Annotated in this window: 41 protein-coding genes, 1 pseudogene and 1 riboswitch (1 of these 43 only partly in view); of the genes and pseudogenes, 5 read left to right on the plus strand and 37 right to left on the minus strand. The window is 35.8% G+C overall.

The annotated features are described in order from the left end of the window. The 10 genes and pseudogenes from IGK27_RS08930 to lepA all read right to left on the minus strand — a co-directional run. Positions 1–1,023 carry the 5' portion of a solute:sodium symporter family transporter gene (locus IGK27_RS08930; protein ID WP_002364405.1) on the minus strand. Its footprint begins 573 nt before the window's first position, so 1,023 of the gene's 1,596 nt are visible here — the first part of the coding sequence; it begins with the start codon at positions 1,021–1,023; the stop codon falls past the left edge of the window. Between the two features lie 23 nt (positions 1,024–1,046). Next, positions 1,047–1,937, minus strand: a complete 891-nt coding sequence (gene iolE / locus IGK27_RS08935) for a myo-inosose-2 dehydratase (RefSeq protein ID WP_002356826.1) — start codon at positions 1,935–1,937, stop codon at positions 1,047–1,049. 21 nt (positions 1,938–1,958) lie between these two features. After that, positions 1,959–2,977 (minus strand): annotated as a pseudogene (gene iolG, locus IGK27_RS08940) (inositol 2-dehydrogenase). A gap of 23 nt (positions 2,978–3,000) precedes the next feature. Next, entirely contained in the window at positions 3,001–4,008 is a 1,008-nt protein-coding gene (locus tag IGK27_RS08945; protein WP_002364407.1) for a Gfo/Idh/MocA family protein, read from the minus strand. 173 nt (positions 4,009–4,181) lie between these two features. Continuing rightward, on the minus strand, positions 4,182–5,639 hold the full coding sequence (locus IGK27_RS08950) for a CoA-acylating methylmalonate-semialdehyde dehydrogenase (protein ID WP_002356823.1): 1,458 nt from the start codon (positions 5,637–5,639) through the stop codon (positions 4,182–4,184). A 39-nt stretch (positions 5,640–5,678) separates the two neighbouring features. Beyond that, positions 5,679–6,518 carry a 5-deoxy-glucuronate isomerase gene (gene iolB / locus IGK27_RS08955; protein WP_002378524.1) on the minus strand — a complete coding sequence of 280 codons (840 nt, stop codon included), beginning with the start codon at positions 6,516–6,518 and terminating at the stop codon, positions 5,679–5,681. Between the two features lie 38 nt (positions 6,519–6,556). Continuing rightward, complete coding sequence (iolD, locus tag IGK27_RS08960) at positions 6,557–8,473, minus strand: 3D-(3,5/4)-trihydroxycyclohexane-1,2-dione acylhydrolase (decyclizing) (RefSeq protein WP_002364409.1); 1,917 nt, start codon at positions 8,471–8,473, stop codon at positions 6,557–6,559. Between the two features lie 10 nt (positions 8,474–8,483). Then, positions 8,484–9,518, minus strand: coding sequence for a 5-dehydro-2-deoxygluconokinase (iolC, locus tag IGK27_RS08965; RefSeq protein ID WP_033626419.1), 1,035 nt, complete (start codon positions 9,516–9,518; stop codon positions 8,484–8,486). Between the two features lie 157 nt (positions 9,519–9,675). Beyond that, a complete protein-coding gene (locus IGK27_RS08970) occupies positions 9,676–10,692 on the minus strand; it encodes a LacI family DNA-binding transcriptional regulator (RefSeq protein ID WP_002385780.1) in 1,017 nt (338 codons plus the stop codon). Between the two features lie 185 nt (positions 10,693–10,877). Next, positions 10,878–12,713: a translation elongation factor 4 gene (gene lepA, locus IGK27_RS08975; protein WP_002362155.1), complete on the minus strand. Its 1,836-nt coding sequence runs from the start codon at positions 12,711–12,713 to the stop codon at positions 10,878–10,880. Between the two features lie 246 nt (positions 12,714–12,959). Between lepA and IGK27_RS08980 the strand changes: the two genes are divergently transcribed. Both IGK27_RS08980 and IGK27_RS08985 read left to right on the plus strand, forming a co-directional pair. Next, positions 12,960–14,180, plus strand: a complete 1,221-nt coding sequence (locus IGK27_RS08980; RefSeq protein ID WP_002356813.1) for a GNAT family N-acetyltransferase — start codon at positions 12,960–12,962, stop codon at positions 14,178–14,180. A gap of 23 nt (positions 14,181–14,203) precedes the next feature. Further along, a complete protein-coding gene (locus IGK27_RS08985) occupies positions 14,204–14,692 on the plus strand; it encodes a nucleoside 2-deoxyribosyltransferase (RefSeq protein WP_033626420.1) in 489 nt (162 codons plus the stop codon). Between the two features lie 510 nt (positions 14,693–15,202). Here the strand turns inward: IGK27_RS08985 and IGK27_RS08990 are convergent. The 17 genes from IGK27_RS08990 to IGK27_RS09070 form a co-directional block, all read right to left on the minus strand. After that, positions 15,203–16,594 (minus strand): class I adenylate-forming enzyme family protein, encoded by a 1,392-nt coding sequence (locus tag IGK27_RS08990; RefSeq protein ID WP_033626421.1) that lies wholly within the window; start codon positions 16,592–16,594, stop codon positions 15,203–15,205. Between the two features lie 11 nt (positions 16,595–16,605). Continuing rightward, the gene (locus IGK27_RS08995) at positions 16,606–17,886 is read right to left on the minus strand and encodes an ABC transporter permease (RefSeq protein WP_010818445.1); all 1,281 of its coding nucleotides are present in this window, start codon (positions 17,884–17,886) and stop codon (positions 16,606–16,608) included. 5 nt (positions 17,887–17,891) lie between these two features. Beyond that, entirely contained in the window at positions 17,892–18,821 is a 930-nt protein-coding gene (locus IGK27_RS09000) for an ABC transporter ATP-binding protein (RefSeq protein WP_002378529.1), read from the minus strand. A gap of 31 nt (positions 18,822–18,852) precedes the next feature. Continuing rightward, positions 18,853–19,419 carry a hypothetical protein gene (locus IGK27_RS09005; RefSeq protein WP_258078484.1) on the minus strand — a complete coding sequence of 189 codons (567 nt, stop codon included), beginning with the start codon at positions 19,417–19,419 and terminating at the stop codon, positions 18,853–18,855. Positions 19,420–19,442: 23 nt separating this feature from the next. Beyond that, on the minus strand, positions 19,443–20,354 hold the full coding sequence (locus tag IGK27_RS09010; protein ID WP_258078483.1) for a hypothetical protein: 912 nt from the start codon (positions 20,352–20,354) through the stop codon (positions 19,443–19,445). An 11-nt stretch (positions 20,355–20,365) separates the two neighbouring features. Then, positions 20,366–21,679 (minus strand): phenylacetate--CoA ligase family protein, encoded by a 1,314-nt coding sequence (locus tag IGK27_RS09015; RefSeq protein ID WP_002370415.1) that lies wholly within the window; start codon positions 21,677–21,679, stop codon positions 20,366–20,368. A gap of 234 nt (positions 21,680–21,913) precedes the next feature. Beyond that, the gene (locus IGK27_RS09020) at positions 21,914–23,197 is read right to left on the minus strand and encodes a GntP family permease (protein ID WP_236722035.1); all 1,284 of its coding nucleotides are present in this window, start codon (positions 23,195–23,197) and stop codon (positions 21,914–21,916) included. 1,087 nt (positions 23,198–24,284) lie between these two features. Further along, positions 24,285–26,891 (minus strand): ATP-dependent chaperone ClpB, encoded by a 2,607-nt coding sequence (gene clpB / locus IGK27_RS09025; protein WP_002362158.1) that lies wholly within the window; start codon positions 26,889–26,891, stop codon positions 24,285–24,287. Positions 26,892–27,161: 270 nt separating this feature from the next. Beyond that, the gene (locus IGK27_RS09030) at positions 27,162–27,533 is read right to left on the minus strand and encodes a DoxX family protein (RefSeq protein WP_002362881.1); all 372 of its coding nucleotides are present in this window, start codon (positions 27,531–27,533) and stop codon (positions 27,162–27,164) included. 183 nt (positions 27,534–27,716) lie between these two features. Further along, on the minus strand, positions 27,717–29,012 hold the full coding sequence (gene purB / locus IGK27_RS09035) for an adenylosuccinate lyase (protein WP_002356808.1): 1,296 nt from the start codon (positions 29,010–29,012) through the stop codon (positions 27,717–27,719). A 42-nt stretch (positions 29,013–29,054) separates the two neighbouring features. Continuing rightward, positions 29,055–30,170 carry a 5-(carboxyamino)imidazole ribonucleotide synthase gene (purK, locus tag IGK27_RS09040; RefSeq protein WP_002382795.1) on the minus strand — a complete coding sequence of 372 codons (1,116 nt, stop codon included), beginning with the start codon at positions 30,168–30,170 and terminating at the stop codon, positions 29,055–29,057. A 327-nt stretch (positions 30,171–30,497) separates the two neighbouring features. Then, entirely contained in the window at positions 30,498–31,817 is a 1,320-nt protein-coding gene (locus tag IGK27_RS09045) for a nucleobase:cation symporter-2 family protein (protein ID WP_002382793.1), read from the minus strand. Between the two features lie 2 nt (positions 31,818–31,819). After that, on the minus strand, positions 31,820–32,401 hold the full coding sequence (locus IGK27_RS09050) for a xanthine phosphoribosyltransferase (RefSeq protein ID WP_002356804.1): 582 nt from the start codon (positions 32,399–32,401) through the stop codon (positions 31,820–31,822). 154 nt (positions 32,402–32,555) lie between these two features. Next, positions 32,556–32,653, minus strand: a riboswitch (purine riboswitch). A gap of 146 nt (positions 32,654–32,799) precedes the next feature. Further along, positions 32,800–33,486: a hydrolase gene (locus tag IGK27_RS09055; RefSeq protein WP_002356802.1), complete on the minus strand. Its 687-nt coding sequence runs from the start codon at positions 33,484–33,486 to the stop codon at positions 32,800–32,802. 19 nt (positions 33,487–33,505) lie between these two features. Beyond that, entirely contained in the window at positions 33,506–34,147 is a 642-nt protein-coding gene (locus IGK27_RS09060) for a glycoside hydrolase family 73 protein (protein WP_002366997.1), read from the minus strand. A gap of 99 nt (positions 34,148–34,246) precedes the next feature. Then, positions 34,247–34,426: a hypothetical protein gene (locus tag IGK27_RS09065; RefSeq protein ID WP_033626439.1), complete on the minus strand. Its 180-nt coding sequence runs from the start codon at positions 34,424–34,426 to the stop codon at positions 34,247–34,249. A gap of 59 nt (positions 34,427–34,485) precedes the next feature. Then, positions 34,486–35,010 carry a hypothetical protein gene (locus IGK27_RS09070; RefSeq protein ID WP_002382789.1) on the minus strand — a complete coding sequence of 175 codons (525 nt, stop codon included), beginning with the start codon at positions 35,008–35,010 and terminating at the stop codon, positions 34,486–34,488. A 166-nt stretch (positions 35,011–35,176) separates the two neighbouring features. Here IGK27_RS09070 and IGK27_RS09075 point away from each other — a divergent pair, with 166 nt between their 5' ends. Continuing rightward, a complete protein-coding gene (locus IGK27_RS09075; RefSeq protein ID WP_033626423.1) occupies positions 35,177–36,136 on the plus strand; it encodes a Gfo/Idh/MocA family protein in 960 nt (319 codons plus the stop codon). 46 nt (positions 36,137–36,182) lie between these two features. Here the strand turns inward: IGK27_RS09075 and asnS are convergent, their stop codons facing one another. The 9 genes from asnS to rseP form a co-directional block, all read right to left on the minus strand. Continuing rightward, positions 36,183–37,535, minus strand: a complete 1,353-nt coding sequence (asnS, locus tag IGK27_RS09080; protein WP_002376912.1) for an asparagine--tRNA ligase — start codon at positions 37,533–37,535, stop codon at positions 36,183–36,185. Between the two features lie 16 nt (positions 37,536–37,551). Continuing rightward, on the minus strand, positions 37,552–38,751 hold the full coding sequence (locus IGK27_RS09085; RefSeq protein WP_002359774.1) for a pyridoxal phosphate-dependent aminotransferase: 1,200 nt from the start codon (positions 38,749–38,751) through the stop codon (positions 37,552–37,554). Positions 38,752–38,789: 38 nt separating this feature from the next. Further along, positions 38,790–39,308, minus strand: coding sequence for a DUF5590 domain-containing protein (locus tag IGK27_RS09090; RefSeq protein WP_002382785.1), 519 nt, complete (start codon positions 39,306–39,308; stop codon positions 38,790–38,792). 75 nt (positions 39,309–39,383) lie between these two features. Further along, positions 39,384–42,173 (minus strand): ATP-dependent DNA helicase DinG, encoded by a 2,790-nt coding sequence (locus tag IGK27_RS09095; RefSeq protein ID WP_267589392.1) that lies wholly within the window; start codon positions 42,171–42,173, stop codon positions 39,384–39,386. Between the two features lie 180 nt (positions 42,174–42,353). Beyond that, positions 42,354–43,730, minus strand: coding sequence for a hypothetical protein (locus IGK27_RS09100; RefSeq protein WP_002385773.1), 1,377 nt, complete (start codon positions 43,728–43,730; stop codon positions 42,354–42,356). Positions 43,731–43,949: 219 nt separating this feature from the next. Continuing rightward, positions 43,950–45,407, minus strand: coding sequence for an amino acid permease (locus IGK27_RS09105; RefSeq protein ID WP_002356790.1), 1,458 nt, complete (start codon positions 45,405–45,407; stop codon positions 43,950–43,952). Between the two features lie 210 nt (positions 45,408–45,617). Further along, complete coding sequence (locus IGK27_RS09110; protein ID WP_002381593.1) at positions 45,618–49,973, minus strand: PolC-type DNA polymerase III; 4,356 nt, start codon at positions 49,971–49,973, stop codon at positions 45,618–45,620. A 250-nt stretch (positions 49,974–50,223) separates the two neighbouring features. Beyond that, complete coding sequence (locus IGK27_RS09115; protein WP_016627385.1) at positions 50,224–51,942, minus strand: proline--tRNA ligase; 1,719 nt, start codon at positions 51,940–51,942, stop codon at positions 50,224–50,226. A 71-nt stretch (positions 51,943–52,013) separates the two neighbouring features. Beyond that, on the minus strand, positions 52,014–53,282 hold the full coding sequence (gene rseP / locus IGK27_RS09120) for an RIP metalloprotease RseP (RefSeq protein ID WP_002362168.1): 1,269 nt from the start codon (positions 53,280–53,282) through the stop codon (positions 52,014–52,016). A 415-nt stretch (positions 53,283–53,697) separates the two neighbouring features. Here rseP and IGK27_RS09125 point away from each other — a divergent pair, with 415 nt between their 5' ends. Both IGK27_RS09125 and IGK27_RS09130 read left to right on the plus strand, forming a co-directional pair. Beyond that, a complete protein-coding gene (locus IGK27_RS09125; RefSeq protein ID WP_002359767.1) occupies positions 53,698–54,477 on the plus strand; it encodes an SDR family oxidoreductase in 780 nt (259 codons plus the stop codon). Positions 54,478–54,561: 84 nt separating this feature from the next. After that, the gene (locus IGK27_RS09130) at positions 54,562–55,164 is read left to right on the plus strand and encodes a YczE/YyaS/YitT family protein (RefSeq protein WP_002413691.1); all 603 of its coding nucleotides are present in this window, start codon (positions 54,562–54,564) and stop codon (positions 55,162–55,164) included. A gap of 384 nt (positions 55,165–55,548) precedes the next feature. On the opposite strand, the gene IGK27_RS09135 is transcribed toward IGK27_RS09130, so the two are convergent. Continuing rightward, positions 55,549–57,318, minus strand: a complete 1,770-nt coding sequence (locus IGK27_RS09135; RefSeq protein WP_201789457.1) for an AIPR family protein — start codon at positions 57,316–57,318, stop codon at positions 55,549–55,551. Positions 57,319–57,671: the final 353 nt, after the last annotated feature.

Here is a 57,671-nt window from a genome sequence, read left to right on the forward strand (position 1 = left end):
AAAAATAACTGCAGCAAAAATGCCGAAAAGCATTTTTGGTAAAACTTCAGTTACTAAATATGGATATGCGTTATCAGGATTGGACATCAACGCATCCCCAAAAAGATTTCTTGCAACAATTCCTGGAAATACTAAGAATAATGCGCCAAACACTTTGAAAATCCCCACTAAAAAAGCCCCTTTTTGTGCTTCTGCTAAATTTTTTCCTGAAAGTGCTTTTTGAACAATCATCTGATTGGTACACCAGAAATACAAATTATTAAACAACATCCCTGTAAATAATGTTGGCCATGGTACAACAGCAGAATCAATTGCACCTACAGAGTTCAGTAACCATGGTGTGTTTTCAACAACCTGTTCAATCCCACCAATAAAACTGCCATCACCCAGTTTCATTAAACCTAGTATTGGAACCAACAAACCACAAACCAATAAACCAACGCCATAAATCGAATCGCTATTGGCACTTAAAGATAGGCCGCCAATCAGCAGATAAAGAATCCCAACAATACCAATCACCATCGCCACAAGAATGATTGCGACAATAGGTTCGACACCCAGCAGCTCATCAATATGAAAAATCTTATTGAATACTAGTGACCCAGAATAAAGAACTACTGGTAAAAAAGAAATCATATAGGTAACAATAAACAAGATTGAAATAATTCGTTTTGTAACTGTATCATAACGAATTTCAATGAAATCTGAAACCGTATTAATACCGTATTTAAAATATTTTGGTAAAAAAATGACTGCCAATGCGACAATTGCAATTGCAGCAGTTACTTCCCAAGCCATAACTTCCATTCCTGCATGATAGCTTTGACCGTTTTGTCCAACAATTTGCTCTGTGGATAGGTTGGTCATAATAATTGTCCCAGCAATCGGTAAGGCTGTTAAGCTTCGGCCACCCATGAAGAAACCTTCTGATCCAGAAGTATCTACACTTCTGGATCGAGAATAGGCAAAAATCCATACGCAGATGACAATTACTAGGAAACTGATTATTGAAAATAGATTCATTGTCTAGCTCCTTCTCGATTAGATTAAAGATCGGCGACCTTTCGGATATAGTTTCGTGCTTTGACGGCATATTCAAACGGATTGGCTTTGGCAGGATCTTGTTCCGCTTCAACTACAATCCAACCTCTATAGCCACTCTCTTCGATTGCTGACCAAATTGGTTTGAAATCAATCATACCATCCCCAGGGACTGTAAAGACGCCTTTTTTCACGGCCTTTAAGAAGCTATCTTCTTCTGTTCTGACTTCCTCTGCCATTTGTTGGCGAATATCTTTGAAGTGAATGTGTTTAATCCGGTCTTGATAGCGCTGATAGATTGCGATTGGATCTTCTCCTGAGAAGACAAGATGGCCAGTGTCAAACAATAATTTAACTTTTGTCGGATCCGTCATTTTCATTAATCGATCGATTTCTTCAGTCGTTTGGACTCCTGTCCCCATATGGTGATGGTAAACAATCTCCATACCTTTTTCATGTGCCAAGTCTCCTAGTTTTTCTAATCCTTCAGCTAGTTTTTGCCACTCTTCATCAGAAAAAATTGGTTTCTCATTAAAAACAGGAGCCGTCATAATTCCTTGTATGCTGTGTCCTTGTTCAGCCACAACAATAACCTTAGCATCCATTGCATGTAAGAAATCTCGATGTTTTTTGAAGTCTTCCGCGGTTTCTTCGAAAGGTTTTGTTGTTAAAAATGTACTAAACCAAGCACTCGCTACTTTTAGTCCACGAATATCTAAATATTGTTTTAAAACCTGTGGATCTTTTGGATACTTGTTACCAATCTCCGTACCTTTGAATCCAGCTAGCGCCATCTCACTAACGCATTGTTCAAACGTATTTTCGCTTCCTAGCTCTGGCATATCATCATTTGTCCATGCAATCGGCGCAATAGCTAGTTGAATTTGTTTCGCCATTATGTCACTCTCCTACTTCATTTATAGTTGTACCAAACGATTCGTATCAAATGATTCTTGACAAGCTAATGCAATTTTTGTTGATTGTAGACCATCTTCTGCATTAACTGCTGGTTGACGTTTTTCTTGAATACAGGAAATAAATTCTTGTGCTTCTCGAATGAATGCTTCTCTAAATCTTTCTGGAAAGTTTTGAGAGCAAGGTCGCACAACCCTTGATTATTCATAATAGTCACTAAATTTTTTTCAGGTACTTGCGCTACTCGTAACATCCCTTTGGTGCCCATGATTTCTGTTTCGACATGGTAACCATGTGTAGCATTTCTTCCAGCAACTAGTAAAGCCATTGTTTTATCTTTAAGACTCATCATAGCTGCTCCGGTTTCCAATTCACCGACTTGATCTAATTCTGGATATGCAGCATTTTTACCAATTGCCCAAACTTGTTCTACCTCTTGACCAGTAAACCAACGAACCAAATCAATATCGTGAATCGCCATATCTAGAAATAAACCGCCACTATCATTGTTCATTGCAAACTTAACGAAGCTTTCCAGTTCATCACTCGGATCAATTCCATAACAACGGATTAACGTGACTTCCCCAATTTCCCCATCTTCTACCATTTTTTTCGCATACTGATAAGATTCATCGTAACGGCGCATGAAACCTAACATAAATACTTGCTCGGGATATTTTTCAATAACCTCTTGTGTTTTTTTTATGTCCTCAATTTCAATTCCCAATGGTTTTTCAGTAAATACGTGTTTCCCATTTTCCATAGCTAAACGGACTTGTTCACAGTGGAATCCTGAAGGTGAAACAATAAAAACGGCATCAATTACAGCGCTTTGAACCATTTCTTCATAACTAGAAAACGTATACTTAACACCTAACTCCTTCTGTGCAAATGCTAATTCTGATTCAACTAAACTACAGGCGGCCGTAAGCTCACAGCCACTAACAGCAGAAGATAAATTTTTTGCATGTACCTTGCCTAATCTACCTAATCCTACGATTCCTACTCTAATATTTTCCACAAAACCCCTCCTTTTTTTAAGAATTATTTGGTATATAACGCTGGTTGTTCATCTATTTCAATCATTACTTTTTCCCCTGACTCACGAGATTCATGACAAGCCATCATTGTGATTGCTGCCACGTAGCCATCCCAAGCAGTTGGACCAACAAGTTTATCGTTTTTAATTGAATCAACCCATAACTTAAATTCGTAATCATACGCATCTAAAAAACGCGTTTGCCAGTCGGGCGAAATTGGTGTGTAATTTTTCTCCGCAGCTTTAATTTTGGTATAGGCTGGATCCGTCATTCCGACTTCTGCCGTTTCAAAAACTACGTCACACTTAATGTCGTAGCCAAAACGACAATTAACAAAAATTTCTAAATCAATTGTTACACCTGATTTCGTCTGGAAAATCAGTAATTGAGGATCATGTAAATCTGCATGTGTATGACTGGTTTTCTTTGGTAAAATCATTTGCACTGAGGCATAATCTTCGGCTAATAGCCAACGAAGAACATCAATTTCATGGATTGCAGTATTACTGATTGCCATTGGCGTCTTATAATTTTCATCAGCGCTTGGATTTCTATGCGCACAATGGAGCATCAGAGCTTCACCATACTGTTTTGATTCAATTGCTTCTTTCAACTCAATGTAGCCACGATCGTATCGACGCATGAAGCCCACCTGTACCAATTTTTTACCATAAGCGACTTCTGCATCTACAATTCGGCGACATCCTGCGGCATCCATTGCTAATGGTTTTTCGCAGAATACGTATTTTCCATGCTTGATTGCTTCCAAGACATATTTTTCGTGTGTTGGGTCCCAGGAAGTAACAACAACAACTTCCACTTCTTCAGAAGCAATTAATTCTTCGCCTGTTTTGAAAAATTGAGCCCCAATCTCCTCAGCAATTTTGCTTGCCGCTTCAACATTAATATCTGATACTGCTGTTACAAAAGCGCCTTGTGTCTTGTGATTAATTCTGTTAATATGTTCGATTCCAATCGCCCCTGTACCAATTACGCCTACTTTTACTTTCAATTATTTGTCCTCCGATTTCTTTATTTTATGCGTATTATGTATACGCTTACAATTTTATTTAGTCAATCATTATTTTCAGAAAGTCATGTCTTATATTTGTACTAATAAAAGATACTTTCACCGCTTTAATCATAGAATCCTCGAAGCTCCTTTGACAGAGCTTCGAAGTAAAACTAGTTTATTTCGCTAGGAGCGTATCGAGCAGTTACAACTTTTCGATGTGTATAAAATTCTACACTGTCTTTTCCATTGGCGTGTAAGTCACCATAGAAAGAGTGTTTCCAGCCGGAAAAAGCAAACCAAGCCATTGGTGCTGGTACACCTAAGTTGATGCCTAACATTCCTGCATCAACATTCTCTCTAAAGTAACGGATAGCTGAAGCATTACTCGTATAGAGACATGAACCGTTAGCAAATTCTGATTGATTGGTCAGTGTAACTGCTGCTTCTAGATTTTTCACTCGAACAATTGAGGCAACGGGTGCAAAAATTTCATCTTGCCAAATCTTCATGTCCATCGTGACACGATCAAAGATCGTAGGTCCCACGAAGTAGCCTTTTTCAGGAATATTTTCACGGCCATCTAACAATAAGTCCGCCCCTTCATCAATACCTTTTTGAATGTAATCAAATGTTCGTTGCTGCGCCTCTTTTCGAATCACGGGGCCTAAAAAGACTCCTTCTTCCAGACCATTTCCAATTTTTATCGTCTGTGCTGCAGCCTTAAATTTTTCAACGAATTGATCTGCAATAGTTTCCTCTACAACAATCACCGAAGCGGCCATACAGCGTTCACCCGCTGATCCAAAAGAGCCACCGATAATGTCTTTTACTGCACGATCAAGGTTGGCATCTTTTAAAACGATGACATGATTTTTTGCGCCAGTTAATGCCTGGACTCGTTTCAGATTTTTTGTTCCTTCTTTATAGACATATTCACCAACATTTTTTGAACCTACAAAGCTAATTCCTTTTACTAATGGATCACGCAATAAAGTATTAACAACATCGTGTGCCCCATAGACAACATTAAAGACGCCACTTGGAAATCCTGCTTCTTCTATTAATTCAACAATTTTTTCCATCAATAATGGCGTTTTTTCGGAAGGCTTCAGCACCACCGTATTCCCTGCTGCTAACGCCATTGGGAAAATCCAAAACGGTACCATCATCGGAAAATTGAAAGGAGTAATTCCCCCAACAACACCGATGGGATAACGGTAATTGGTAATTTCAATATCTGTAGCCGCTGTGGATAGAGAATCACCCATTATTAAATTCGTAATGCTCGCTGCGTGCTCGACATTTTCAATCCCTCGCTGAACCTCACCTAATGATTCTGACAAAGATTTTCCATTTTCAAGCGTAATTAATCGTGCTAGCTCTTCTTTATTCGTCATCAATAAATGATGCAATTTGAAAAGATAGCGGCCACGAACTGGAACACTTACTTTTTTCCATGTTTGAAAAGCCTCATCCGCTACTCTGATTGCTTCTGCAGTTTCTGCTTCACTAGATAATGGAACATTTACTAATGCTTCTTCTGTTGCCGGATTGATCACTTCTTCAAATTCAGTGGCTGTACTTGTTACCCAGCGGCCACCTATATAATTCTTTAAAAATCGAGTCATTTATTTTCCTCCTAAAAAAAGTCTACTTATTTTTTATTTCTAATTGTTAGTCAATTCGTTCCGATTTAAAATCCACTCGTGTTTTTTCTCGTTATGAAACTTCCAAATTCGTTCAGGTCCTGCCATCACATTTAAATAATAAGAGGTGTAGCCATCTGGCACGCCGACAGGATGATATCCCTTAGGTACTTCCACAACATTTTGATGCTCTACAGTCATCGTTTCATCTATAGAACCATCCTCTGTATATACTCGTTGGAAAACAAATCCTTGCTCTGGATTCAGCTCATGATAATACGTCTCTTCTAAATAAGATTCGTCAGGTAAATTTTCTTGGTCATGTTTGTGTGGTGGATAGCTAGAAAAGTTGCCACCTTCAGTGTAGACTTCAACCACCAACAAACTACTGGCAGTGTCGACATTGTCTGGTAAAATGTTATGCACTAGTCGTTTATTCTGATATATCCCTCGTTTTTCAACTGTATTTTCCTCAGCGGTAATCACGTGCACTGGCAACGTTTTTTTAGCTGGCGAATAACAAAGGGCCAAACGAACAGTAGCAGAAGTTGCTATTAGTTCAAACGACGTTTTTGCTGGGATATAGATACTATCTGTCGGAATTTTTTCAAAAACGGAAGTTCGTTTACCTAAATTCTCGTACCATTTATCGTCCACCTTAACATTGATTTTACCAGTTAATACGACGATACAAACTTCCAGTTCATTACCAGCTTCTTGATACATTGCTCCATTATCTAATTCAAGAACTTGAAACTCAATATACTGTAAATCAGTGTTGTTTTTTCGAATATTTTGAACTTGTCGAACACCGGGAGCTAGTTCTTTTATCAACGGTTGATGTTTCAATGTTTTTTTCAATTCATTCGCTCCTAACTTTTTGGTTGTATGACGAATACCTAATATTTTCTAGCAGTTGCAAGTTTTTCTTTTTTAACTTGGTATGCTTCTTGAATCGCTGGTTTTTCTGATACTTCAGCAACACCGACATTCCACCAACTACCATCGTAACCAGCAGTCATCGTTTTAGGAAGAACATTTATTTCAATCAATGTCGATTGCGTTTGGTTTTTCGCGTCGACAATCGCCTTTTTTAGTTCTTCAATCGAATGGACTTGATACGCTTTGGCACCATATCCTTCAGCGATTTTAGCATAATTGATATTCATAATTTCGCCTTTTGTATTTCTAAATTCCGTCCCTTGACTTATGCCGCCATTCTCCATTTGCAGATTATTAATGCATCCGAACCCAGAATTATTGAACAGAACAATATTGATCTTTTTGTCATATTGTAATGCAGAGACCAGTTCGCTATGCAACATCAAAAAACTACCGTCACCGACTAATGCGTAAACCTCTTGATTAGGATTAGCAAGCCGTACCCCCATTGCACCAGCAATTTCATAGCCCATACAAGAATAGCCATACTCTAAATGATAAGTATTTTCCTTTACAGGATTCCACAATCGTTGCATATCTCCTGGTAATGACCCTGCCGAACCAATCACAATCGCATCATCTTCGACAAAATCATTCAGATGAACGAAAACCTCTGTTTGTGTCAGAGTTGTATTCAAAGAATCAGCATAATCATTTAAAATATCCTGTGTAAAGTGGTTTTTGATTTCCGGATCAAAATCTTTCCGTTTAAAATGAGTTGTTTTTAATCGCTCCCGCTCTTTCACCCATTCGTTCTTCAGTTCAGTGATTTTTTCACCATAAGCCGTCCGATATCCTTCAATCATTGGCAGAATTCCTTCTAAGGTTGCTCGAGCATCTCCCACAATTTGAAACGCTTCCATTTTGTAAGTCTGTGGTCGACTTACGTTAATATTTATCATTTTTGATTGTTCAAAATTAAAAATACTTTTTGATGCAGTGGTAAAATCCGTATAACGCGTGCCAATTCCAATAATCAAATCCGCTTGCTGAACAGCTTTATTAGCAGCCGAGGTACCTAAAATTCCCAAGCCTCCAAGATTATTTTCAAATTCCCATGAAACAGTTGATTTACCAGCATGTGTTTCAACCAAAGGTATCTGATGAACTTGAGAAATTTTCTGAAGGCTCTCACCTGCTTCTGAATACTTGCAACCGCCCCCCACAATAATTACTGGGTGTTTACTATCCTTTATCAAGTGACTAGCTGTTTCAAGCTCACGAATTGTCGGCATCCGTCGATCGATATAATGAACTCTTTTTCTAAAAAACTCTACTGGATAATCATAGGCTTCTGACTCAACATCTTGTGGCAAACAAATGGTGGCAGGTCCTGTAGTTGCAGGATTGGTCATAACTTCAAATGCTCGTAGCAATGCTGACATCAGTTGTTCTGGCCGATTAATACGATCCCAATAGCGAGAAACCGCTTGGAAAGCATCGTTGGTAGAAAAGGTTACACTTGATTCATGTTCCAACTGCTGTAATACGGGATCTGGTTGCCGAGTAGCAAACGTATCTGCTGGCAGAAACAATACAGGTATATTATTAGCGAAGGCGGTTCCAGCAGCAGTCAATAAATTAGCAGAACCTGGACCAGCAGACGTTGAAACTGCGAATATTTTCTTACGTAAACTTTGTCTAGCAAAAGCGATAGCAGCATGAGCCATCCCTTGTTCGTTTTTTCCACTGTAACTTTTTAAATGTCCCGGAGCTTGTTCCAACGCTTGACCAATCCCTAAAACATTCCCATGACCATATACATGAAAGATTCCTTCCACATAAGGTGTTTCTTTTCCATCAATGCTGATATATTGTTGATTCAAAAATTTTAATAATGCTTGTGCTGTCGTTAAACGAATCGTCTTTTCCATTTTATCCACCTTAAATCCTGGCGATCATTTCGCCGTATATTTCCTTCTCCAGTTCAATGAACTCTTTTACTTCTTGCGTCGTTGGTAAAGAATCTGAGCAATTGTTACTTTTGACCATCATCGAAGCTTCCGCTGAGCCAAACTCCAAGCAATCGATAATTTCCCAACCTTCAAATAAACCATATAAAAATCCAGCAGCATAGCCATCACCGCCACCAAATCCCTTGCGTGCCTCCACTGGAAATGGTTTAATTGAAAACTGTTGATGATCTGCTGTATAAGCTGTTGAGCCTTTCATTCCGTGTTTAATAACGACTATTTGAGCGCCACAATTATGCCAAAAAACAGCGCTTTCATTATCTGTCATATTTGGTTGAATCAATCTTTCAGTTAAATCAAATTCTTCTCTCGAGCCCATAATAATATCTGATTCTTTCGCAACTATTGAATAATAAATAGCGATTTCATCCACATTTTTCCAATTGTATTCTCGATAGTCGATATCAAAAATAATTTTGACGTTGTTTTTTTTCGCTAACATCACAGCTTTTAACACGGCTTCTCTTGAAGGGCTTTCCGCCAAAGCAGTCCCTGAAATTAATAAGGCTTTTGAACGTTTCAAATAATCTTCATCGATATCTTCGACACTTAGTTGTAAATCCGCAGCTTGGTTCCGATACATTAAAATACTACTTTCTTTAGGCGATAGCATTTCTGTAAAAGTCAGACCCAACTTTTCGCCATGCTGCGCTTTACTTATCTGAGAAGTATCAATGCCTTGCTCATTAAAATAATCAATAACATATTCTCCGAACTGGTCATCGGATACTTTCCCAATGAAGCCAGCTTTCATCCCATGTTTGGTGATACCCACGGAAATATTTGCAGGAGAACCTCCCACAAACTTTTCAAACATATGAACATTTTTTAAAGGCTTAAATTCTTCTTTAACTTGCTCATTATAGGCAGGGTTAAAATCGATAGCCACTCTACCTAAAAGAACTAGATCAAATTCTTTTGATTGATCAAAGCTAATATAACTCATAGATCCACCTCTTCTTCGTTCTTCTATTATTTACAAACGAATTATAGCACGCTTTCAAAATGCGTGCAACATTAAATTAGCACATTATTTTGCGTGCGTTTCAAAAGAACGCAAAAAAAGAAGCATGAATTGCTTTACAGCAAGCTTCACACTTCTGTTAAAGATTATATTTTGTTTTAATAATGATATCTGTAAATAACATCTCTTCTGTCATAATTTTATTGTTCTGTAGTTGATTCGCTAATAATAGCAAAGAACGATAGCCCTGCGTAAAACCATCTTGATCAATTAGAAAATCAACTTGATTTTTTTTCAGCATCTCGATATTTTTCTCAGTTAAATCATAGATAATCACATACGGTCTGTCTTTCCCTGCCCTTTTTTTCAACACACGAGCAATTCCTGCTTGACCTCCTGAAAACACAACGACACCTTTTAAATTAGTATAGTTCTCTAATGTGTCACTTAAAATCTTTTCGACTTCATCGCTCGAATCAAAACTGCTTTGAACACCTGTTAATTTCAATTGTGGAAATGACTGTTTCAATTCTTCAACAAAACCAGCAACTCGTAAACTATTCACACTATTTCCAAAATATCCAGTAATAGCTAGGACATCTCCCTCTCCTTTTGTCAACATTCCTAATAATCCAGCAGCTGTCTTCCCGCTTTTAAAGTTATCCATTCCGACAAAGCATTGACGTTTACTACCAACAATGTCCGAATTGAATGTGATGACCTTAATGCCTTGTTCCGTAAGCTGATTGATTTTTTCCCTAATCGCCACACTATCAACTGGCATGATGGCAATTCCTTTTACACCAAGTTCTAACAAGCGTTCAAGTGCCTGTAACTGCGCCGCTTCATCGACCCCGTCTATTTCCTCTAAAAAGCAATCGATATTTCTTTTTTTTAGATCACCTATAACTGCTTGTAAACCTGATCGAATTGGAATCATAAAAGAAGATTTTGCCAATTGTGTCACAACACCTAATTTGATTGGTTCTTCTTTGGCCATCTTTTTTTTCTTCGGAACATAGTTCATTTCTTTCGCTATTGTTTTAATTTTTTCAGCAACCTCAGGATTGATTCGGCCGCGATTATTCAATGCTCGATCCACAGTTCCCCTAGATACTCCTGCTTTTTCAGCAATTTCTTTTATTGTTCCAGCCATTTGTTCTCTCCTTATTTACTTGATTTGCAAAATTATTTTGATTATTTATAAGCTTTCGTATGTATATTCTATCACAATATAAAAAAGCACGCAATTTTGCGTGTTTTATTTTAAAATGTAGTTTACTTTAATTTATATTTTCAAAAAAAGCACCTCAGCTCAGACTGAGGTACTTTTTTGATAAGTTATTTTTTCTGATCATCTTCATCCATCTTCAGAACCGCCATAAAGGCTTCTTGAGGAACTTCCACGGATCCAATTTGTTTCATCCGTTTCTTCCCTTCTTTTTGTTTCTCTAACAATTTACGTTTACGAGAAACATCGCCACCATAGCATTTAGCCAGTACGTTTTTGCGTAAGGCTTTAATATCTGAACGAGCCACAATTTTTTGACCAATCGCCGCTTGAACTGGGACTTCAAACTGTTGACGTGGAATTAGTTTTTTCAGTTTCTCAACAATCGCTTTACCACGCTCAAATGCGAAATCTCGGTGAACAATAAAGCTTAAAGCATCCACTTTTTCAGCATTTAATAGAATATCCATTTTTACTAGACGGCTGGTACGATAGCCAGCCATTTCGTAATCTAAGGATGCATAGCCTTTTGTACTTGATTTCAATTTATCGAAAAAGTCAAACACGATTTCAGATAACGGAATTTCATAAACTACGTTTACACGATAATCGTCTAAGTAATCCATTGTAATGAATTCGCCACGTTTACGTTGTGATAATTCCATTACTGCTCCTACATAATCGTTTGGCACCATGATTTGCGCTTTAACATAAGGTTCTTCCACAGATTCAATCGTTACTGGTTCTGGAAATTCAGCTGGGTTGTCAACAACAACGGTTGTTCCGTCAGTTTTATTAACGTGATAGATTACAGACGGTGCTGTTGTAATTAACTCTAAATTAAATTCTCGTTCCAAACGTTCCTGAACAACATCCATGTGCAGCAAACCTAAGAAACCACAACGGAAACCAAACCCTAAAGCTTGCGATGTTTCCGGTTCAAATTGTAACGCCGCATCATTTAATTGTAATTTTTCTAATGCTTCCCGTAAATCATTGTAGCGCGACGTATCAATTGGATATAAGCCACAATAAACCATTGGATTCATTTTGCGGTAGCCTGGTAGTGCTTCTGCTGCTGGATTGTCGGCCAAAGTCACTGTATCCCCGACCCGTGTATCTTGAACCGTTTTAATGCTAGCGGTGATATAGCCCACATCACCAACCATTAAATAATCACGAGCAATTGGTTTCGGTGAAAAAACGCCGACTTCTGTTACATCAAACGTTTTACCGTTACTCATCATTTGGATTTTATCCCCAGGACGAACGACACCGTCAATTACACGGATGTTTAAAACGACCCCCCGATAACTATCGTAAATAGAGTCAAAAATCAAAGCCTTTAAAGGAGCCTCAATATCGCCTGATGGAGCTGGTACATACTCCACCACTTGTTCTAAAATATCTTCAATCCCAATCCCTGCTTTTGCACTTGCTAAAACAGCTTCCGATGCATCAATTCCAATTACGTCTTCAATCTCTGTCCGAACACGCTCTGGATCAGCGGCGGGTAAATCAATTTTATTAATAACAGGTAAAATTTCTAAGTCATTATCCAATGCCAAATAGACATTTGCTAGCGTTTGCGCTTCAATTCCTTGCGCCGCATCAACAACTAGAACAGCCCCTTCACAAGCTGCCAAGCTACGAGAAACTTCGTAGGTAAAATCGACGTGCCCTGGTGTGTCAATCAAATGGAAAGTATAGGTTTCACCATCTTTGGCTGTATAGTTTAATTCAATTGCGTTCAATTTGATGGTAATGCCGCGTTCTCTCTCTAAATCCATTGAATCAAGTAATTGATCTTGCATTTCTCGACTGCTGACTGTATTTGTTTTTTCCAAAATCCGGTCGGCTAAAGTTGACTTCCCATGGTCAATGTGGGCAATGATCGAGAAATTACGAATTTTCTCTTGTCTTGCTTTCATTTCTTTATTGTTCATTTTTTGCCTCATTTCTTTTAAGAAAAGCTAGCTCCCTGCTAGCTTCATCAATCAATTGTTATATTTTAGTTGCCTTTTTTATCAAATTATCATGTTTAAAGGTCTAGGATAATCAGCACTTTTCATTATACCAATTTTTGAAGAAGATTTAAAGCACTTCCCTTTTATTCTTTTGGTTTCGAAAGGCTAACAGAGTTTCGAAAAATTTGGTATACTAAAAACAGTAAATTTATTGGAGATGGAAAAATGGATGAACAAGAATTTCGAAAGCAACTGACCTTAAAGCCTGTTGAGGAAGAACACATTGATCAATTTAATGAACTTCTTTCCTATGTTTTTCAAGTGACTGAAGCAGATATTGAAGAAAGTGGTTTTGAAAACAAACGCGCATTTATCAAATCAAAACAACCGATTTTAGAACTTTCAAAAGTATTTGGCTGGTTTCACGAAAATCAATTAATTTCACAAATTGCTATCTATCCATGCGAAGTCAATATCCATGGCGCTTTGTATAAAATGGGCGGCGTTACTGGTGTCGGTACCTATCCTGAATATGCCAACCACGGCTTAATGAAAGACTTGATTCAAACGGCATTAGAAGAAATGCGCCAAGATAAACAGTGGATTTCTTATCTTTTCCCTTACAACATTCCTTATTACCGACGTAAAGGTTGGGAAATCATGTCCGACAAGTTATCTTTTAAAATTCGGGATACGCAATTACCAAAAACCGTTCCTGTTCCAGGAATGATTGAACGATTAGCTGTCGATCACCCAGATGTCTTTGATGTCTATGCGCGATTCGCTCGTCAAAATCACGGCGCGCTCATTCGTAGTGCCTTCAACTGGGAAGAATATTGGCGTTTCGAAAACGAGGAAGAACGGACTGCTGCTGTCTATTATGGTGCCAATCAAGAACCTTTAGGAGTACTTTTCTATTGGGTGGCCGATGAGGTATTTCATATTAAGGAAATGTTTTACTTGAACCAAGAAGCCCGAAATGGCTTGTGGAATTTTATTACTGCGCATTTTTCGATGGTTTATTGGGTCAAGGGCGATATCTATAAAAACGAACCATTAGCCTTTCTTTTAGAAGACAGCCAAATTAAAGAAAGCATTGAACCCTATTATATGGCGCGAATTGTTGATGTCAAAGCCTTTTTAGAAAACTTTCCTTTTGAAAGTACAGCTAAGCCCTTCCATTTTGTCGTTAAAGATCCTGTTGCTGAGTGGAATAATGGTATTTTCGGCTTAATTTGGGATGAAAATGATCAAGTGACCATTACAGATGAACCTCTAGGCACCGCCGTTCACTTAGATATTCAAACACTAACTTGTTTAGTCATGAATTACCGACGCCCTTCGTACTTACATCGAATTGAGCGCATTGATACAGATAAAGAAACTTTAAATTCTTTGGAACGGATTTTTCCTGACCAAGAAGCTTATTTCAGTGATTATTTCTAAACCCTTGGATTGGAGACAGACAAATGACAAAAATTTATTTTGCAGGACCTTTATTTTCGCAAGCTGACTTACGTTATAATGCCTATTTAGTCGAACAAATTCGACAATTGGATAAAACAATCGATCTTTATTTACCACAAGAAAATGCGGCGATTAACGACAAATCGGCTTATGCCGATAGTAAAATGATTGCCTTAGCAGATACAGAAAACGTCCTTGCTAGCGACTTATTGGTTGCTTTATTAGACGGACCAACCATTGATGCGGGCGTAGCTTCCGAAATTGGTGTTGCTTATGCCAAAGGAATTCCGGTGGTTGCCCTTTACACAGACAGCCGCCAACAAGGTGCTAATAATCACCAAAAGCTTGATGCTTTGAACGAAGTCGCTGAAAATCAATTCCATTATTTAAACCTTTATACAGTTGGTTTGATTAAATTGAATGGTCGGGTTGTTTCTTCAGAAGAGGATTTGTTGGAAGAAATTAAGCAACGATTGTCAAAGTGTGTATAAAGAAATGAAAACAGAGTTTGGGGCATAATCCTCAAAAAGCATAACAAAGAAGACCGAAAATCGTTTTTATTTTCAGTCTTCTTTGTTATGCTTAGTGGTCAAGAAACCAACTTCATCTCAACAATTTGCGAGGCTTTTAATACCTCATTAGAAGCTATCTTGAGAGCGTGAGATAAAAATCACTTTAGATTTTTGCTCCACTCTTAAAAACTAATAAACGGAGGAAACCCGATCTCTTCAATACATACAAAAAATCCAGTGAATTTTCTCCTCTTGATTCAACAATACTCTACTTTTCCTCATTGCCTGTACTACTAATTAACATATTTTTCTTGATAAAGCATCTAGTCATAGTGTATTTACTTAATCTTCAATATATTTATAATTATTTAGTTACATTGTTTCTTCGGTTCCAGCTTCTTTTTTATAGAAAGAAAGCTATTTTTAATAGGCTTTATTCCTAATCTATAAATTATTAGTACTCAAAATTTGATAACTAGATTTTGTATACTAATTTGTTTCGTTTATTTCCTGAACAATTTTTATTTGAATCAATTGCTTGAATGAACTAAATTTGTCTTCAATAATTTTTTCTATCCTAGAAGAGTGCCTTTCTAAAATTATATAAAATCTTCCATCTCTTACCAGAACTTGAAATTTTTCTGAAAACCCTTCAGATAACTTACATTCTATGTCTCTTTTTAACAACCAAGAGTCCCCATATTTTAGGCAATCGGATATTCTACCCAATAAATATAATTTACTATCTTTAAGGTATCCCAAATCTCCTGTGTACACTTCATCGAGCGCTATAGCTGTATGGTTACTGTACCCCTTAAATTTGTGGTTACTTTTGACAGTTATATGTCCAATCTCTCTTTCTTTAAGCTCCATATGAGAATGCAAATCTTTTATAGTGACATCCACAAAAAAACTAGGTGTCCCTACACAATATTCATTTTCACACCATTCTGTTGAATCAATAACAGATATTAACCCTAATTCTGTTTGTCCATATAAATCTAACAATTTTGCATTAGGAAACACTTCAACTGATTTTTCTCTTAAAAATTGATACATTACTCCTCCTGTAATTGTAACCAAAGGTATCCTATTATAAAGATGTTTATTCTTTTTAGCTATAGAAATAAATTTTTTTATTCCATATATATTTGTAGTTAAAGATTCTATATCTGCTCTTTCACATAGATTAGTCATATCAAAACAATTATCTACGTCAATTTGAAGAATAGTTTTTCCTTCTTTCAAAGTTGAAAGTATTGTCCCCAAAAATGGTCTTACTGAACTACCTTTTGTGATGATATTAATGCCTTCATTTTGCTCAGTAATTGGGACATTAATAAAGTTAAATTGATTATAGCTGACAATGACCCCTTTAGATTTTCCTGTAGTTCCTGAAGTATATAATATTAATTTAGCAGGGCTGCAACTTTTCTCAAAAAACAATTGAATATCTTTTAACGATTCTTTTTCAACTATATCTTTGATATTAATTTTTTCAATAGGACTATTAATAAAATGATTACTCACATCTGTTAAAATGGTAGTATTTTTGTCAAAATCTTCTTCCGAAATAACAATAACATCATTGGTAAACTCTACATCTTCAATCTTAGTATACTGATGTGCATCATATGGAATTATTGAATTATCAATGTTTAGTAAACTAGTTGCTAATAATATGGCTACCGCATTAGATTCCTTTTGACAAATAGTACATATTTGATCTATATTATTTTCTATTTTACTGAGAAAAATCAACATTTTTGAAATCTTTTCATTTAATTCTTTATATGTTACTTTTTCATTTATCCCAATATATGCTTCTCTATTAGGGTACAAATTAGCCATATCATTAATGTTTTTTATTACAGACCGCATTGTACAATCTCCTATTTTTTTATTTTAATGAGGACCAAGGAACTCAGCAAAAATACTAATGAAAAACCTAATAAAGCAATAAAATTTGTTGCTATATTTGAAATATTCCCATTATTTACAATGATTGTTTGAAATCCTTCTAATGCCCATGATTGTGGAACTAGTTTTGCAACATTTTGCATCATATCAGGCATTAAACTTAGAGGAACCATAGTCCCTCCTAATGCAGCTGAAAATAGAACAATAAACAATGAATAGCCTGTAAGTTGGGAATCAGTTTTAGCAATCAATGACAGCAATACTCCTAAAGACGTACTGCATAAAGATAAAATAGCTATCAACAAAATCAAAGCATACAAATTTTTCCCTAGACTCATTTTAAATGCCAAGCTTCCAAATATAAATAAAAAAAGAACTTGAAAAAAATTCACTACATAATTTGGAATAAATTTACCAAAATATATGTCAAATGAACTAGCTTTAGATGTTAACAACCTCTTCCATGTACCACTTTCTCGTTCTTTCAAAAACGATTTTCCTGACCACATGACAATAAAAAAAGCAAACATCACAGCATATCCAGGAACATTTTGTTGAAACGAGTTTGGTGCTTTCTTTTGTTCATTACTAAATACATTTTCAACGAAAATTGTTTGTTTTTCTACTTCTTCCTTCATTAATTTTTCTGTATCTTTACTAATACTTTTTTCCTTGTCTTCATTTTGAAAACTATTAGCATGTATGGACATACCTAAATTATTTTCAATATCTTTAATTGTTTGTCCAACAGCTTCATTAACAAATTCGTTAGTCAGACCCGCCTGTTTTCTGCCATAACTTTCTAATTGATACTTGACTTCAAAAGCTCTAGAAATCCCTTTAATTGACTGAATCAACACATTTGCTGTAGTTGCTTGAGTGGCATCAGAAAACATTTCAATATTAATTTTAGTATTGTTGATTATTGATTTCTCAAATCCTTCAGGTATCATAAGTAAAACAATATATTTATTTTCTTCCTTATATCTAGAAAATTCTTCTGCCGAACTTATTTTTTTTAAAGAAAGTCCTCTTGACTCCTCGAATTTAGTTAGATAATCACGAGATGCTCTAGTGTTGTCTTTATCAAAGTATCCTAAAATAACTGGATTATCGTTACTACCATATTCATTTTTCAACGCAAAGCTCATAATAATCATGAACATTAATGGTAGTAGTAATAATACAACTAGCGCGCTAGGATCTTTCAAGAGAATTTTTATATCTTTAATTGCAATATATTTCCATTTCATATTTGTTATCCCTCCCTTAACTCTTTTCCAGTAGTTATTAGAAACAACGTATCTAAATTAGGAGGGGAATAATTTAGTGAATCAATTACAATTTTATTTTCACTGGTTTTTTTTAACATTTTTTTTGTTATTTCTTCTATGCTTTTATTCATACTAAAATAATAGGTATTTTCCCTTACTTTTAATAACTTGACTTCTGGAATTCCCTTAGCAATTGAAAGCATTCTACCAGTAACTGATATATCTTTAACTGTTAACTCTAATATACCCTTTCCTAAACTTTGTAACAGTTCTTTCGTTCTTCCTTTTAGAAGAACTTTTCCTTCGTCGATAATATAAATAAAATCACATAATTTTTCTACTTCATTCATATAGTGAGTAGTATAAACTATTGTTTTCCCTGCATTCTTTAAATTATAGATAATTTCATAAATATAATTTCTTGATTGTGGATCAATTCCTACTGTTGGTTCATCAAAAAAAAGAAGTTGTGGTTCATGAACCAAGGCTGCTCCAATATTTATTCTTCTTTTCATTCCCCCTGAATAAGTCTTTATTGATTTGTTAGCCTTACTATTTAATCCAACCATATCAATAATCTCTTTAACGTTACTTTTAACTTTTTTTCGATTACTAATATACATAGATCCAAAAAATGTTAAATTATCTATAGCGTTCAATTCTTCATATAAGGCAATATCTTGTGGAACATAGCCGATGTTTTCTTTAGAAATCTTTTCTTCTCCTCTATATAAAACTGATCCGCTGTATTGATCATCGAGCCCTGTTAGGATGCTAATCAAAGTAGATTTTCCAGCACCATTAGGTCCTAATAATCCAGTCATTTCACCTTCTTTAATAGAAATATCTTCTATATTTAACGCTATATGATCTCCATATCTTTTAACTAAATCCTTTATTTTAACAAAATCCATACCGTCCTCCTCACTAAGATTTTTTTATTCATTAAATCAGCTCTTCAAAATAAACTGATATGTCCTCCTTATATCCTAAATATTTGCACATTCTAAAATGACTTAATGCTTTTTTACGATTTCCCCCAATTTCTTCAGGAGTTTTGTATAATAGCATAGCCAATAAATAATGAGCAAATGGATCATATGGATTTTTTTTGACCGCTAACTCAGTATATTTTTTTAAACTTGGATATAATGTGATTTTTTCCATCAATGATTTTGACTCTGCCTCTGAGCCAATAGTAGCAGCTAACCAAGTATACGCTTCTGAAAATTCATATTCTTTAATTATATCTTTAAAGCATAATTTCGCCCTATGATAATTTTTATTTTGAAGTTTTTGTTTTCCATATTCAAGTTTTGATTTAATCTTTTTTTCTCTTGTATTGTATATGTACGTAGGTTTTCTGCTTATTGGATACTTAAATATTTTTCCACGATCAACTAGCTCGCCTTCTTTAAAAATATGAACTTTTGCAGAAAGTAGTTCTAGTTTATCTTTCAGCTCTCTTTCTAGTTCGGATTTATTTATTATTTTATCTATATTATACTCCATTCTTATTTCGACATTCTCATTTTCTACATGAACTTCCCAAAAAAAGGAACGTCATTCAATGAATAAATTGCCTCTTGTATTTCGAACATATCTATTTCTTTATTACTTAACTTTATTACATCACTAATTCTTCCTCTAGCACGAATTAGCTTATTATAATCTCCACAACTACATTTTTCTGACAAGACCTCTATAATATCTTCAATTTCATAATTTCTAATTTTCGAAGTATGATTTTTTTTATTAGTAATATACACATTTTTATTAAGACCTGTCGATAATAAGGAAAACTCACCTTGCTGCACTTTTTCTATAAAAAAATTTTCTTCATCCATATGCATATTTCCAAATTCACAAGTATATCCAAAATTGCCTACTTCTGTTGCTCCATATAAGTTGAATACTTCAATCCCCCACTCAAGCTCTATGTAGTTCTTTCTTTTATGACTTAATACTTCGCCAGCAGTTACAAAAGCTCGTAAATTAGGCAAGTATTCACTAGGAGTAAGTTGTTGAACGCTCAACGCCTCAAACAAGAGTTCAATTTCTCTTGGGTTCGCTGCGAAAACAGTTACCTCTAGTTCTTTCATCAAACTTAAAAGTTTAAAATATGGAGCCATTTCTGTTCTACTACTTACTGGGATAATAATTGACTTACTTTTTTTAGCACTAGCTTCTATTAAATGTGCTGGTAAAGATAATGTGTACGGAAATCTAATCATTATTGTATCATTTTCAGATAATTGAACTCCTTTATTGATAATATGATTGGACATCTCTTTTAATTCAAAATCACTATACCAACCATATCCTCGAATACCGCTTGTACCAGAGGATTCAACATAAGTTACACTTTGATCAATCGCTCTATTTAATAACTGCTTTTGCGACATTTCTCCTAAAACCTTTTTTGAAAACACCACTTTTTCTCCCATCAAATCTCTCCCTATTTTTTGTAAAATACTCGTTGATTTTTCCCTTTATGCTTAGGAATATTATCTGTGATTTCTATCTCACAGGTAATATCAAAATTGTCTTTGAATAATTTCTTTAATTCCATAGTTATTTCATTTTCAGATATATTCGGAAATAATTTTTCACATCTTATTGTTAACTTTTGATTTTCTATAACAAACTGATACCATAACGTTATATAATTACTTTTTAGTAATACATTTTCCAATACTAATGGTGGAAAATTTCCCTCTTTCAAACAAATTTGATCACTTTCTCTTCCAAAAAGAAATAATTTTTTCATTCTACAACCACATTCACACGTTTCTTCGGTAATAATCCCTATATCTTCAGTATTGTACCTTATCATAGGCATTCCTTCTCTTAATAAAGTTGAAACAACTATATTTCCCATTTCTCCGTTTGGTACAGGCTCACCATTAGCTCCTAAAATTTCTACAAACACATGCCCTTCACAAATATGGTAACCATTTTGTTTAATACATTCTTTTGCAATTAAGCCTATTTCAGTTGATCCATAGAAGAAAGTCATTTTACAATTCCATCTTTCTTCTAATTGCTTTCTATATGTAAATGAGCAACCTTCTCCAGTCAAAATAAATCTTTTTATTTGAAATTCCTTAGGATTAAAGCCTAATCTTATGGCTTCATCATATAATAAGGCAGCATAAGAAGGAGTTGTTGTAATCACTGTTGGTTGATATTCTTTTAGCAACTCTAAGGCTTTTTCCACTGGTGCCATATACCCACCTTTTCCTAGTGATAATACCATAGAACCAAAAACAAATTGAAAGAGCCGCTGAAATCCCAATGCAGGTAAAGCAAATTCATAAGGTAAAGCGACACCAACTATATCTCTAGCCTCAAACGGAAAGAGTTCATTATACTGCGGTAAAAGATCATAAATATATTGGTCTGCTAAAGTATATGCTATATATGTTGGTTTACCTGTTGTACCAGAAGTAAGATGTAATTGACCAATCTTTTCATTAGAAACACATTTAATTAAGTCTTTTTTGCCTCGAATATCTTTTTTTAATAATAGAGGTATTTTGTTTAATTCAGAAAAGCTTAGATTTTGATTTCTTTCTCTATAAAATTTATTGTTCTTTCTTGCAAAATCTAAAACATTATTCAATGCCATTTTTTGATATTCTAGCATTTCTTCAGAAGTATTATGTTCAAAGTTTTTGTCTTCTTTCTCCAATCTTTCAAAATATGATAAAGTCGTAGGGAATGCTATTTCATTTGTATTATCCTCAGCTTTAAAATATGCTTTTTTCATAAAATCCTCTCCTTTTTTATTCAGATTTAAAAACCATTTATTAATATTCTTACAGAATATGATAATGTTAACTTCCCTCATATTTTCTCTTTCAAAATCAATTATACGAAGTATAATTATTATATTTTAATAGTATCTTTCAAGGATTTTTCTCAAAAATTTCTGCATATGTAATGTTAAATAATTTTAAATTGTTAACAGATGTTACTACTAACTAAGCAAATTTTTTTTACTTCAATAAAAAAAATATACAAGTATATTAGCAATTATTAATGAAAAAATATGAGCAATTGTGAATCCTAAAAATACATACCTAAATCCTCTTTTATAATCTATTTCAGACATTTTGAATACGGCAGATACGATACCACAGTATGGCATATTTGCTAAAACAGCTGATGACATAACGCCTATTCTATGAATAACTTCCTTAGGAATACCAGAATCTAAATAATATGAACTAAAGTTCTCCATTATAATTGCAATACTACTTGAAGAAGAAGCCGTCATCCCACCAAAAAAAATTGATATGAGATTTAAACTCACAATGGAATTACTATTATTCGAAAGTAGTTGAAAAAAATTTTTGAAAATATCTGATTCAGCTATTACATTGCCAAATCCCATAGACGAAGCTGTATAGATTAACGGTGCAAAAGCATTCATCACTCCTCTGTTCAGCGCATCCATATCCCTATGAACTATCATAAAATATATTATTGATAAAACCATTGCTGGATATACTCCGTTTACATCTGAAAATATCCCAAATAGACTTATAGTTGAAAATAAAATTATTACAGGTATGACCGAAGCAAAAAGACTTATTTTTTTTAATTGATTATTTGATTTTTCAAAGACTTTTGGATACACATAGTTATTATTTTTTTGTTTCTTAAGTTCCCTACTCATAAAGAAAATAGAAAAAAGTACACAAACTATTGAGCTTATTAAGCCTATACCTGGAGCTGAAAAAACAGAAGTTCCTAAATATTTTATTGGAATATTATTCTGGATTGATGGACTTCCTGGTAACATAGTCATTGTGAATGTTGCCCCACCAAGAAAAATAGGTAATGTTACCATTTCCCAAGGAATATTCACTTTTTTAAATAATTGAAAACTCATTGGTATTAGAATAAAAAATACTACAAAGATGTTAATCCCCGCATATGTTAGCAAAGCACTTATACTGTATAAAACAATTAACATAGAAAATCTATTTTTCACACCTATCTTTGAAATAATTTTTTCTGCGATGCATTCAGATGCACCTGATTCTAAAAAATAACTTGATAGTATAGAACTTAACAGAAAAAGAATTATATAATTCCCTACAAACTCTTTTATTCCGGCTATATAAGAATTAGTTTCTCCAAAAAATGCAATCTCTATATCCATTTTATTGGTAAAAATAACAATAAAACTAGAAACTATTGTTCCTACAACTATATTCACTCTTTTAAAACTCATTAAAACTAAAAAAGACAAAGATAATAAAATACCTATCAATTCCACCTTAAACTCCTATCTATTTATAATCTTAATTTAATTTTAACCATTGTTTCTATAATAGTCAATATATTTTCTATTCTAATTATAAAATTAAGCAAATCAAAAATTTGTTTATGATTTATCTAAAAGATAGTTTTTTTCACTAATAAATAATAAAAAATGCGTTATTGTGATTGATATATAGATTCCCCTAGTCTACGCAAAACCAACTTATACCTTTTTCAATCCTTCAATTTAACGTAAAATAATAGTCCTCAAATAATTGTTTTTTTACATTATAGCTTTTACTTACAAATAAACATTGTTCACAAACATCGAAACAGCGTAGGTATTTCTCACTATTTAGATAAAAAGATATGTCAATATTTTTTTAAAGTTTAATAAAGATGTTCTTGAGAAAACGGAAAAGCCAATATTATTCTGTCCCAGAAAAGTGGAATAGGCTAGCTTTTTATCTCAATAGCAAGATACACCATTAAGAAATAATTTGCCAATTATTTATGGACAACTTTTTACTACAAAATTAGATGATATTTCACATTCTGATAAAAGTAGAACTTGGTAGGTAACGGCCAATTGCATTGTATTAAAAGCAACAAAAAATAGAGCATAAAAATCTGCTCTATTAAAAATTTCTTTATACTTTTTATTAAAGTCAGAGTCATTTGCTACTGAATACAATATCTCTTTATTTCAATACTTTTGCTATTTTGATTACCTTATATCTCCCATGTTGGTATTGAAAAAATAACTACTTCCTTTTTTAAACACTCATTATCTTCTTTATTTGAAAAAACTAATAGTAACCAACTTTTAAAGTGTTCAATACGTAGAAAGTCTTTCTAATATCCACCTCATCTGCATTCCCTTTTAAAAATTGAAATCAAACTTCTGCTTTGGTTTCAAGAAAACCTGAAGTTTTTTAATGAATATACTTCTTCCTTAAATAATAATCGTCTAATTCTAGTTTTTATTTCACAACGCTCAAAAAAGCGCACCCCCTTTTCTTAGGAAGCGCACTTTCTCTATATTTTTTAACTTGTTGTATCCACCAAATCCATTAGCATGAATTTCTATTTAAAAATTATTTTTATACTTCTTCTATTGGTTCATTTTCAAAAACTAATTGATTGTCTAATAGACTAATCGTGACTTTTGTTTTTGGCATTACTCGACCAGAAACAATTTCTTTTGCTAATGGTGTTTCGACTTCGCGAGTAATGAAACGTTTTAACGGACGAGCTCCATAAGCTGGCTCATACCCATTTTCAGCAATCCATGTTTTAGCTTCATCAGTGATTTCCAACACAATTTCTTGTTGCTCTAAACGATGAGCAAGTTGTGCGGTCATTTTACCAATGATTCCTTTCACATTATCCAAGCTTAATGGTGTAAATAAAATAGTATCATCAATTCTGTTTAAGAACTCTGGTTTAAAGTGTCCTTTTAGAATATTCATGACTTGATTTTCAACTTCTTCTGGAATTGTTCCTTCAGGTGTCACACCTTCCAATAAAAGCTGAGAGCCGATGTTACTTGTCATAATTAAAACCGTATTTTTAAAATCAACGACCCGACCTTTAGAATCTGTCAAACGACCATCATCTAAAACTTGTAATAAGATATTAAAGACATCTGGGTGCGCTTTTTCAATTTCGTCTAATAAGACAATTGTATAAGGGTTTCGACGAACAGCTTCTGTTAACTGGCCACCTTCTTCATAACCAATATAGCCTGGAGGGGCACCAACCAAACGAGACACGGCATGTTTTTCCATGTATTCACTCATGTCAATCCGTACCATATGATCTTCAGAATCAAACAAATCTTCAGCTAAAGCTTTAGCAAGTTCTGTTTTACCAACACCAGTTGGTCCTAGGAAAAGGAACGAACCAAGTGGGCGATTTGGATCTTGTAAGCCTGCTCTTGAACGAATCACCGCATCACTAACAGCATCGACGGCTTCATCTTGACCAATCACACGTTTGTGTAATGTTTCATTCAGTTTCATTAATTTTTCTCGTTCGCCTTCAACTAATTTTGTCACAGGAATGCCAGTTAAACGACCGACCACTTGCGCAATTTCGTTTTCAGTAACCGATTCTTGTACCATTTTGACGTTATCTTTAGCGTTCTTTTCTTCCAATTCTTTCAATTCATGTTCTAATTGCGGAATTGTTCCATGACGCAAAACAGCAGCTCGTTCTAAATCATAATTATTTTCAGCATCTTCTAATTCGTGTTTTGCTTTATCAATCTCTGCACGTTTATTGGAAACCGCATTAACTTCTTCTTTTTCCGTTTCCCATTGCATTTTCATTGAGTTGGCTTCTTCACGCAAATCTGCTAATTCTTCTTGCAAGTTGGCTAACCGTTTTTTACTTGCATCATCCGATTCTTTTTTCAAGGCCGCTTCTTCAATTTCTAGTTGCATTAACCGACGTGTTACTTGATCGAGCTCTGTTGGCATCGAATTCATTTCCACTCGAATCGTTGCGCTTGCTTCATCGACTAAGTCAATCGCTTTATCTGGTAAGAAACGATCAGTAATATAGCGATCGGATAAAGTAGCGGCAGCAACTAAAGCATTGTCATGAATATTCACGCCGTGGTGAATTTCAAATCGTTCTTTTAAGCCACGCAAAATAGAAATTGTATCTTCTACTGTTGGTTCTTTGACTAATACTTTTTGGAAACGACGTTCTAAGGCTTTATCTTTTTCCATATATTGGCGATATTCATCAAGCGTTGTGGCACCGATTAAATGCAATTCACCACGTGCTAGCATCGGTTTTAATAAATTCCCGGCGTCCATACTGCCTTCAGTTTTACCAGCTCCGACGATATTATGAATTTCATCAATGAATAAAATGATTTTGCCATCACTTTTTTTCACTTCTTTTAAAACAGCTTTTAACCGTTCTTCAAATTCGCCACGGAATTTTGCTCCCGCAATTAAGGCACCCATATCTAAAGAAAAAATGGTTTTATCTTTTAAGTTTTCAGGAACATCTTTACGAACGATTCGTTGTGCTAATCCTTCAACAATCGCTGTTTTACCAACACCTGGTTCACCAATTAAGACTGGATTATTTTTAGTTTTTCTTGATAAAATCCGAATAACGTCACGAATTTCTTCGTCACGACCAATGATTGGATCTTGTTTTCCTGCTTTTACTTGTTGTACTAAGTCAACACCGTATTTTTCTAGTGCTTTATATTGTTCTTCCTGGTTTTGAGAAGTCACACGATCTCCTCCTCTCATCTCTTCAATATTTTTTCTTAACTCTTTTTCCGTAATGCCTTGTTGCATTAAATATTTTGTTAAACGATAATTTTTCAATTTCATTAAAGCTAAAAGTACAATTTCGGTTGATAAAAATTCATCTTGGAATTCTTCTCGAAGTGAATCAGCTTCTTGCAATAAATGGAACAAATTTTGACTTAAATTTTGACCATATTGCACATTACCGCCCGCCACACTTGGATATTCATCTAACGCGTTATCTACTTCTCGTTCAAATGCGTCAACATCTAAACCAGCATCTGTGTAAAAATTACGTCCAAAATGGTTTGGTTGAAGAAAAATTTTCCATAAATGTGCGATATCAATTTCTTGATGTTGCCGTGTCACCGCAACTTTTTGAGCTTCAGCAATCGCCTCTTGTAGCGTGGTTGTCATTTTTTCAATATTCATAAACGATCCCTCCCGTTTATTGTTTTGTCTTTTTTATTTTAACATTCTTTACAATTATTATTATCCGACTTTTGATGGATTTCTTCAAAAGTTAAGGTATTCGTAAACCTTATAGATTTATTATACCTAATTGGTCAGTAAAGGTCAATGAATAAATTGACCTTTTTTGACCTTTTTGATAAAAAAAACCTAAAACAACTAAATATCACTGTTTTAGGGCTTTTTTCGCAATCACAACTAGTTTGACCAACTCTTTATTGCTTTGATTTATTAAAAATAAAGTTTTAACGTAAGATACTTTTTATCGGCATAGCTAACCAAAATAGCCAAACTGGTTATCGCTAAAAATAATTCGTACTCATAACCACTAAAACCACTTGCCAAGCCAAAAGAAAAAATAGCTCCGACTAAAACTGCTATGAATCCTACTGATACCAAAGGAATTAAAAAGCCAATAATCATAAATAATCCACCAATTAATTCAATTGCTGCTACACCATAAACAAAAAGACTTGGCAAACCAATACTACCAAAAAACGCTAAAGTATCTTCCAATGACGTTACTTTCATCACTCCATGAATTAGCATCGTCACCCCTAGCCAAATTCTAATCACTTGAATGCCTCGCTGTTGTTTATCCATACTTCTCCTCCTTTGTTTTCATTAAATAGTTAATGTAACTATTTAAGTTACATTATAAAGGATAAATCGAAAAAAGTATAGAAAAAAACAAACGTATTTAACAATACGTTTGTTTTTTAATCCTTCAGTTTATAACATTATAAGAGAAAAGCGAGAAGAATCATCCTTCTTCTCGCTTTCTTTTTATCCTAAACCAACACGTTCAAAAATCGTGTCAACATTTTTTAAATGATAATGGTAATCAAAGGCATCATCTAGCTCTTCTTTTGATAAGACAGATGTAATTTTTTCATCCGCATCTAGCAACGGACGGAACGCCGTTTGATGATCCCATGCGTAAGCTGTTTTTGGTTGAACCAGATCATACGCTTCTTCACGTGTCATGCCATGATCAATCAATTTTAACAAGACACGTTGGCTATAAATTAGTCCATAGGTCGCATCCATGTTACGCTTCATATTTTCTGGGAAGACCGTTAAGTTTTTGACAATATTACCAAAACGATTCAACATGTAATTTAGTAAAATCGTCGTATCGGGAATAATAATCCGTTCAGCAGACGAGTGAGAAATATCTCGTTCATGCCATAAACTCACATTTTCAAAGGCAGTAATGACATGACCACGAATCACACGTGCCAAACCAGTCATATTTTCAGAACCAATTGGATTCCGTTTATGCGGCATTGCCGAAGATCCTTTTTGTCCTTTTGCAAAAAATTCTTCTACTTCACGTGTTTCTGATTTTTGTAGACCACGAATTTCTGTTGCAAATTTTTCAATACTTGTCGCAATTAATGCCATGGCAGAAACATATTCTGCATGTAAATCACGTGGTAAAACTTGTGTCGAAATCTCTTGAGCACGGATCCCCAAATGTTCGCAAACATATTCTTCAACAAATGGTGAAATATTGGCAAAGGTACCTACGGCTCCACTGATTTTACCCGCTTCGACACCTTTGGCTGCATGTTCAAAACGTTCAATGTTGCGTTTCATTTCAGAATACCACAACGCTAATTTCAAACCAAATGTAGTCGGTTCTGCATGAACACCATGCGTTCTTCCCATCATGACCGTATGTTTATACTCTTTGGCTTTGGCTCCGACAATCTCCGTAAATGTTTGTAAATCTTTCCGTAAAATATCATTCGCCTGTTTCAATAGATAACCATAGGCAGTATCCACAACATCTGTGCTGGTTAACCCATAGTGCACCCATTTTCGCTCTTCACCAAGCGTTTCTGAAACGGCACGGGTAAAAGCGACAACATCATGACGTGTTTCTGCTTCAATTTCTAAAATACGTGCAACATCAAATGATGCATTTTCTCGGATTTTTTGTACATCTTCTTTAGGAATTTCGCCAAGTTCTGCCCAAGCTTCATCCGCCAAAATTTCAACTTCTAGCCATGCCTTGTAGCGGTTCTCATCTGTCCAAATTGCGCCCATTTCGGGTCTTGTATAACGATCAATCATTGTGCCTTATCCCCTCTTTACTCCTCAATTTTTGAAAAATAATTACGACCAAATCTTTGTTTCTTTAATTTCTTCCAGTGTTTCATCGATTTCTTTGGTTAATATAGTAATATGCCCCATCGCTCGTTGCGCTTTTGCTTCACTGTGGCCATAATAGTGGAAATGCCAATCTGGATGTTCATTAATAATGTCCATCGTTTCATAGGCCTCATTTCCAAGCACATTGACCGTGACTGCTTCAGACAACAGTTGAATCGTTGGCATTGGCCAATTACATAAACCACGAATATGCGTATCATATTGGCTAAAAGAACAAGCATCTATTGAAAAATTCCCAGCATCTTCTGGACGAGGTAAAATTTTATTTACATAAATCCCGCCTGTTTCTGTATAAAACATTTCAATTGAAAGGGTGCCGACTAAACCAACTGCTTTAGCAATCACCTTAGCAATTCGTTGCAACTCGCCACTGACTTCGTCATCAATTCGGGCTGGCGCAATCGTTTCATGTAGCTTACGCTCTTTTTTAATTGTTTCCACAACTGGAAATGTCGCAAATTCGCCACGACCATTACCAGAAATCAGAACAGATAATTCTTTTTCGTAAGGAATCCAAGCTTCCAAGACACAGGTTCCTTCTCTCAGAAGATTCATGGATGGCGCTAAGTCTGAAGTACTATGTAGTACATAACGACCTTCCCCTCGCGTATTCTTCAAGATACACGGATAACCAATGCCATCAATTGCTTCTTGAATATCAGTCGGACTAACAATCGTTGCATAAGGTGCAATTACAATATTATTATCTTCCAAGAAACTTTTTTCCATTAAACGATCTTGCGTAATCGCTAAAATGTCTGTTCCTTGTGGTATATTCGCTAAATGTTGAATCGCTGTTAACGCATCAACATCTGCATGTTCAAATTCATACGTAATCACTTGGGCACGTTTTGCCAATTTCTCTAACGCTTCAGGATCATTATATGCTCCTAATAATTGCCAATCGGCAACTTGTGCAGCAGGACAATCAATTTGTGGATCTAGCACACCCACTCGAAACCCCATTTCTCTTGCACTAAGGGCCATCATTTTTGCTAAATGTCCGCCACCAATGATACCAATCACTTGACCAGGTAATAGTGGTTTATCCAAGTTCATCACAACTTTCCATCACAGTTTTATCCTTAAAATCCTTCTGCGGTTTCTCGTCGCAGTCTAGCCTTTAAGAGTGCTCTTTTTACATGATACAAGGAAAAAGGCTCAACTTCAAGTGCCAGCAGTGTTTCCATTAGGTTTTCTCATCAGAATTTATTAACATACTTTAGGATAAAACAGCGGTAACTTACTACTCGTCTCTTTGTAACCAAGCTTTTTTCTCTTTTTCTCTTCAGATTGATGAAAACATTAAATTTTTCTAAACGATGATGAGGTCAAAAAAGTATGAAAGAAAAGCCACCTGACCTTATCTATCATACTTTTTTGAAACTATTCGTTACTTTCTGAGGTTTCTTTTAAACCATTGAATAAAAGATTTAAAATAATTGCGGTAATGCTGCTCATGACAATTCCATTACCAGTAAACATGCTAACAGTTTCTGGTACTTTATTAAAGAGCGTCGGCATAATATTAAAGCCTAAACCAAAGCCAATTGAGATGGCAATAATTAATAAATTTTTGTCATTTGAGTAGTCAACTTTTGACAACATGCGCATTCCTTGGACAGCCACCATTCCAAACATAACCAGCATTCCGCCACCTAAAACTGGCTCTGGGATAATTTGGGCCATCGCACCAATTTTTGGTAATAAGCCTAAAATAATTAAGAAAAAAGCAGAAAAATAAATTGGTCGACGTGTTTTGATCCCAGACAATTGAACTAACCCGACATTTTGAGAGAAACCTGTATAAGGAAACGTATTAAAAATCCCCCCTAAAATGACGGCTAAACCTTCTGCATGATACCCACGACGTAAATCATCTTCGCCAATTTTCTTCCCTGTAATATCTCCTAAGGCAAAATAAACACCTGTTGATTCAACCATACTAACAATTGAAATAATAATCATCAACACAATAGAAGAAAGATCAAACGTTGGTTTGCCAAAATAAAATGGCTGTGGAAAATGAAACCACGTAGCTTGACCAACAGGAGATAAATCCACTAATCCCAGAAACGCAGCTAAAATTGTGCCGCCGACTAGGCCGATTAACACGGCAATTGACTTGATAAAGCCACGTCCCCAAACTTGCACAACAATGATTAAGGCAATTGTTACAAATGCGAGTAGCAAGTTTTTAGGATCACCAAAACTTTTGTCCGTTGCTAAGCCGCCACCCATTTTTTCAACAGCAACAGGAATTAAGGTCAAACCAATAACTGTAATGACTGTGCCGGTGACTAAAGGCGGAAATAGACGTTTAATTTTTGAGAAAAATCCTGCAATAAGAACGACAAAAATGCCCGAAGCAATAATTGAACCGTAAATTGCACCAACCCCTTTGTTCGTACCAATCATGATTAAAGGCGCAACTGCTTGAATGGCACAACCTAAAACGACTGGCAAGCCAATCCCAAAAAACTTATTCACCGTTAATTGTAAAAGTGTCGCAACGCCGCACATAAAAATATCGATTGAAATCAAATACGTCATTTGTTGCGAATCAAAATTCAAGCCGGTTCCGATTAATAAAGGTACGGCAACTGCTCCAGCATACATCGCTAATAAATGTTGCAATCCTAAAACGGCGGCTTTCCCATTTGGTGTTTCCGTCTGTTGTGGTGTATTCAATTGTTTTGTTTCCAAGATTATGCATCCTCCTCTAAAAACGTCACCGTTCCTTCACTTAATGAAGCAATACGTGCTAAAGAGACTACATTTAAGCCCATGTCTTCTAATAACTGACGACCATCTTGGAATGATTTTTCAATTACGATACCAATTCCTTCAACCTTTGCACCAGCCTGTTGGCATAATTCTACCAATCCTTTGGCAGCTTGTCCGTTAGCTAAAAAGTCATCAATAATCAACACTTTATCAGCATCAGATAAAAATTTTCTTGAAATGGAAATTTGACTTGTCACTTGTTTTGTAAATGAATAAACTGAAGCTGTTAAAAGCTCTTCATCCATGGTTAAACTTTTTGCCTTACGCGCGAAGATCATTGGCACGCCTAATTTTTGCGCTGCGTATAAGGCAGGAGCGATTCCTGATGCTTCAATTGTAATTACTTTGGTAATGCCTGCTTCTGCGAAAACCTCAGCAAAACGATTACCCATAGCCTCCATCAATTCTGGATCCACTTGGTGCGTAATAAAACTATCTACTTTTAAAACACCTTCACCTAATACACGGCCATCATTTTTAATACGTTCGACTAATTCCTTCACAATATGAACTCCTTTACTTATTTTTCGATAGATGCTTTGTTCTCATCCTGAGGAAAGGACGGTTCGTTAAAAACGAACGAAATAAAACAAAGTGCTATTTATATTCGTGTTCTAACAAAAGAAAAAAGCCCATTTTGCCAAAGCAAAAAAGGGCTATCCGCTCTTCTTCACTTATAGACCAGCATTTACGGTGCTGGGTAGAGACGGTCAACCGTATTTTGACCTTATACAAGCTTCTATGTTTCTCTAGGATAGTACAAAAATCTCTAACTTTCAATGGTTTAACAACTTTTTTTCATTAGAATTTTCAAATAATTGGTTCATTCTTCCATTGTTCCGTAAAAACGAACATTAAATAGCCAAAAACGCTTTGGCAGGATCGGCTGCCAAAGCGTTTTTTATTCTTCATCGGTTGCTTTTTCTTGTTCACGATATTTTTTCATTTTTTTGCTGAATAATTCACCGTTACTAGGGGGCGTATATGTAATAGCATTCGCTCCAGCGATAATGGTTTCATGAATACTCGATTCAGTTGGTCCTCCTGTTGCAATAATCGGTAATTCTGGATACTTGCCACGGAAATAGCGTACGGTGGCTGCAGTGTCTTTTCCTGCACTGATATTAATCATATCCACGCCAGCCGCAAGTTTTTCATCAATTGGCGTATGAATAGAAGTTACTGTGCTGATAATAGGAATATCGATTGCTTCATCCACCATTTTAATTGTTTCAATTGGTGTAGGACCATTCAAAACGACACCCATTGAGCCTTGTGCTTCTGCAAATAAACTCATATAAGCAGAACGCATGCCTTGCGTTAAACCGCCGCCGACTCCTGAAAAGACAGGAATATCCGCTGCTTCAATAATGCCTTTTGTAATCGCTGGATGCGGTGTAAAAGGATATACAGCAATCACTGCCTGTGCATCCGTATTGCGGATAATCGCAATATCTGTCGTAAAAATAATTGATTTTATTTTACGGCCAAAAATTTTAATGCCACTGGCTTGCCGAATAATCTCTGGCATTTTTACAATATCTTGTTTCAGCGGCGTCATAATTTCTGGAATCCACTTTTCGCTCATTGTCATCGTTCCTCCATGCTTAACGGTCGTATTTATTTAAATTGTATTCTTCAATTACATGAATGATCTTATCAGCGTATGTAGGATCCGTTGCGTATCCAGCATCTTGAAGCGCTTGTGCAGCCTCTTTATAATTTTTGGCTAACAAGACTTTTTCATATAAATTTGGATCCCAATCGACCCCATCAACAAATAACTTGGTATGATCTCGCATGGATTCTTCCCAATTGTCATAAACTCGAAAATCACCCTGAATTGTAATCCAGACCTCATTGACATACTCTTTTGTTTCTAAATTGACTTTTGGTTGATTGCCATATGCTTTAATCCCAAAAAGATTGTTATATTTCGATGCTAATTGACTTTGTCCAAAATTTGATTCTAAAACTGCTTGTCCCATAATAATACTTGGTAATACCCCGTAAGATTCTTGTAATTCACGTGCATACGGTGTGATTTCAGCAACAAATTCTTCTTTTGAGATGTTTTCATTTTGGCGATTGACTGACTCGCTTTGTCCCTTATCTGAATCAGAAAGGACAGATAACGAAAAGACAAAGGCCAAACCGACGACAACTACGCCTAAGAATAACTTTGGCAAATTCAGCTGCTTTTTTCTTTTTTTCTGATAGTTGCTCACTTCATTAATTCCCCACTTCATCTTTTATTTTCCGATAAAATGTTTCACTATCTTTCACTTTCGTGATTGATTTCATTTGTTACTATAACCGAATAATTGTATCATTTTCACAGAAAATTATCAACTTTCATCACTGCTTACGCTCGTGATTTCAGTACTTGATTCAGTGGTAGCAGTTGAAGAAACTGTACTACTTTTAGAAATTTTAGTGGATGATTTCACTGTTGTTTCAGTTGATGTGTGAACAGATTCTTCAACTGGCTTTTTGCCAAAAAAGACAAAAATTACCGCACCAAACATAATAATCACAGATAAAATCCCAGCAATTGTGTATTTCAAAAGACCATCCTTCCTATTCGTTATTCACCTACGTAAGTATCCATCAGATTTTCATTGACCCAATCTAATAATTCAACTTTTGAACCTTCCAATTGTCGTTGAATCGTAGCTGGTAACCGGAATGTAATAATATCATCAAAACCCCATTCACCATAGGCCAGCGTCACTTTCAAATCAATATAACCAGCAGCAATTTCTTGTTCTTGTTTATTGTTAGGAATTAATTCTACAACGCCCAAATCAGATTGTAGCCATTTTTTGGCAATTGTTGTTTTTAACCGTTTATATTCCGAAACAGCTAGGTTACGTTTTTCCGGAAATAAGATGGTTTGGCGGAGTATTTTTTGAGTCAGCATCCACTCATAATCCGTAAACAAATTCTTAATTTTTTGCATGACTTCATTGTCCAAACCAAATTGGCCTTCTTTCCAAGCTTGCCAATCGGCTGCTTGAATTTGATAAGCGGAGTAAAAATTTTCTTCTGTTTGATACTGTTCAATAATTGCGTCAACAATAATATCTACATAAACTTGATGCATAATCATTCGCCTCCATTTTCTATTTTACTGAAATTCTCTAAAAAAAGCATCTTTTTATCTCTGGATTTTATCATATTTACAAAATTGTCCTTGTTTTCTAATTTCTCTTGTTTACAGTATAATAAATAATGAAGAAGATTTGAAGAAATTGCATAGATTAGGAGGACTTCTTTTGACAAAAAAATTATATCAATGGGGCATCGTCGGATTAGGTGGGATTGCCCACGAATTTGCTTCAACGTTTAAACAAGAAACTAGCCAACTTGCAGCTGTTGCTTCACGGACATTGACTAAAGCAGAACAATTTGCCGCTGATTATTCAATCCCTAAAGCCTATGGTTCTTATGAAGAATTGCTAGCAGATGAAACAATCGATGTTGTTTATATAGCAGTGCCAAATAAACAACATGCTGAACACATTTTAAAAGCGCTCCAGGCCGGAAAACATGTGTTGTGTGAAAAAGCTATTACGATGAACGCGGCAGAATTAAAACAAGCCTTGGCAGTTGCAGAAAAAAATGACCTTATTTTAGCAGAAGCCATGACTATTTTTAACATGCCACTATACGACGAATTACGTCGCTTGATGGATGCTGGCAAATTTGGTCAGTTAAAAATGATTCAAGCACCATTTGGAAGTTACAAAGAACCCGATCCTAAAAATCGCTTTTTTAATCCTGACTTAGCAGGCGGCGCATTGTTAGATATTGGTACTTATGCGGTTTCGTTTGCTCGTTGGTTTCTCAGCTCACAGCCAGACGTTTTAGCTTCTAGCATGGTTCCCTTCTCTACTGGCGTTGATGAACAATCGGTGACATTGCTTCGGAATAAAGAAAATGAGTTGGCTACTATTTCATTAACATTCCAAGCAAAAATGCCAAAGCAAGGAATTGTTGCTTTGGAAGATGCCTATATTACCATTACAGATTATCCACGTGCAGATGAAGCAATCGTTCACTACAATGACGGTACGGTTGAGACCATCGTTTCTGGGTACTCAGCTGAAGCCATGAATTATGAAATCTACAATATGGTTGAAGCAATCAAAGGTACTCAACCCAACCGCTCCTTATTTTTCACGACAGAAGTCATTGATATTTTGGACCAGATGCAAAAATTATGGCAGAATTAAAAAAAGAACTTCGGCTTTTGCTGAAGTTCTTTTTTTTATTTGTTCTCTATGGATAAATACGGTTTAACATACGTGGGAACGGAATCGCTTCACGAATGTGTTCATTACCAGTAATGAACGTAACAGCACGTTCTAAACCTAATCCGAAGCCAGAATGTGGAACAGAACCGTATTTACGTAAATCTAAATACCAGCTGTACTCTTCTTCTGATAAGCCAAACTCAGCTACTTTTTCTTTCAAATAATCATAATCAGTTGCACGCTCTGAACCACCGATAATTTCACCATAACCTTCTGGTGCAATTAAATCGGCACAAATTACAACATCTTCACGTGTTGGATGTGGTTTCATATAGAAGGCTTTAATTGCTTTTGGATAATTTAAAATGAATGTTGGAACGCCATAGTAATTTGAAATAAAGGTTTCATGTGGGCTACCAAAGTCTTCGCCCCATTCAATGTGATCATAATCATTGTTTGCTTCTTCTTTTTGTAATAACTCAATCGCATCATCGTAAGTAATACGTTTGAATGGCTCCGAAACATATTTTTCCAGTAACGCTGTATCACGTTCTAAAACATCCAATGGATATTGTTGATTTTTCAATACCGATTTAATTAAATGTTTTACGTAGGCTTCTTGAATATCTAGTGATTCTTCATGAGTTGTGTATGCCATTTCTGGTTCAATCATCCAGAATTCCGTTAAGTGACGACGAGTTTTGGATTTTTCCGCACGGAAAGTTGGTCCAAAAGTAAAGACTTTTCCAAATGCCATCGCACCAGCTTCTGCATATAATTGACCTGTTTGTGATAAGAATGCTGGTTGTCCGAAGTAATCTGTTTCAAATAATTCTGTTGTGCCTTCTGGTGCTGAGCCTGTTAAAATTGGGCTATCAATTTTAATGAATCCTTGTTCGTTAAAGAACTCGTAAGTAGCACGAATAATTTCGTTACGAACTAACATGATCGCATGTTGTTTGCTTGAACGTAACCATAAATGACGATGATCCATTAAGAAATCTGTGCCGTGTTCTTTCGGCGTAATTGGGTAATCTTCTGAAGCGCCAACGACTTCTAAATCAGTGATATCCATTTCATAGCCGAATTTAGAACGGCTATCTTCTTTGATAACACCAGTAACCATGACTGCTGTTTCTTGTGATAAATGTTTAATTTCTTGGAATTTTTCTGTACCAGCTTCTTCACCAAAGGCTTCAATGAAGTTTGGTTTGAACACGACACCTTGGAAAAAGGCTGTCCCGTCACGTAATTGTAAAAAGGCAATTTTCCCGCTTGAGCGTTTGTTAGCAATCCAAGCGCCAATTTTTACTGTTTCTCCAACATGTTTGTTTGAATCAATAATTTGAATTTGTTCCACGTTTGTCTCTCCGTTCATTTTTTAGTTTATTCTTTTAGGCGTTGTGCTGAATTCGTTTCTTTTCTATAAAGTCATTCATTCGCTCAATCGCTTTTTCTAACGTCATTAAATCTGTCGCATAGCTCATCCGCACATGTTCTGGTGCACCAAAGCCCTCTCCCGTTACCAGAGCAACATGCGCTTCTTGTAATAAATCTTCCACCCAGTTAGTCACGTTATCATACCCACAAATTTCTAACGTTTTTTTGACATTCGGGAATAGATAAAAGGCGCCTTCAGGTTTTATTAGCGAAACACCTGGCAAAGCTGCTACTTTTGGATAGATATGATTCAGGCGTTTTTCAAAGGCCTGACGCATGTCTTCAACTGTCGACTGTTCACCTGTTAAAGCCTCAATTGCCGCATATTGGCTAACTGCGACTGGATTACTGGTGGATTGTGAAGCGAGTTGTGTCATTGCTTGAATAATTTTTTCATCACCGACTGCAAAACCAATGCGCCAGCCTGTCATTGCATATGTTTTGGAAACACCATTAATAATGATTGTCTGTTGACGAATTGCTTCTGAGATGGTTGCAATTGGTGTGAACCGATGTCCATTGTACACCAAACGACCATAAATATCATCTGCAATAATGAGGATATTATGAGCAACTGCCCATTCACCAATTTGGCGTAATTCTTCTTCCGTATAAATAACACCAGTTGGGTTAGATGGTGAATTTAAAATGATTGCTTTTGTTTTGTCCGTTCGTACAGCTTCTAATTGTGCGACTGACACTTTAAATGATTGCTCTTGCGTGCTTGATACAAATACTGGCTTGCCTTCTGCTAATTTGACTTGTTCACCATAACTTACCCAATAAGGGACAGGGATAATCACTTCGTCCCCAACGTTCAAAATGGCTTGAAATAATAGATACAGCGCATATTTGGCACCATCTGTCACAATAACTTGCTTGGGTTGATAACGAAGTTGATATTCTCGTTCCACATAAGAGACAATTGCTTGCTTTAATTCAGGAATGCCGCCAGAAGGTGTGTAATAACTTGCTCTTCCATCCTCAATTGAAGCAATTGCTGCTTTTTGAATATTTTTCGGGGTTACAAAATCTGGTTCCCCAACCGTTAAGCTTAAAACATCTACACCTTTTGCTTTTAATGCTTTCGCCTTGGCGGCAGCTGCTAATGTAACAGAAGGAGTCAATTGCTGTGCTCGATTTGATACGTTCATACACCTTTCACTCCCACTTTCATCAAAACCTATCTAAATTAAATATCTTTGACAACGTTGATCTCTTCGCCTTTATCAAAGCTCATAAGATAATATGTTAGTACTCCTTGATCATTTTCGGTGACCACTTCCCATGCAGGGCGCTTATCATAAAGCCCTAACGTAGCTTTCATCACCGATTCATCGGGATGGGCTTTAGCAACAATGTCTGTTATTTGTTGTTCAGTTTGACCATCTTTTTGATTTAAGACCGTGACTTTTTCTCCCGATTTAGGGACAATCACGACAATCTCTGTGCCTTTATCATTTTTGCCGGTTAAAGTAAAATACGTATTTTTGCGTGTAAACCAGTAAAATTTATCAACTGTTTCTAAATTAGCAGAAGTTTTGGCAATTGCGGTTGCTTCTTTTTTGGCTTGAGCCATTGGTTGATTGGTTCGTACAAAAAAGATAATTATTGTTACAAGAATTGCTAAAAGGATTGCCAATAGGGTTAAAAGGACAGTAATCCGTTTCTTCTCTTTCTTTTCTTCTAATTCCTCCAAAAATCCTTCCATCCTCTCTAAACTTACTGGGTCTTATTATAGCAGAAAAATAGCGGCCTTTCACAAATATGACCTAAAAATAATCGATTATTTGTTTAAAAATTCCTTTAATTCTTCTAAAATTTCAGGCATGGGCGCTTCTTTTACTGAGAGTCCCTTAGGAAACGCTTTGATTAATCGTTTGCCATATTTTGCAGTGACTAAACGACGATCCAGAATCAGCAATGCCCCTCTGTCTTCTTCAGAACGGATTAAACGGCCCAGTGCTTGTCGCAAACGTAAGGCTGCTTTCGGTACCGCTTCTTGAGCAAATGGTTGTATCCCTTCTGCTTCTAAATACGCATATTTTGCTTGCACAAGTGGTCGTTTCGGGTTTTCAAAAGGTAAACGCGTGACTATCAATAACTGTAAAGCTGTTCCTGGTAAGTCCACACCTTCCCAAAAGCTATCGGCTCCTAGCAAGACATTTGGTTTTCCATTAGAGAACCGTTTAAGAATTTTTTCACGACTGCCGCTAATCCCTTGGGCGAGGACCTCTTGTCCTTTTTCCAATAATCTCGGCTGGACTTGATGATACACGGTGGACAATAATTCATGCGAAGTAAAAAGAACCAACATCGAACGTTCCTCTTGCGCCATCAATTTTTCAATGGTATCTGAAATGTATTGACCCATTTCATAGGAAGAGGCATTTTGAATGGCTACTGCTTCTTCCGGTACATAGACTCGCGCATTTTCTGCATAGTTATATGGCGTTGGCAGGGTTTTGAACGTCACCTCTGTTAAACCTAACCGTTGCGGTAAATACTTTTTATTGTTGCCAAACTTCAATGTGCCGCTTGTATAAATAATTCGTTCATACCGCGGATACCACTTTGTTTCAGGAAGCAAACTAGCTTCTAAGTCATGAATTTCAATCAAGCCATGGTCTTCATTTTGTGGTAAATATTCTTTTACCCAACGTGGACGCCAATCATCAAGATAAATGGTAAAACAGTGATGAATACGTTCAATTTCATCAAAAAATTGAAACAAGCGAACAAAAACGATGCGATCAGCCAAACTAAAGGTTTCCAACTGACTCATAATTGTTTGCTGTAACTTACTTTGAATAGTCAACAGCTCCTGCAGTAAAAGCTGGAGCGTTTGACTATGTTTTTCTCTCGCAGCAGATAAATAATCAATACGTTCTTTGGTTAAAAGCAACTCCTGATGGTCTATTCGCTTCTGCGTTTTACTAAATAAACGATGCAGTTCAAAAAGAAAATCTTGCCATTCATCCACAAAATCCAGTAAACCTTGCTGATAAATTTTTACAAGCCGCTGCTCTTCAGAAAACTGTTGAAAAATTTGCTGTAAAGCAACAAAAAGTTGTTCTTTTTCAATAAAATGCGTGACTTGTTTTTTTAGTATCACACTGTTTACTCGTTCGCTTGCCATCCGACTAGCGATGTCTGGTAAATGATGTGCTTCATCAATAATTAGCCACGGACTTTCAGGTAATAACGGTTGTTTTCTTAGCGACTCTTGCGCCAAAAATGCATGATTAACAATCAACACGTTACTTTGAGCGACTTTTTTATACAGATGTCTTAAAAAGTCAACTTCATAAAGTTCATCTTTTTTTGAAAGAAAATCCAATCCGCGATGTGTAACTTCTTTCCAGAATAAATGATTTAAATTCGTCAATTGTAGTTCATCTAAATCGCCCGTTTCTGTTTCTAGCAACCAGACGAGAACGCCCATTTGATAAAGAGCGTATTGTTTTTGCGGAGTTGGCTGATTCAACGTTGCCTTAAAGCGTTGTAAATCAAGATAGTGTCGATGGCTTTTAATAACAATGCCTCGTAATTTCCCTTGGCAGATTTGATTGGCTAATGGTAAATCTTTTTCCACTAATTGATTTTGTAAAACAATCGAAACTGTTGAAATGATGACTGGTTTTTCTGGCGTTGCTAAATAGCTCATCGGCAACAGATAGCCTAATGTTTTTCCCGTTCCAGTCGCCGCTTCAATAAATAAATCTTTTGTCGTTCCTTCTGTAAAATGATCATAGACTAAATTCATCATCCGACTCTGTTCCGCACGATAAGCGAAACATTCGCCAAACAGTTTTTCTTTGGCTTTTTTAGTTTTGGGATACGTACTAGTCTGATAGAACGTTTCTTCAAAAAGAGGAACTTCTTTTTTGCGTAAAGCAATGCCACTGACCACTTGATAAGCTGGATTTAATGGTGTGACTTGTTTTTTCATTTGTTCATACGTTTGTTGAATAAAAGTACTGGTTTCCCGCGCTGTCTGTTGACTTAATTCCGCAATTTTTTCCATAGTGACTAATGGTAAAGATTTCATTTTTTCTTGAATTAATAACAAAAGTTCGGCTGTAACCTGCGCATCACTATCTGCTTGATGGGGATTCTCATGAGACAAACCTAAGCTTTCCGACAAATCACTTAAACGGAAACTTTTTTCTGTCGGTAAAAAAATCTGTGCCAATTCCACTGTATCAATGGCTGGAATAGTAAGTGGCGGCGTGCCACACCGTACCAGTTCACGAGCTAAAAAATTATAATCAAAGTGGACGTTATGCGCCACAAAAATAGTATCTTCCAGATAATGATAAATTGTATGTGCTACATCTTCAAAATAAGGCGCTTTTTGAACTTGCGTATTACTAATCCCCGTTAAACTTTGAATTTGTTTTGGTACTACTTGATTGGGATTCACATCTGTCGCAAAGTTCGCAATAATCTTTCCATCTTGAACGAGAACGCATCCAAACTGAATAATCCGATCACTTGTAGGATCTGTTCCAGTCGTTTCAAGGTCAACTACTGCATACACTTGTTTGTCTTTCAATGACTTCACGCCTTTCATTCATCTTTGAAAATTATACTACAATTTATAGGATTTTCACTAGTATTTCAAAAATTCTCTTGAAATCTTTTCCAGAAATAATAAGAAAGAGCCTGAAACAAAAATCCAAAGTGATTTTTGTTTCAGGCTTAAAAGCTGATAAACTGAACGGTTTTGTCTTACCTTCTCCTAAATAAACGATTAATAACAGTCAAGGATTTTCTGCATATACTGGTTTAATTGCCCATAGCCTTCCAATTCTCTGATTACTGGGAGCGGACAACGAACCTTTTTATTAAATAGTGTCCGCTTTTCAACATATTCTGTAACTTCGTCTAAAAATTTATCTAATCCTTTTTCTAATTTCATACAACTTAACTGATTGCAAATTCGCACGTCTCCTGCCTTTTTCTTTTGAACTTGTTTAAATGATTGTGAGAATGCTTTTGCTTCAAACATTTGTGCTTCTAACTGTCTTTTTTCAATCGTTATTTTCGGTACTGCTTGATTTCCATCAGTATCCTCTAACTGGCGACTCATAAAGCGACGATAAATTTCCTCTTCTAGTTCGTCCAATTGTCGTTGAAAGTCCGCAGGAATTGTCCGACTTGATGAATTTTCTTTCTCACTTTCCATAGAGACAGCTTCTTTTTCTGGCTTCTGCTCCTCTTCTTTTTCGGCAGACTTATTTACTGAATTTAGCGAGCTTTTTTCTGTTTCTTGTGGAAAAGTAAATAAAGGTTTTGCCGCGGTACTCTGCTGGTTTTCTTGTTTTTTTTCTGGCAGCGCTTCTTTAATTGGCGCTGGTTCAGATAACACTGGTTCTTTCGCTGGTTCTTCAAGCACTAGTTTGTTAACGGGAAGCACTGCTTCACTTGTTGCTACAGTTGTTTCACCTTCTTGATTTTCCAGATTATCAGGTGATAGATTGACGTCTGGTTGTTCCAGATTAGTATCCTCTGATACTTTCAGCGATGCCTGTTCTGCGGCTATTACAGGAGAAGCTCTTTTCAAATGGATCGTTTTTATTTGTCTAGAAATGACGGGATTTCTCGTTTGATTAACGGCTTCATTTAAGGAGGCTAAATTTTCTTTTAAAAGTGTCAACATTTCACGTAAGACAGCAATTTCACCAGCTAATTCCGTTAATTGATTTTCTTGCGGCACTACTTGCACATTGGTTTCATTCATACGGACTGTTTTTTTATTTTTAGTTGTTGGTATTTCATACATCCATTGCTTCAGTGCGGATCGTAAGTCACGAGTGGTCGGCTCAAAACTTCCAAAATAAACAGTGTAGTACATTAACTCCGTTTCAACATAAACATAAATCTTTTTAACAATTAACTCTTCAAACTGTTCTGATTCATCCCAACTTTCACATAAAGCCTCAAAAAATTGTTCCCCTTCTGCTAAATTTTGATACTCTTTCGCTAAATAAAGCTTGCGAATTAAGTAAAAATTATACGGTGTTTCAACATTATCTGCATAAATTTCTCGTCCTAAAAAATCTGGATTCGTTTCTTTACAAAGAAAGACCGTTTTCTCTTCTGGTTGTGTTTCAAGTGTTTTAGTCATGAGATTCACTTCCTTTTTCTCCGTTAATAACCATTTTTTAATGATAGATACTTTTAGTATACAGGAGAAATTCTTCTGATTTTCTCATATTTTTAAGAGACAATAGAAATTTTAGAGAAAAATCGACAGAAAAAAAAACGTGAGATAAACAGTCCTATTGACCATTTATCTCACGTAAAATACTTAAACTGACTATTTTATCCTTGGACATGTAACCAATTATTCTGCTGAATCAATTGGCAAAATCGTGTCTTTTTTCTCGCGACGTGCAATTGCTGGTAAAATCATTCCTAATAGAATTAAGACGATTGGTGTCACAATGTTAGAAGCTAATTGGAACAACCAGCCTTGAGGGTCTGAAGCATACTCAAATTTAGGCACCATTCCTAGGATACAAGCAAAGGCTGTAAATAGGAAACACCAAAGACCAAACACAAAACCAATTTTAGGATTTTTAACAAATTTATATTCTGAATTAAATTGTTTGTATGCTTTGTTTAGAAGCATATAGGCAAAGAAGACCCATAAGTAACGCATTGGCATAACTACAGAATTTAAGTTAGTTAGCCATTTAACCACTTCGTTCATGTCCTTCAACCCAAACATTGGTAAAGCGATAATAATACTTACTAAAATACCTGTTAATAAGTAACCATTAATTAACGTACCTTTTTTCGTACGTTTACGTAACCAACTTGGAACAAATTCTGGATCTGCTTCAGCTAAAAGAATTTTCAGTGGAGCATCAATTGAAAAGGCTAACGCAGCCACTTGACCCACTGTATTCGTTAACGCATAAACAATCATTAAGAGATTACCGACACCATAATACGCGCCTAATTTTTGGAAGGCACTATAGGCACCATTTGCCATTAAATCTTTAGGAATATTGTCACTTGAGAATAACATTCCCATTGCAAATGAACCTAAAACAGCCGATAAACCAACCATTGCTGCTAGGAAAATCATTCCTTTAGGGAACTCTTTGGCTGGATTTTTAGTTGCATTTACGTAAGGAGAAATTTTTTCAGCGCCACCTACCGCAAAAACTAACATTGATACGGTTGTAAAATAACTAAAGTCAAATTTAGGAATATAGGTGCTGACTTGTGACATGTTTGGCGTCGCAAATTCAACCGTTGAATTAATAAATGGTGCGCCTACCGCTAATAAAATGAATAAAATAGACATCACAAACATGGCGGTTCCAGCTAAACCACCAATAACTTTTAAGGTGGTTAACCCTTTTGTTGATAATAACAAGAAAACCAAGAAAATTATTAATGAAATAAATGATACCGTTACAATTGGCATCGTATTGACTAAGTTTCCATTCCCTTGAACTGCCCAACCTAAGGCAATTAAAATTGCTTGTGGTTTTTGTGCCAAGTAAGGAATGTGCACTACCCAATAAGTCCATGCTGCATAATAGGCTAGACGTTTAGTACTGGTATTTTGCACCCACGAACTAACCCCACCATTACTGTCTTTAAATGTTGAACCTAACTGTCCTACGATTAACGCATAGGGAATAAAATATAAAACTAAAATCAAAAGCCATGAAGTGACTACTGAAATCCCTTGTTGTGCATAATTATTCACAACATTTCCAAGACCCCAGACCATGTTAAAGGCAATTAACCCGACGGTAAACCATCGTAATTGCTTTTTGTCCATATAACCAATTCCTTTCTTATTAAAAAAATAAAGCTCTTCATTTATCATAAGCATTTTACTTTTTATGCACAAGCTCAACATAATTAAATAAAGATGGCTTTTTAATAAGTAATTAAAACGCTTCTAGCAATGATTTTCTAATTTGTTTGATGACTAAAAAAGGCCGGTGAATAAGTTGCTTCACCAGCCTTTTTCTAAGAGATTTTTCTTTTATAACATATCAAATAATGATAATTGGTTTTCATCTGGCAAGTCTTTTAAGACACCATTTTCATTCATGTATTCAATTAACGTTTTAGAAACTTTGCCTCGTGTTGCCAAATCTTCTTTCGATAAGAACGGTTGCTCTTCTCGCGCAGCAACAATGGCTTTCGCTACGTTGAGGCCTAAACTTGGCACTGCTCGGAAAGGTGCAATCAAGGTATCCCCTTCAATCACAAAATTTTCAGCATCTGATTTGTACAAATCAATCATGCCAAATTTATAGCCCCGTTCCAACATTTCATTACATAATTCTAAAACCGTTAATAAGTTTTTCTCTTTAGTGGAGGCGTCCATCCCTTTGTCCGTAATTTCTTTCATTCGTGCTTTCACAGCTTCTTTCCCTTGTGACATTGCCACTAAGTCGAAGTCATCCGCCCGAACGGAGAAAAACGCACAGTAATATAAGATTGGGAAATAAACTTTAAAGTAAGCGACCCGCAATGCCATTAATACGTATGCTGCCGCATGGGCTTTCGGGAACATATATTTAATTTTAGAACAAGAATCAATATACCAGTCAGGGACGTTGTTTTCTTTCATCGCATTTAAATACGTATCCCGTAGTTCATCAGGAATCTTATTCCATTGTCCTTTACGTACCGTTTCCATAATCTTAAAGGCCATCCCACTGTCCAAACCAGCATGAATTAAATAAACCATGATATCATCCCGACAACCAATTACTTCAGCAAGATTGGCTTCGCCACGGCGAATCAATTCTTCTGCATTCCCTAGCCACACATCGGTTCCGTGAGACAGTCCAGAAATTTGAAGTAATTCTGCAAAAGTTGATGGATGGGTCTGTTCTAACATACCTCGAACGAAACGTGTCCCAAATTCAGGAATTCCTAAAGTTCCTGTTTTAGAATAAATTTGCTCTGCATCCACACCTAGAACATCAGGTCCTTCAAAAATACGCATCACTTCTGGATCGTCTGTTGGGATGGTTTTTGGCTCAATCCCAGATAAATCTTGTAACATCCGAATCACGGTTGGATCATCATGTCCCAGAATATCAAGTTTTAAAATATTATCGTGAATGGAATGGAAATCAAAGTGCGTCGTTTTCCATTCTGCCTCTTGATCATCAGCAGGGTATTGAATTGGCGTAAAGTCATAAACATCCATGTAATCAGGAATTACAATAATACCGCCGGGATGCTGTCCAGTCGTCCGTTTAACCCCTGTTGAACCTTTGGCTAAGCGATCAATTTCAGCACCACGCAAATGTAAATTATGATCTCTTTCATATCCTTTAACAAAGCCATACGCTGTTTTGTCGGCTACTGTACCAATGGTTCCTGCCCGGTAGACATATTCTTCACCAAAAAGAACTTTCGTGTAGTTATGGGCTTCGGCTTGATAATCGCCAGAAAAGTTCAAATCGATATCGGGAACTTTGTCGCCATGGAACCCTAAGAACGTTTCAAAAGGAATGTCGTGACCATCTTTAAACAATCGAGCACCACATTTTGGACAGGCTTTTTCAGGCATATCAAACCCTGAACCATAGGAACCATCTTCATAGAACTCAGAATATTGACACTCAGGACAATAATAATGTGGCGCTAAAGGATTTACTTCAGTAATCCCTGTCATTGTCGCAACAAAACTCGAACCGACAGAGCCCCGTGAACCGACTAAATAGCCGTCTTCATTACTTTTATGCACCAGTTTTTGAGAAATTAAATAAATGACCGAGAAACCATTCCCGTTAATCGAATTCAGTTCCTTTTCTAACCGTTTTTCGACAATTTCTGGTAAAGGATCGCCATACAATTCGCGCGCACGATTGTAGCTTAAATCAGTGATCTCTTGTTCAGACCCAGGAATTTTTGGCGTATACAAATCGTCTTTTACTGGAATAACTTCTTCACATAAATCAGCGACTTTGTTGGGATTTTCTACTACAATTCGCTTAGCGACGTCTTGTCCTAAAAATTGAAATTCCGTTAACATTTCATCGGTGGTTCTGAAATGAACCTTTGGTAAACTATGGCGATTTAACGGATTAGCGCCACCCATAGACCCGACTAAAATTTTCCGATAGATAGCATCTTCTTCATTTAAATAATGAACATTTCCAGTGGCGACAACCAGCTTGCCAAGTTCGTCACCGATTTTCACTAGATTACTAATAATTTCTTCCAAATCTGCTTCATTTTTCACCAATTCTTGTTCAATTAATGGCGCGTAAACTGGTTTGGGCATAACTTCAATATAATCGTAGAATTTGGCACGATTTTTTGCTTCTTCGACACCTTTTTGCATCATTGCTTCAAAAATTTCGCCGTTTGAACATGCGGAACCAATTAAAAGCCCTTCTCTTAACTTCGATAATTGCGAACGAGGAATCCGTGGTACTCGGAAAAAATAATCTACATTGGACATGGAAATCAATTTAAAAAGATTTTTTAATCCTGCTTGAGTTGTTGCTAAAATCGTTGCATGGAAAGGTCGAGCTCGTTTGTATGAGTCTCCTTCGCCAATATGACGATTCAAATCATCATGGAAATGCATATCATGATTCTCTTTCGCTTCTTTTAAGAAAATCCAGCACAAATGACCTGTTGATTCCGAGTCATAGATGGCGCGGTGATGTTGTTCTAAGTTGACGCCAAATTTTTTCGATAAGGTATTTAGACGATGGCTTTTGAAATGTGGATACAAGAATCTGGATAATTCTAATGTATCGATGACGGGATTAGCCGCTTCAGGTATTCCATGTTTGCCATAACTTGTATTTAAGAACCCCATATCAAAAGAAGCGTTGTGGGCCACTAAAATAGTTCCTTCTGAAAACTCTTTAAACATGCGTAAAACTTCTTCTTCGGATTTTGAACCGCGCACCATTTCATCTGTAATCCCAGTTAAATTGATCGTTGTTTGAGATAATGGATGGCCAGGATCAATAAATTGCTCAAAAGTCTCAATGACATTTCCTTTGTGCATTTTGACAGCGGCCAATTCAATAATTGTATCATAAACAGCGGAAAGCCCCGTTGTTTCCACGTCAAAGACCACATAGGTAGCATCTGTTAATTCAATATGTTCTTCGTTGTAAGCAATAGGTACACCATCATCAACAATATTGGCTTCCACGCCGTATAAAATTTTAACGCCTGCTTTTTTACCTGCAGCATGGGCATCAGGAAACGCTTGGGCTCCGCCATGATCCGTAATTGCGATGGCCTTGTGCCCCCATTTCCCCGCTTGCGCCACCAAGTCACCGACTTTATTGGTCGCATCCATTGTACTCATGTTACTATGCATGTGTAATTCTACACGTTTTTCACCTTCTGGCGCGTAGTCTTTTCTTGGCGCATGGGCGACTTCCATCAAATCTTGGGCATTCATGACTAAATCACGCATGAAGGTATCTTCTTGTACACTACCACGAACACGAATCCAACTTTGCGGTTGAATCGCATCAAAAACTTGTTCATCTTTTTCCCCATTCGAAAATTTCTTCACCACGAAAGAGGAAGTATAATCAGTAATTTTCAAAATTAAAATTTTTCGTTTAGAACGCAATTCACGCACTTCTTTATCAAAAATAAAGCCTTCAATCGTTATCCGACGTTCTTCTTCCAGTATATTTCCCATTGGCATAATGGGTTCATCATTGGGAATATTCCGACCTAAACGAATTGGACCATCAAACGCAGGCGCTTGTTGTTGTTTTTCTTTTTTCATTTGTTCATGTTTAACAAGCGATTCAGCAGCTTGTTGTTGAAAGGCTGCGGCTTGTTCTAATTTTTGCTCTTCAAACTTTTTCAGCACTTCTGCAGCTTGCTGTTGATCCATTTTTGGTTCAATATGAAATTTAGGAAACCCGTAAGAGAAATAAAGTTCCTCAATAATTGGTAAATATTGTTGCTTCAAATAAGGAATAACTGCTTCATTGTCAACAGGTAAGATAATTTTCCGATCTTCGAATTGTGGTGTCTGTGTTTTTAAGACTTTCTGAACTAACGGCGTATTGCATTGACTATTTAACAAGGCCAACTGCCAATAATCCGTTAATTGTTCCTCTGTAAATGTTGTCTGATTTGTGGTTATTTGAACGGAAACCTGCGCAATTTGTTGAAAAGCTAGTTCCAATTGTTGCATAAATGTTTGATATAGCATCACTGGCATCAATTCATCAAAACTTAAATGAAATTCCCATAAGCGACTTTGTTGGTGAACAATGACCTTGTCAATCCGGCCATTTTGAATTAAGGGATGTTCTTTCGCTGTGTCATCTAACTGAATTTGCGTCATCAGTTTATCAAATAAATCGCGTGCTTTTTCTGTCACAAAATGAACCTCCTTCTATCATTGAAAAAAGGCCCTCAGACAAATCTGTCAAGTGCCTTTTTTCGGTTTCTCTGCATTCGCTTCTCTATTAAGTATACTCGTTTTTTGTAAAAAAACAATCTTGTTTCTTTTCTAAAAAGAGCTAAGAAGAGCTTGAAGCAAAAATCACTTTAGATTTTTGCTTCAAGCTTAAACGCTGATAAGTGGCGGAAACAGTTTATCCTAATCATTCTGTCCGCCCTTTTCATTATTATTCCACTTCTGATGTTGTGTTCATCAAAATAGAAAGTGTGCTTTCTAATTCTTCTTTGCGTACTTCCAACATTTCACCAGTACGTTTGATTTTGACTTCTACCACACCATCGACTGCTTTTTTACCGACTGTGATACGGATTGGACAACCAATTAAATCAGCATCAGCAAATTTTACGCCTGCGCGCTCATTGCGGTCATCAACTAATACTTCGTAGCCCGCTTCGGTCATCATTGCTTCAACTTCTTGTGATAGTTTTGTTTGGTACTCATCTTTCACATTCATTTGGACCACGTGTAAATCAAATGGCGCAATTCCTGTTGGCCAATTAATACCGCGCTCGTCTGCATTTTGTTCAACGATTGCTGAAAGTAAACGACTAACGCCGATGCCATAGCAACCCATGATCACTGATTTTTCACGACCGTTTTCATCTAAAACTGTTGCGCCCATAGCATCACTGTAACGCGTTCCTAATTTGAAGATATGACCAATTTCGATTCCTTTGGTAAAGGCTAAGACACCATTGCCATCAGGAGAAGGATCGCCTTCTTGAACAAAGCGTAAATCTTCGTAACTAATTGGTTGGAAATCACGATCTGGATTTACATTTGTCAAATGATAGCCATCTTCGTTAGCTCCAACAATGGCGTTGGCTAAATCTTGAACAGCTAAATCTGCATAAATTTTAACATCTTCGGAAACATTGACTGGACCAATTGAACCAAAGCCAGCTCCTAAGACACGGCGAGCATCTTCTTCTGTTGCTTCATCTAGGAAATCAGCGCCTAAGAAGTTTTTCAATTTGACATCATTGACATCATGATCGCCACGAACCAAGACCATTACTGGCTCTTCATCGGCAATAAATAGTACTGATTTAATAATTCGTTGTGGCTCAACTTCAAAGAAGTTTGCCACTTCGGCAATTGTACCCACTTCTGGTGTTGCAATTTTTTCTAAATCTAATTGTGTTTCATGTGATTTTTTCGGCGTATAAAGACTTGTTGCCATTTCTAAATTGGCAGCATAATCACTTTCTGTTGAATAGCAAATAGTATCTTCCCCAATTTCAGAAATCGCCATAAATTCTTTAGAATCTTTACCACCCATGGCACCACCGTCCCCAATAATGGCACGGAATTCTAGTCCACAGCGTTCAAAAATGCGTGAGTAAGCTTTTTCGTAATCACGGTATGATTGATCTAAACTAGCTTCATCGGCATGAAAAGAATAGCCATCTTTCATGATAAATTCACGGCCTCTTAATAAGCCAGAACGAGGGCGTTTTTCATCACGATATTTTGTTTGAATTTGGTATAAATTCAAAGGTAATCGTTTGTAAGAATTGATTTCATCACGAATTAATTCTGTGAAGGTTTCTTCATGCGTTGGGCCTAAGATATAGTCACGTTCATTGCGATCTTTTAAGCGATACAAGTTAGGTCCATAAGTTTCATAACGGCCTGATTCTTTCCAAAGTTCTGCGGGTAATAACGCAGGCATTAACATTTCAACTGCATCAATTTTCTCAAATTCTTCTCGCATAATCGTTTTTAATTTTTCTAAAACACGATTGGCTAAAGGTAAATAAGAATAGATCCCTGCAGCGACTTGACGAATATAGCCTGCGCGCAACAGAATTTGATGACTTAAGACTTCTGCATCATTTGGTACTTCTCTTAACGTTGGAATTAACATTTTTGACTGTTTCATTAAAACTCTCCTCTATTTTAAAATCAACTATTTTTGATTTCTTTACACACTTTTTTACTTAAACTTTCTCCTTAAAAGAAAAAGCGTTGAATATCGTTCCAAGTAACTAACACCATTAACACCATGACAAACCCAAAGCCAATTAACGTAATGATGCCTTCTTTTTCAGGACTAATTGGTTTTCCACGTACACCTTCAATAATGTTTAAGACAATTTTCCCGCCATCTAAAGCTGGGATCGGCAACAAATTAATAATCCCTAAGTTCATTGACAACATGGCCATTAAGAATACAACTGTACTTACTCCAGCATTGGATGCTTCTTCCGATAACTTAAACATCATGACTGGCCCACCTAGTTTGTTTAAACTAAAGCCTGTGAATAGTGAGCCGAGTGCTTTAAAAATCTGTGTCGTACTATTTAAAGTATCCTGAATACCGCCCATCAATTTTGACGGTAAATCGGTTTTCATATAAGGATAAACGCCGACTTTACCAATCGTTTGTTTTTCCACTTTTTGTTTTTCTGGTGTCACTGTTAGTTGCTCTTCTTTGCCGTTACGCTCAACTACGAACGTTAACGGCTTTTCGGGGTTCTTCTGCACAATGGTTGTAAAATCTTCGTATTTTTTGATTTTTTGATTATTAATCGATAAGACTTTATCATTTTCTTTCAACCCAGCTTCTGCGGCTGGGCCATTAGGAATCACTTGTCCAATTTGATTCGTGTTTAAATCAGTAACGCCTCCTTGTAGAAAGACCGCTAACGTAAACAGAATAAACCCTAAGATAAAGTTATTCATGGGTCCCGCAAAGTTCGTCAAAATGCGTTGCGATAATTTCGCTGATTGAAATTGAACGTCAAGTGGCGCAATCCGCACCTCGGTTCCATCACTTTCAATAATCGTTGCATCATGGTCAACTTTATAAACGGTTTCTTCTTCCTCGTTTCCATTGACATAGCCCTTGATGAATAATTCTTTTTCAAGATCAAAATCAACGACTTCCATCGGAATACTATGAGGTAATTGTACTTTTTTACTTGTATTAATTTTAACCACATTACCCACGGCATTTAACTCAACAGATAGAGGCATACCTGGTGTGATTTCTGTCATGTCTTCGCCCATCCCAGCCATTCGCACATAGCCACCAATCGGCAATAAGCGAATCGTATAAGTGGTGCCATCTTTTCCACGATGCGCAAAAATCTTTGGTCCCATTCCGATTGCAAACTCACGAACTAAAATACCCGCTCGTTTTGCAAAATAAAAGTGGCCAAATTCATGTACGAGGACAAGAATACCGAAGACAATAATGAATGTGATAATTGTTTTCATAGATGTCCTTCTTCCTTCATTCACTGACGTTCAGTGCTTTTTATTATTACATGGGAAAGTCTCGTAAAACTTGCTCTGTTCCCTTCCCGATAAACCAGTGCAACTGTTTACTGAGAACAGTCGCCACTGTTAGTGAACAAATCTTTCCTTATGTAAGACAAGTTTTATTTTAGCATATTCAGTCATAAATAACCATTGGACTTGACCACTTCGCCTAGATATTTTGTGTTTTTTTAGAAAACTCTATAAATGAGAGGAATTGATTACTACGACCAGTATTTTTTTAAAGACCTTCAACAATAGTAGCTAACTTTAGAGCCTAAACTTTTCCGACAGTTTGTCGTATTTTATCAACACGCTGATTGACATGTGCTACCATGAAAGTATTAATAGTAATTTTAGGGGGAATGAATCAATGTATGGAGAATTACATGGTAAAGTGGCCGTTGTCACTGGTGCAGCTACGGGTTTAGGATTATTTATTACTCTGCGTTATATCTTAGAGGGCATGAATGTTGTTGCTGACTATGTCGGTGAGCTGCCTAAAGAATTTGAAGATGTCCAAGCCAAGCACGCAGACCGCGTAAAATTCGTGAAGGCTGATGTCTCTAATGAAGAAGATATTAAAGCGTTAGCTGAAACCGCTTTAAAAGAGTTTGGTCATGTTGACATTTGGGTAAATAACGCCGGTGTGGAGGCTTCTTTTCCGACAATTGATATGCCATTAAAAGAATGGCAACGTGTCATTGATGTCAATTTAAACGGTGTCTTTTTGGGTTCTAGAGAGGCACTCCGAATATTTAGAGATCAAAAAATCAAAGGGTCAATCATTAATATGTCCTCCGTTCACCAAAGAATTCCTTGGCCAACGTTCGCCCACTATGCGGCAAGTAAAGGCGCAACCGAAATGTTCACGAAAACAATCGCTTTGGAATATGCGGAATATGGTATTCGTGCCAACTGTATTGCACCTGGAGCGATTAACACACCTATTAATGCTGAAAAATTTTCCGATCCCGAACAGTTAAAACAAACAACGAGCATGGTTCCTATGGGCATTATTGGTAAACCAAATCAAGTAGCTGCTGCGGCCGCTTGGTTAGCTTCTGATGAATCCTCATACGTAACCGGAACAACACTCTTTGTAGATGGCGGGATGTCTCTATACCCTTCGTTCCAACACGGAGCTGGTTAAAAAGTAGTCTGCAACAAAATTCTCTATGAATTTTTGTTGCAGACTTTGTACTATCACACACAAAATCTATTCAGGAGGCTTACCATGAAACTAGTCAAAAATGTTCTTTTAATTTTAATTGGTTTAGTTATTATCGGGATTGGCGCATCCACTTTAAGAGTGGCAGGTTTAGGAGTTGATCCTTTCACTGCTATGAATATCGGACTTTCTTCGATGTTTGGTATGCAATTAGGCATTTTTCAAATTATTGTCAATGCGTTTATTTTATTCTATGTCCATTTAAAAAACAAAAAAGCCATTGGTCTGGGAACTATTTTAAATATGCTTTTAGTAGGGATTTTGATTCAACAGATTTCTACTTGGCTTCAACCTTACGCCGATAGTTTAGGAGGCTCAACAATTGGCAAACTACTTTCTTTATTCGTCGGAGTCCTGATTTTTACATTTGGCTGCGCCTTATACATGGCTACAGATCAAGGCGAATCCCCCTATGATGCGATTGCGCCAACCATCTGTCAACAAATCAACAAACCTTACGCTTCTGTTCGAAAAGCACAAGATTTGTTGGTCCTATTAATTGGCTTTATTGCTGGTGGTCCAATTGGGATTGGTACAATTATTTGTGCATTTGGTGCTGGTCCACTCATTAGTTTCTGGAACAAGTTACTTCAACCTTTAGTAAAATAATTTTTTAACTAAAATATAAGAAAAAGCGATGACTCCATAGAGATTTTCTTCTCGAGTCATCGCTTTTTTATTTGTGCTTCTTTGAAGAAGCATGATTAGTATGTTTCTTGTTTGGCTTTCCGTTGTTATTTTGGTTGATTATTTGTTGGTAGAGTGAAAAACTAGCTGACAGAGCCTTTCATATTGGAAACGACTTCTCAACCAGTGTCATTAACTATCAAACCAAGTTTTTAAGAGTTCTTATAGTAGTTTAGAGACTCAATATTTATCAATGATTATCAAATTAGGATGGGAAAAATCTGGTCAATTTAGATATGTTATTGGGAACAATGAAAAGAGCTAGATGACTAGTTCTTTTTTTTATCTAATATCGGTGTACACATTTTATTTAGATAGACTTTTTTCAATGAAAGAAAGTAACCAATCTGTTGTTTCTTTTCTCTCAAATAGCTTCCTATCTTTCAAAATTTCATCTATATCAATGTCGTCATACTGTTCTTTAAGGCAGGCATTAATTATTTCTATTGCTTTATCAAAAATTTTATTTGCTTGATCTTCCTTTAACATTATTTTTTCAATAATTTCACTATTTTGATTATTACTCTTGTCTATTTTATTGCTAAGATTAGTTTTTTCACAGCAAATATACTTAGCCAACATAATTATATGCCATCTAGCTCTTCTATATGCTCGATCATGATTATTCAAGACATATCGTTCTGCTCTATACCAAGTTAAACCACTAGTATAATAAACATTTAGCAAACCGAAATCTTTGCTATCATCAAACAACAGCCCTCTAGTTTTCTTTTCTACTTTACCATATTGTCCTGATACCTCATGTGGCAAATTCAAAAACATAGCTGAAGTCGATTTTATCTGAAATGGAATATTTATTATTTTAGTTTTAGGAATATTCTCATCTCTATATTGTTCTGTTCTTCTTTCATAAAATAACTCAAAACTATTTTCTGTTTTTTTAGATTTATAATATTCTTCAATGGCTTTTTGTATTGGCGCTAACGCAGCTAATTGTTCAGGCTTTAATGTTGTCTGACTATTGGTTGCTTTGATAATACTATTTTTTGTTTCTTCATCATTAGTAGCAATAAACCTTGCTGGAATATAAACATCTTCTTTATCTTCTAACTCATCAATTAACTCAAAAATTACATTACTTGTTTGACAACCATTTACCACTTGGTAATTTATTAGAGTTAATTCTTCTGAGTTCAAATTTACTTCATCACCAATAATTGTTATCCCATTATTTAGTATTCCAAATAGATAGCTATCTGTGCCAAGTAACTGTTCTCTCATACTATGATTGACTTCTATTTTTTCTTCTGAACCTAAATAATAACGTATATTGTCATCAAATATCCCTTTTCTTAGAATGCGTTTTCCAGAAACTTCATCAGTTAAAATGTTAATAAAATCTTCCAGCTTTATTAAACCATAGTATCCATTTTTAATTTTACCACTTTTATCTTTAGGATATGTAACTGGAGTTTTAGTCATGTTAACAACAATTTCAAGATCTGAATTACTTTTTTTGTGTAAATTCATAATTTCTTTTAAGCCCCAAAATTGTGGATGTGATACCTTACTAAACATACCTAAATTTTCTAAATCTTCTATCTTTAAATCTATTTCTGCTTTCAAGTGAATATCTTCAGAATTTATTTCTTTTGGAGATAAGCTAGCAAAAATAGTGTGTAATTTAGGAGTTTCTTTAAACTTAGTTGCTTTTGTATAAATATATTTAGCAGTCTCCCAAAATTCTTTCAATTCAGGTATTTCACATTTTTCAAAATTGAAAAAACGTCGAATACCTGTTAAAAAATCACCTATCTCAGTCCTATTAAAATTATTTTCAGTTTTTGATTGGCTAAAATAAAATTCAACATCAATTTTTTTCAAGCTTTCCAATACATCATCTACATCTTCTGGACTCTTAACAAATCTATCAGCAACAAAAATTGCAATCCCATCGATACCGAAAGCTGTCTTAGTTTCCATATCATAAAAACTTGCACTTGGATCATTACCATATAAAGTTAGAATTATATCATTTATATATTTCTCAAATAAATCATGCTTATCTTTAGCTTTAGAATTAGATATTTCATATTTATCAATAAAATCGTTCAAATAAGTGTTAATAATTGGATTCTTAATCTCTGTCTTATTTCCTATCTAAACTTAAACTCCTCTTTACTATTTTTTATTCGATTCCAATTATATCAAAGCAATATATTTGTTTCAACTAAGGTCAATAGCACAATTTAAATTATATGAAACATTTGTAGGTCTGTTTCATCTGCAATACCTCCCACAACTATGTATTACTTTTTAAGTATTTTCAGCCAAAAACTATTTTTTCGTTTCATTTTGTTTCATGTATCAAAACTTATTAACCTTTTACAAAAGTCAAAAAAAGAGTACCCAAGTGAGCACTGTAGCTCATTTAAAGGGTACCCTTAGTACGGTCACAAAACAACGTG

Source organism: Enterococcus sp. DIV0236 (assembly GCF_050558525.1).
In the GTDB taxonomy this organism is placed as follows: domain Bacteria; phylum Bacillota; class Bacilli; order Lactobacillales; family Enterococcaceae; genus Enterococcus; species Enterococcus faecalis.

Excerpts from the sequence above, each read along its gene's own strand:
- IGK27_RS09115 (WP_016627385.1), bottom strand. The coding sequence starts at position 51,942 with ATGAAACAGTCAAAAATGTTAATTCCAACGTTAAGAGAAGTACCAAAT.
- IGK27_RS09085 (WP_002359774.1), bottom strand. The coding sequence starts at position 38,751 with ATGAACGTATCAAATCGAGCACAGCAATTGACTCCTTCTGTTACATTA.
- IGK27_RS09105 (WP_002356790.1), bottom strand. The coding sequence starts at position 45,407 with ATGGACAAAAAGCAATTACGATGGTTTACCGTCGGGTTAATTGCCTTT.
- IGK27_RS09030 (WP_002362881.1), bottom strand. The coding sequence starts at position 27,533 with ATGGATAAACAACAGCGAGGCATTCAAGTGATTAGAATTTGGCTAGGG.
- IGK27_RS09090 (WP_002382785.1), bottom strand. The coding sequence starts at position 39,308 with ATGGAAGGATTTTTGGAGGAATTAGAAGAAAAGAAAGAGAAGAAACGG.
- IGK27_RS08980 (WP_002356813.1), top strand. The coding sequence starts at position 12,960 with ATGGATGAACAAGAATTTCGAAAGCAACTGACCTTAAAGCCTGTTGAG.
- iolC (WP_033626419.1), bottom strand. The coding sequence starts at position 9,518 with ATGAGTTATATTAGCTTTGATCAATCAAAAGAATTTGATCTAGTTCTT.
- IGK27_RS08950 (WP_002356823.1), bottom strand. The coding sequence starts at position 5,639 with ATGACTCGATTTTTAAAGAATTATATAGGTGGCCGCTGGGTAACAAGT.
- IGK27_RS09000 (WP_002378529.1), bottom strand. The coding sequence starts at position 18,821 with ATGGATTTTGTTAAAATAAAGGATTTAGTTAAAAGATATGGAGATCAT.
- IGK27_RS09055 (WP_002356802.1), bottom strand. The coding sequence starts at position 33,486 with ATGAGCGAAAAGTGGATTCCAGAAATTATGACGCCGCTGAAACAAGAT.
- asnS (WP_002376912.1), bottom strand. The coding sequence starts at position 37,535 with ATGAACGGAGAGACAAACGTGGAACAAATTCAAATTATTGATTCAAAC.
- IGK27_RS08995 (WP_010818445.1), bottom strand. The coding sequence starts at position 17,886 with ATGAAATGGAAATATATTGCAATTAAAGATATAAAAATTCTCTTGAAA.
- rseP (WP_002362168.1), bottom strand. The coding sequence starts at position 53,282 with ATGAAAACAATTATCACATTCATTATTGTCTTCGGTATTCTTGTCCTC.
- IGK27_RS08985 (WP_033626420.1), top strand. The coding sequence starts at position 14,204 with ATGACAAAAATTTATTTTGCAGGACCTTTATTTTCGCAAGCTGACTTA.
- IGK27_RS09065 (WP_033626439.1), bottom strand. The coding sequence starts at position 34,426 with ATGTTTGGTGCGGTAATTTTTGTCTTTTTTGGCAAAAAGCCAGTTGAA.
- IGK27_RS08990 (WP_033626421.1), bottom strand. The coding sequence starts at position 16,594 with ATGCGGTCTGTAATAAAAAACATTAATGATATGGCTAATTTGTACCCT.
- IGK27_RS09060 (WP_002366997.1), bottom strand. The coding sequence starts at position 34,147 with ATGAAGTGGGGAATTAATGAAGTGAGCAACTATCAGAAAAAAAGAAAA.
- IGK27_RS08970 (WP_002385780.1), bottom strand. The coding sequence starts at position 10,692 with ATGGCTGGAACAATAAAAGAAATTGCTGAAAAAGCAGGAGTATCTAGG.
- IGK27_RS09015 (WP_002370415.1), bottom strand. The coding sequence starts at position 21,679 with ATGAAAAAAGCATATTTTAAAGCTGAGGATAATACAAATGAAATAGCA.
- purK (WP_002382795.1), bottom strand. The coding sequence starts at position 30,170 with ATGAACTTGGATAAACCACTATTACCTGGTCAAGTGATTGGTATCATT.
- clpB (WP_002362158.1), bottom strand. The coding sequence starts at position 26,891 with ATGAATATTGAAAAAATGACAACCACGCTACAAGAGGCGATTGCTGAA.
- iolE (WP_002356826.1), bottom strand. The coding sequence starts at position 1,937 with ATGGCGAAACAAATTCAACTAGCTATTGCGCCGATTGCATGGACAAAT.
- iolD (WP_002364409.1), bottom strand. The coding sequence starts at position 8,473 with ATGGAAAAGACGATTCGTTTAACGACAGCACAAGCATTATTAAAATTT.
- IGK27_RS09095 (WP_267589392.1), bottom strand. The coding sequence starts at position 42,173 with ATGAAAGGCGTGAAGTCATTGAAAGACAAACAAGTGTATGCAGTAGTT.
- IGK27_RS09005 (WP_258078484.1), bottom strand. The coding sequence starts at position 19,419 with ATGGAGTATAATATAGATAAAATAATAAATAAATCCGAACTAGAAAGA.
- IGK27_RS09130 (WP_002413691.1), top strand. The coding sequence starts at position 54,562 with ATGAAACTAGTCAAAAATGTTCTTTTAATTTTAATTGGTTTAGTTATT.
- IGK27_RS09100 (WP_002385773.1), bottom strand. The coding sequence starts at position 43,730 with ATGACTAAAACACTTGAAACACAACCAGAAGAGAAAACGGTCTTTCTT.
- IGK27_RS09010 (WP_258078483.1), bottom strand. The coding sequence starts at position 20,354 with ATGGGAGAAAAAGTGGTGTTTTCAAAAAAGGTTTTAGGAGAAATGTCG.
- lepA (WP_002362155.1), bottom strand. The coding sequence starts at position 12,713 with ATGAACAATAAAGAAATGAAAGCAAGACAAGAGAAAATTCGTAATTTC.
- IGK27_RS09125 (WP_002359767.1), top strand. The coding sequence starts at position 53,698 with ATGTATGGAGAATTACATGGTAAAGTGGCCGTTGTCACTGGTGCAGCT.
- purB (WP_002356808.1), bottom strand. The coding sequence starts at position 29,012 with ATGATTGATCGTTATACAAGACCCGAAATGGGCGCAATTTGGACAGAT.
- IGK27_RS09070 (WP_002382789.1), bottom strand. The coding sequence starts at position 35,010 with ATGATTATGCATCAAGTTTATGTAGATATTATTGTTGACGCAATTATT.